This window comes from Bacillus sp. ISO11, assembly GCF_003458115.1.
Lineage (GTDB): Bacteria > Bacillota > Bacilli > Bacillales > Bacillaceae_G > Bacillus_A > Bacillus_A cereus.
Genome location: NZ_QXCO01000019.1, coordinates 1 through 57,671 on the forward strand (window position 1 = coordinate 1; position 57,671 = coordinate 57,671).

Consider the following 57,671-nt stretch of genomic DNA (forward strand, 5'->3'; position numbering starts at 1 on the left):
TATCAAAAGCTAGTTAAAAAGCTAAACCTTGGACAATCCATGTCAAGAAGAGGAAACTGTTGGGATAACGCCCCACAAGAATCATTTTTTGGTCATCTGAAAGATGAAGCTCATATAAAACCTTGCGCGTCCTTAAATGAATTGAAACAAGAGATTAAGAAATATATGACGTATTACAATCATTATAGATATCAATGGAATTTAAAAAAGATGACTCCTGTTGGATACAGAAATCATCTTCTTGATGTTGCCTAACTTTTTTCAAAATGTCCTTTACAAAGCGTACAGATTAAATACTTGTTGGCTTTTTTCTCATTTTGAAATTTATTTCTCAAGTTACATAGCATAAAAAACATGATATGATAAATAATTTGGAAAATGATTGGAATGTGTTGTCATATTTAAGATTATTTTGTAAGATTAAACTTGTTTCTTGTGAACAAATATAGAACTGAATTATTAAAAATAAAAAATGTAAGATTTATATGTTATAATTTTTCCTATGTGTAAATTTTAGAAAGTTGGAGGAACCTATGGAAGAAACAATTAGTCTAAAAGAGTTATTTCATATCTTAAAAAAACGTTTAGCAATGATCCTCGTAATTGCCTTTGGTGCAGCTATTGTAAGTGCTATCATTAGCTTTTTCTTCATGACACCAATCTATCAATCTTCGACGCAAATTCTCGTTAATCAGAAGAAGCAAGAAGGGGCAATGTTCCAAGCCGGTGAAGTTCAAACGAATATTCAATTAACGAATACATATAAGGTTATTATTAAAAGTCCAGTAATCTTAGATCAAGTAAATGAAAAATTAAATTTAAATATGACAGCTCAAGCGCTAACAGGAAAGATTAATGTTGCGAATGAAAAGGATTCACAAGTAATCTCTGTAACAGCTGAGGATAAGGATCCCAAATTAGCTCGTGATATTGCCAATGCAACTGCAGATGTATTTAAAGGTGAAGTTGCAAAAATTATGAATGTTGATAACGTAACGGTATTATCTAAAGCAGAAGTTGCAGAAAATCAATCTCCGATTAAACCACTTCCAATGTTAAATGTGGCAATCGCTTTCGTTGTTGGTTTAATGGCTTCATTTGGTCTTGCATTCTTATTAGAATACTTAGATAACACGGTTAAAAAAGAAGAAGATGTAGAGAACTTACTTGGCTTACCAGTATTAGGAATTGTAGCTCGTATGGATGAAGAAACAATGAACGTGAAATCACACGCTCCATCATCAAGAAAAGTGAGGGGACAAACAATTGGCTCTTAATTTATTTAAAAAGAAAAAGAATCATCGTCAACGTCGTCAATTAATTGCTCATCAACAACCGAAATCACCAATTTCAGAACAATATCGTAATATTCGAACGAATATTGAATTTGCAGCTATTGATACGAATTTACATTCATTAATGGTCACGTCTGCGAATCCAAGTGAAGGGAAAACGACAACGACAGCGAATATGGCAGTTGTGTTTGCTCAGCAAGGAAAAAAAGTATTATTAATTGATGCAGATATGCGTAAACCAGCAATGCATCAAATGTTCCAAGTAGATAACATTTTTGGACTTACGAACGTACTAACAAATAGTGAACGTTTAGAAAAATGTGTACAAACGACATCTGTAGAAAATCTACACTTTTTAGCATGTGGTCCAATCCCACCAAACCCGGCCGAATTATTAGGTTCGAAATCAATGAAAGAACTTCTTGGACAAGCATACAGCATGTACGATCTAGTTATTTTTGATATGCCGCCAATTTTAGCTGTAACAGATGCGCAAATTATGGCAAATGTATGTGATGCTTCTATTCTTGTTGTTCGTAGTGAATCAACAGAAAAAGAAACGGCAGTAAAAGCAAAAGGACTATTGGAGTCTGCAAAAGGTAAATTGTTAGGTGTCGTTCTAAACGACCGTGAACGTGAAGAAGGCTTATATTATTATTACGGTGCAAACTAATTAAAAGAGTGAGATATGGTTGAAACATATCTCCTTTTTTCCCTTGAATATGAGTGATATCTCATATTCAAGGGAAAAAAGATCTTTATAGGAGAGAGGGAGGATGAAACAAATGATAGATTTACATTGTCACATTTTACCTGGTATCGATGACGGTGCACAGACAGTAACAGATAGTTTAGCGATGGCACAACAAGCCGTTTCAGAAGGAATACATACCATTGTTGCAACACCGCACCATCAAAATGGAAAATATGTAAATGAACGTACCTCAATTATTCATCACGTAAAACAACTAAATGATGAACTACAACAACATAATATTCCACTTACTATTTTACCGGGACAAGAGGTCAGATTATATGGGGATTTATTAGAAGACTATGAAGCTGGTAAAATTGTTACTTTAAACGAAACAAATAAATACATATTCATTGAATTTCCATCTAATCACGTACCACGTTATGCCGAACAACTATTATATGAACTACGCGTTAAGGGAATGATTCCAATTATCGTTCATCCGGAACGTAATGCCGAGTTAATCGAGCGGCCAGATAAGTTATATAACCTTGTAAATAAAGGGGCATTAACGCAAGTAACGGCAGGTAGTTTACTTGGGAAGTTTGGCAAAAAAATTAAAAAATTCTCACTACAGCTTGTGGAACATAATTTAACACACATGGTCGCTTCAGATGCACATAACACAACTTCAAGAGGATTTCATTTAGCGGAAAGCTATGAATTAATTGAGAAAGAATTTGGAACGAGTGTTATGAGTGATTTGAAAGAAAATCCTTACTTATTAATTAGCGGGAAGGCAATTTACAAAGAAGATCCAGAACAAATTCGCCGTAAAAAATTGTTCGGTATTTTTTAAATAAAAATTGGTGATGTCTCCTAACCGTTATCAACGGGGGCACTCGGTCGTGCTGTGGGTAGAAATTTTTATTTCGAACCTACCTTAGACGCTTGTCGTCGGGAGTATGACGTGAGGATGGGTTAGATGCCCATAATTTATTTGTAATAGAAACTCTACCTATGGAGTTATAAACTTGACTCTATAGGTAGGGTTTTTGTTATTGATACATATAGATATAATAATTTAATTTTGGGGGTACTAGATTTGAAAAAAGTAAGGAAAGCAATTATTCCAGCAGCTGGTCTGGGAACAAGATTTTTACCAGCAACGAAAGCGATGCCGAAAGAAATGTTACCTATCGTTGATAAACCAACAATTCAATACATAGTAGAAGAAGCGATAGAATCAGGAATTGAAGATATTATTATTGTTACTGGAAAAGGAAAACGCGCCATTGAAGATCATTTTGATCATTCCTTTGAATTAGAGCAAAGCTTACTAGAAAAAGGGAAGCATGAGATGCTAGAAAAAGTACAAGCTTCTTCTAAAATTAATATTCATTACATAAGACAAAAAGAACCAAAAGGGCTAGGACACGCAGTGTGGTGTGCGCGTAAGTTTATTGGAAATGAGCCGTTTGCAGTATTACTTGGTGATGATATTGTTCAAGCAGAAACGCCATGTTTACGTCAATTAATGGATCAATATGAAGGTACACAGTCGTCAGTTATTGGTGTACAAACAGTACCAGAAAATGAAACGCATCGTTACGGTATTATCGATCCGCTTGAACAGAATGATCGCCGTTATCAAGTGCGTCAATTTGTGGAAAAACCAGCTCAAGGAACGGCACCATCAAATTTAGCAATTATGGGACGTTACGTATTAACACCAGAAATCTTTATGTTCCTTGAAAATCAACAAACAGGTGCTGGCGGGGAAATTCAATTGACAGACGCAATTCAACGATTAAATGAAGTTCAACGTGTATTTGCTTATGATTTTGAAGGTACGCGTTACGATGTTGGGGAAAAGTTTGGATTTATTAAGACGACGATTGAGATGGCGCTACAAAATGAAGAATTAAATGTAGAGTTAATGAGGTATATGAAGGAACTTGTAAAAAAGGAAGAGGTACATTCATAGGAGAATGTCCTTTTTTATTATTAATAAGATAAGAATTATATAAAGAAGGGAATAGGTATATTGAGTTATCGAAGACGGCTCTCATTATTGATTTTATTAGATTCATTTATCGTATTAACTGCCGTATATTTAAGTTATTGGTTTATACATCCCAATGTATTAAACAAAATTCCTATGACAGTAATTATTAGTTCTATTACATTATTGTGTAGTCATCATGTTTTTGCAGCTATTTACAAGTTGTACAACAAGGCATGGGAATATGCAAGTATTGGAGAATTAAAACAAATATTTAAAGCAATTACGTTATCAATTTTAGTAACGGCAATTGTTCAACAAATTATTAATCACGATATTTATGTTCGAATTTTAGCAATCGCATGGATGTTGCATTTATTATTAATTGGTGGTTCTCGCTTCGTATGGCGCATGTTCCGTGATACGTATATTACTAAAGCTACTGATAAAAAACGAACATTAATTATTGGTGCTGGTTCAGCAGGAACAATGGTAGTACGTCAATTGCAACATAATAAAGAAGCAGATTTATATCCAATTGCATTTGTTGATGATGATAAAAATAAGCAAAAATTAGAAATTTATAATGTGCCAGTTGTTGGTACGACAAATCATATTCAAGAAATTGTAGAAGATAATGATATAGAACATATTATTATCGCCATCCCTTCATTAAATAGAGGTCAAATAAACGAGATTTTTGAGAAGTGTAGAAAAACGAAGGCGAAAACACAAATTGTACCGATGCTTGAAGATCTTTTAGATGGAAAACTCTCTGTTAATGAATTCCGTGATGTACAAGTGGAAGATTTATTAGGTAGAGAACCAATAAAGCTAGATGATGCAGGAATTGGAGAGAAGATTACAGGTAAAACGATTTTAGTAACAGGTGCTGGTGGATCAATTGGATCAGAAATTTGTCGTCAAGTGATGAAATACAAACCAGCTAAAATTGTCCTTTTAGGGCATGGTGAAAACAGCATTTATAATATTGAAATGGAAATGAGAGTTACCTATAAAGATACAGTTGAAATTACAACAGAAATTGCTGATATTCAAGATCGTCATAAAATCTTTGAAATAATGAAAAAGCATCAACCGTATATTGTATACCATGCGGCTGCACATAAGCATGTTCCTTTAATGGAGCGTAATCCAGAAGAAGCTGTGAAAAATAACATTTTTGGTACGAAAAATGTAGCTGAAGCGGCAGATACGTTTAAAGTGAATACGTTTGTAATGGTTTCTACAGATAAAGCTGTAAATCCAACAAATGTAATGGGAGCTACAAAACGATTTGCAGAAATGATTGTGCAGCATATGGCATCGGTTAGTACTGGTACACGTTTTGTTGCGGTTAGATTTGGTAATGTTCTTGGAAGTAGGGGAAGTGTAATTCCTCTATTTAAGAAACAAATTCAAAAGGGTGGACCTGTAACAGTTACTCACCCTGATATGATTCGTTACTTTATGACAATACCAGAAGCTTCAAGATTAGTTATTCAGGCAGGCACACTGGCTAGGGGGGGAGAATTGTTCGTGCTAGATATGGGGGCCCCAGTAAAGATTGTAGATTTAGCTAAAAATTTAATTACTCTTTCAGGTTTTTCTATTGAAGAAATTGGAATTGAATTTACTGGATTAAGACCAGGTGAAAAAATGTATGAAGAGTTATTAAATGAAGGTGAAATTCATCCCGAACAAATTTTCCCTAAAATTCATATAGGAAAAGCTGTTTTAATTGATCAAGGGATTTTAAGGCAGTTTATGAATGACTTTGAAGGAATTAGTAAAGAAGAAATAAGAGAACGACTATTAGATATTGCAAATAATAAAGTAAATATTAAAAATTAATTCAAGGGAAGGAAGTTTTAAAAATGGGAGACAGAATATTTCTTTCATCGCCACATATGAGTGACGAAGGTTATGAAATGCATTATGTGAAGGAAGCTTTCGATACAAATTGGATTGCGCCACTTGGGGAAAATGTAAATGGATTTGAAAGAGAATTAGCTATGAAAGTAGGATCTAATGCAGCGGCAGCACTATCTTCTGGAACAGCTGCAATTCATATGGCATTAAAAGCAGCTGGAGTAGGAGAAGGTGATGTTGTTTTTTGCCAAACACTTACATTCTCAGCTACAGCAAATCCAATCATTTATCAAAATGCTACTCCTGTTTTCATAGATAGTGATTATGAAACTTGGAATATGTGTCCTAAAGCATTGGAAGAGGCTTTTAAAAAGTATACCAATGTAAAGGCGGTTATCGTGGTTCACCTTTATGGGCTGTCTGCGGATATGGATAAGATTGTTGAACTTTGTAAAAAATACGATGTTACTTTAATTGAAGATGCTGCGGAATCTTTGGGAACTTATTATAAAGGTAAACATACGGGTAGTTTTGGAGATTATGGTATTTTTTCTTTTAATGGTAATAAAATTATTACTACTTCTGGTGGCGGTATGCTTGTTTCTAATGATGAGGAAAGAGTTTCAAAGGTGAGATTTTGGGCTACTCAAAGTAGAGACCAAGCAAGACACTATCAGCATAGTGAATTAGGTTTTAACTATCGCATGAGTAATGTAGTTGCGGGAATTGGTAGAGGGCAACTTAAAGTATTAGATCAAAGGGTTCAAAAGAAAAGATACATATTTGATTTTTATAAGAGAGAATTAGGAAATCTTGAAGGAATTGAATTTATGCCTAGTAATAAGTGGAATGAACCAAACTATTGGCTAAGTTCTATGACACTAAACGGTAAGATCCGTCCAATAGATGTGATGGAAGCCCTTGAAAAAGAAAATATTGAATCTAGACCAGTTTGGAAGCCAATGCATATGCAGCCGTTCTTTGAGAAATATGATTTTATTGGTACAGATGTATCAGAAAAACTTTTTGAGAATGGTATATGTTTACCAAGCGATACGAAGATGACAGAAGCAGATCTAGAAAAAGTTGTGAAAATTATTAAAGGGTTGTGGATAGCATAATGAGGAGTTCTAAAGTTGGCATCTATGGTAGGTTTATAAAAAGGCCGATGGATTTTATACTGTCTTTAATTGCTATTATAATGCTTAGTCCAGTATTCCTTATAGTGGCTTTTCTTGTAAAAACAAGATTGGGTAGTCCGGTATTATTTAAACAAGAGAGACCAGGATTAAATGGAACTATTTTTAAAATGTATAAATTTAGAACAATGACAGATGAAAAAAATGAAAATGGTGAGTTACTACCTGATAGCGTAAGGCTTACTAAGTTCGGGAATTTTTTACGTTCAACATCACTTGATGAGTTACCAGGTTTATTTAATATCCTTAAAGGTGATATGTCAATTATAGGACCAAGGCCCTTATTAGTTCAGTACTTACCACTATATAATGAACATCAAAAGCGTCGCCATGAAGTTAGGCCTGGTTTGTCAGGGTTAGCACAAGTTAATGGCCGCAATGCTATTAGTTGGGAAGAGAAATTTAATTATGATATTGAGTATGTGGACAATATGAATTTTATTATGGACTGGAAAATTATTCTCTTAACTATTAAGAAGGTCTTCATTAGAGAAGGGATTAATTCTCAAACGGCAGCTACTATGGAGCCATTTAAAGGGGATAGTAAAGGAAGCGTAGAGTTATGAACACAAAACTTCTTATAATAGGTGCTGGTGGTCATGGAAAGGTTATAGCTGACATTGCATTAAGGATGAAAAAATGGGAATATATAGCTTTTCTTGATAATAGTGAGAATGTAAAAATTTCAATGGGGATAGAAATAATTGATAAATCCACAAGTGTTTCGAAATACATAGAGGATTATGACATCTTTGTTGGCATTGGGAATAATGTTGTACGCAAAAAGGTCCAGGAAGAACTTGAGGATTTAGGAGCAATTATACCAGTCTTAATTCATCCAAGTGCAATTATTGGAGAACAAGTTTATTTAGGAGCAGGAACTGTAGTTATGGCAGGTGCTGTTATTAACTGTTGTACCAAAATTGGAAAAGGATGCATTATTAATACTGCTTCTACAATAGATCATGACAATAAAATTGATGACTATGTTCATATATCACCAGGTGCGCATTTAGCTGGTACGGTAAGGGTTGGATCGGGTACGTGGTTAGGTATTGGGAGTGTAGTAATCAATAACATTAATATTACTAATGATTGTAAAATAGGTGCGGGAGCTGTAGTAATTAGAGATATAGCCGAAGTGGGAACGTATGTAGGGGTTCCCGCAAAAAGGATGGACGAATAGAACAATTAAGGGAGAAGGTAAATGGAGCTGTTATACAAATATCTATTTTATATAAGTGGATTTATTATAGTTTGGGCGATGGTTGGTTATCCTATATCATTAAAATTAATTGGAAGGTTATATAAGAATCGAAATCTGGAAAAGAATTACTCTCATGAGCCGACAGTAACTGTTATGGTAGTTGCTCATAATGAGGAAAAAGTAATTTTAGATAAACTTAATAATATTTTAGAGTTAGACTATCCTAAAGATAAAATCGAATTCTTAATAGCTTCTGATAATAGTACAGACAAAACTAATGAAATTGTTAGGGAGTTTATTAAAGAAAATCGAGATAGAAAAATAAGAATTTATGAAGTGAAAGCTCGAAAAGGGAAAACAAATGCACAAAACGAAGCACAAAAAAATGTGAAAACAGAGTATTTAGTTATGACCGATGCAAACTCTATGATGGATAAAAAAGCTGTTAAAGAACTTATGGCAGCATTTACGTCAGAAGAAATTGCATATGTTTCGGGAAGATTAATGATTGTTAATCAAGGGTCTAGTGATGTAAGTAATGCTGAAGCGAGTTATTGGGATAGCGACATGGTAATGCGTGAAATTGAAGGACGAATGCAAACTATAACAGCTGGTAATGGGGCTTTATATGCATGTAGAACTAAGGATTATTATGACTTTAATCCAATACAATGTCACGATAGTGCAATGCCACCATTGTATGCACTTCAAGGGAAAAGGGCGATTGCGAATCATGATGCGATTGCTTGTGAAAAAGCTGGTGAGGTTATTGAAGATGAATTTGGTCGCAAAGTAAGAATGAACCGAATTATTTTGAAACATATTTTACCAGATGTAAGGATACTGAATATATTTAAGTATAAATGGTTCTCTTATTTTTATTTTGGACATAGAACATGCAGGTATTTACTATGGATTGCACATCTTATAGTACTAATATCCAATGCATTATTGGTAACAGAATCTTGGTTTTATTTAATTACATTTATTGGACAAATGCTATTTTATTTCATGGCGCTAATAAAAGTAATAACTAAGACGAACAATAAGTATGTAACATTAACTTATTATTATTGTGTAACGATAATTGCACAATGGTTCGGTGTCTATAATATATTAACTGGAAAAGCAAAACCGTTTTGGGAAAAAGCTGAGAGTACAAGATAGATAAAGTTTTCAATTGTAGGATATATGTTATTGGAATAAAGTGAGTATTTTATTTATCTAGTTTAGGGTGTGAAAATATGTGTGTTCAGGTATTAGTTTCTACAATGAATAGATCAAATCCTGTTGATTTGTTTGAGAAGATGAATATATCATCGGATGCAGTAATAGTAAATCAGTGTGGGTATGAAAAACAAGAAGCTTTATGTGTACAAAGTCATAAATTAACTTATGTGTGCAGTGAGGATGTAGGATTAAGTAAAAGTCGCAATAAGGCAATATCTAATTCGCAGGATGAAGGTATTGTTTTATTAGCGGATGATGATCTAATATATGTTGATAATTATAGTGAATTAATCCAGAAGACATTCGATGAAAATCCAGATTATGATATTATTAGATTCCAGGTGGAAGGAATTAACAAATCATTCAAAACATATGAAAATCAAAGTAAAAGATTAGGATATCTTAGTTCCTTAAAAACTTCTTCTGTCGAAATTGCATTTAGAATCGAAAAAATTAAAAAAGCAAACATTCAATTTAATGAGCAATTTGGAGCGGGTTCCATTTATAGGATGGGAGAAGAAAATATATTTTTATATGAATGTTTAAAAAAGGGATTGAAAATTAAATATGAACCAATTAAGATTGCCGATTTATATATTGGTGAATCTTCTTGGTTTACAGGATTTAACAAAAAATATTTTTATGACCGGGGCGCAATTTTTAGTGCCTTATCAAACAGATGGGCGACCGTACTTATCTTACAATTTGCATTCAGACATTATAAAAAATATAAATCCAAGATGACCCTACTACAAGCGATTAAAGAAATGTTAAACGGTCATAAAGGGTATAAAAGAAGTTTGGGAGAGAGATGAGTTGAGATTATTATTCGTAGGAGATCTTATTGGTAATACAGGACCGGCAAATGTTAATAAAGCATTAAGAGAGCATTTACCTGAGAATACAATTTTTTTACAGGAGCAATCAAAAATTAAAAGGGTAGTGAATCTTTTTTTTAAAACTAGAAAAGTGGATGCAGTTCTATTTTCGGGTATGTCAAAAATAAACATTATAGGATTTAGAATTGCAAAACTGTTTGGGGTTAAATCGGCCTATTTAATGCATGGATGTCGTGATATTGAAGGGAAAATAAATGATGAGTATAATCAAAGAGGAGTCGATATTGAAAATAAGGTATTAGAAATGGCCCCAAAAATAATTTGTGTTTCTAAATATTTTATGCATTGGATGGAGAACAATTATCCTCAACACAAAAACAAGTTAAATTATGTGAATAACGGCATTGACTGGGATACGATTTTTATTAGTAAAGAAAAATTTGTAGAAAGGGAAGCGAATACTTTACTAGCAGTCGGCGGGGGGATGCCAAGAAAAAAAATTAAATCAGTTTGTAAAGCTATTGAGTTACTTAATCAACAAGAAAAAAAATCGATTAATCTTATTGTTATAGGTAATGAAGGAAAGGATCTCGAAGAGATCCTTTCCTTCCCTTTTGTTAAATATTTTTCTAAAGTACCACATAGTGAAATGCCTTTATATTATCAAAGGGCAAAATTATTTGTGCAGAATAGTAGTTTCGAGACCTTTGGATTAGCTCCTATAGAGGCGCTTGTTAATGGATGTGATTTGCTATTATCTAAAGAAACGGGGGCCAAATCAATAATCCCAACGTTAGAGTCTAATGATATTATATATGATAACCAGGATGTTAATGAAATTGCGAGTAAAATTAAAAGGTTATTGATAGATACTAATAATCAACGATTGGTGAATGGTATAGATAAAGAAGAGACATCTGTAAAGTTTGCAGCTAATCGAATGATGGAGATACTAAAAAGTTAGAATAGCTATAGATTTTGGATCCAGAGAGAAACGATAAACAAAATTGGACAAGTGATAGTGAAAAAATATTAGATTTAGAGCCTTAAACAAAAGGTCGCTTATATATTAGAGCCTAAGTTTGTAGAGGGTTCTTAAAGCAATATTTAACGAGTTATTAGTAAGGTATTTTAATCCTAATAACTAGATTAGAAGGAATGGGATCATAAATGAATTATTTGAAACAATTTATAAGGACATCCGGGATATTTTTTATAGGAAATACATTGACCAAGTTAATTGGTCTTTTCTTATTGCCACTATATACTTTAAAAATTAATCCTGAAGATTTTGGATATTATGATCTGACTATTTCTTTGATTAATTTAATAATTCCGATTGTATTTTTCCAAGTTTGGGATAGTATCTTTCGCTTTACTTTTGACTATGAAAAAACAAGAGATAAGTATGCAGTAATTTCAAACGGTATTGCAATTCAATGTTTTGGATTAGTTGTGTATACCGTATTGTTCTTTGTTGTAGTTAATTCAATTAACTATGATATCAGCTATAAATATTTAATTTTTTCTCAAGGGATGCTATATGCTTTTCAATATTACTATAGTTTTGTGGCTAGAAGTTTTTCAAAAAATACCTTATTAGTGGCAACAGGTTTAATAAATAGTATTGTTAGTATCATGGGTAATATAATTTTAATAGTATTATATGATATGGGAATTGAAGCCTTATATATATCCTATATAGTTGGTACATTGCTACAAATTATCGTATTGGAAAAAAAGGTAAAATTAGCGAGGTATTTCAAAATAAGTACAATTTCTTTTTCTTTAATGAAAAAGCTTATTCTTTTTTCATTGCCACTTTGTTTAGCAACTGTATCATATTGGCTTTTAAGTGGGCTGATTAGACTTGTAATTAGTAATAAGTTGGGGATGTATGAAAATGGGTTATATGGGATTACTAACCGTTTATCTAGTGTAATAGTATTAATAGTTAATTCTTTTCAGTTAGCGTGGTATGAAATGTCATATTCAATGGGGAAAGAAAAAGATAAAAAGGGATATTATAAAAATAGCTTAAATTACATATTAAAAGTTATTTTGTATATAGGATCAATTTCATTAATTATTATTAAGATTATATTCCCATACATGGTTGCGGAACAGTATTATGAGGCACTAATAATTATTCCTATCACGTTTATAGGAGTCTTAATTAATTCATATGCAAGTTTTGCAAGTACTTTATTTTTAGCAGAGAAGGATTCAAGTAAATTATTAATGCCTACTGTAATTAGTGCAGTTATTAATATTGTTGGATTAGGTCTATTAACTGATACATTTGGTTTAATAGGAGCGACACTTTCTCTTTCAATAGCCTTTTTGGTTAATAGTTTAATAATAACAACGAAATTAAAAAAACAATATGATATTAGCTTAGAAGTGCCTACTTTACTAGGGGGACTAGCATCTTTAATTGTATCAACCCTTGTATTTTATTATTTCGAGGGAATATATTTAATTATTTTCCTGTTACTTTTGGCTGTGGTTGTAATTTATATTTTTAATGATATTTTAATGATTCTATTTAAGCTACTAAAATCAACTAAATCATAATTTGAAGTAATAAATCGTGAAAAAAAGTTAATTATTTATTGTACAGTAATTTGGTTCGTGAAAATTAGGGTTAGAGAGGAAAGAAAATGAAATATACTATTTTTACTCCAACTTATAATAGGGAAAAAGATTTAGAGATATTATATAACTCTTTAAAAGCTCAAACGTTACAAAATTTTGAATGGTTGATTATCGATGATGGATCAACAGATCAAACAGAGCGAATAGTTGATAGTTTTAAGAAAGAAAATGTTTTTCCTATTAGGTATATCCGCCAAAATAATGGAGGAAAGCATCGTGCTTTTAATAGGGCAATTGAAGAATCTAAAGGGGAATTTCTTGTTTGTGTAGATTCAGACGATTACCTGAAAGAATATGCACTAGAAAAGATAGAGGAATTATCTCATTTAAGTGATAAAGTAATGGCGTTATGTTTTCTATGTGTGGATGAAAAGGGAAAAGTTATAGGAACACCTTTCCCAAAAAATAATTCTATATTTAATTTAATTGACTTAACCTATAAGTATAAGGTAAGAGGGGATAAACTCTGGATATTTAGAAGTAGCATATTAAAAAAATATAAATTTCCTGAATATGAGGGGGAAAAGTTTGTTACAGAGGGAGTTCTCCTATTTAAAATGGCGCTTAATTACGATATTTTAGTGTCAAATGAGTCATTACAAGTCCATGAATATAAACATGGTGGATTAACTTCCATTGGTAATAATAGTTTATTTAAAAAAAGCCCTAAGGGGGCTAAAGCATATTATAAAATGTTATTGCAAGTAGCTCCGAATTATAAATATAAATTGTTTTATTTTTATAATTATACATTATATAGTTTTTGTAGGAGAAAAAAATGATAAAACAGATTAAGGTTTTAATGAGATTTATATTTCTGAATTATAAACATAGGTCAGCAATTATTAAATCGTTTCAAGTAGATAGTAAGCTTAAAATATCTAAGGGAGCTAGAATCAATAAAGGTGTAATAATTGGAGAAAATGTTTCTATAGATGAGTACTCCTATATAAACGATAACTCTATAGTATTCAATTCAAATATCGGAAAGTTTTGTTCTATTAGTTATAATTGTATGATAGGGTTGCCTAATCATCCAATTAGACATATAAGCACCTCGCCATTTCTTTATTCAGATAATAATGTTTTAAGTATTTCTAGAAGTTTTGAGGAATTAAATAACCAAACACTGATTGGTAATGATGTTTGGATTGGGGCGCAAGCAATTATAATGAGGGGGGTGTCTATAGGGAATGGCGCGATTATAGGAGCTGGGGCAGTTGTAACTAAAGATATTCCTCCATATGCTATTGCCGTAGGAAACCCTGCTAAAGTTATTAAGTATCGATTTGAAAAAAAACAAATAGAATTTCTAGAGAATTTTAGATATTGGGATAAATATAATGTTCCAAATGAGCAACTCGCACATTTAGTACTAAGTGAAGAAAAATGGATAGAGAATATTAATAGGTAAGGATGTGTCTTGAATAAATGAAAATCACAATAGCAGGAACAGGCTATGTAGGCTTATCTAATGCAATCTTACTAGCTCAACATAATGAAGTAATAGCTCTAGATATTCTTCAAGAAAAAGTGGATATGATTAATAATAGAAAATCTCCTATTATAGATAATGAAATTGAAGAGTTTCTAGCAACAAGAGAACTTAATTTAATAGCTACTACTGATAATTATAAGGCATTTAAGGATGCAGAGTATGTTATTATTGCAACACCAACGAATTATGACCCAGATAAAAATTATTTTAATACAAGAACTGTGGAAGCAGTAATTGCTAATGTTTTGTCTATTAACCCAGAAGCGATAATGGTAATAAAATCAACAGTACCAGTAGGCTATGTGGAGAAAATAAAAGAGAAGTTTGAAACAAATAATATTATTTTTTCACCAGAGTTTTTAAGAGAAGGTAAAGCTTTATACGATAACCTACATCCGTCACGGATAATTGTAGGGGAAAAAACTGATAGAGCAAAAGTATTTGCTGAACTATTAGTTCAAGGTGCGCTTAAAAAAGATATTTCAGTGCTATTTACAAATTCGACGGAAGCTGAAGCAATTAAATTATTTGCTAATACATATTTAGCTATGAGGGTTGCCTTTTTTAATGAATTGGATTCGTATGCGGAAGTAAGAGGACTAAATACAAAACAAATTATTGATGGTATAGGGCTTGATCCAAGAATTGGTGATAACTATAATAATCCATCCTTTGGTTACGGTGGCTACTGTTTGCCTAAAGATACGAAACAACTCTTAGCCAATTATGCAGACGTCCCTAATAATATAATGACAGCAATTGTTGATGCAAACAGAACAAGAAAAGACCATATCGCAGAAATGATTATAAAGAGAAATCCTAAAGTTGTAGGTATTTATAGATTAACTATGAAAATGGATTCAGATAATTTTAGGCAATCAGCTATTCAGGGAATTATGAAACGAATTAAAGCAAAAGGAATTGAAGTTGTTGTATATGAACCAGCTCTTCGTGAAGAGACATTTTATAATTCTCAGGTGATTAATGACTTTGAAGAATTTAAGAAGGTAAGTAATATAATTGTGGCTAATAGATTAACTGATGATTTACGTGAAGTAGAGGGAAAAGTCTATACTAGGGATTTATTTAGTAGAGACTAAAAGTTGTGGTATATTATTGTTATTATTTTGTAAGTTTAAAAGAAAAAGGACACATGGTTAGTATTACTGAAGAATTTTTCAACACAAATCAACTTATAGTATGAAATTTTTTGGTGGATTTTCCGATAAAGAAAAAGTGGAATTTGAGAGTCAATTAAAAATCAACTTCAGTAATGGATTGACGGTGGAGGATTATGTATGAATATCTCAAATAGATGGGTTGCTATTTTTTTGATTTTACCCCATCTGAATATTTATTATTTTAATTTAGAACATATTAATATTTTTGTTTTTCTGTGGAAAGTAGTAATGGTATTAGTGGCCTTTTGTTTGGTATTTAAGCGCATAACTATTTTGAATTTGCTAATAGTGTTTTATATGATGTTGATTCTATTTTCTGCGGTTATTAATGAAAACTTAACTAATGGGATTGCATTTACCATAGTGATTTTTATATCTTTTTGTATTTACATTTCTCATGCTTTGAAAGAACCTAAAGAATTTTTTAGAGGAATGTACTACTTATTTTCAGTTATTGTTATTTTTAATTTCCTGACAATGTTGACTAATGGAATTACCATTGATGATAATGGATTCCCAGTGTATTTGCTCGGAGGAAAAAATGCAATTACTATGACGGTATTACCGGCAATACCGATAATATTTATTTACTCTTATATTATGTATAAAAAACTGAAAATATTCCCTCTTATCGTGATTTTAATAAGCATTACATCTATCTATTTGTCAGCAAGCGGGACAGGAATCGTCGTGGCGATATTAGCAGCTTTATTCCTAATAGTTCACAAAAGGTACTCTCCATCTTTAAAGGCGTATCTCTTTATTTATTTTATACTCTTCTTTACCATAATAGTTTTTAGATTGCAAGAACTATTATTTGGAGATTTTATTATAAATGTTTTGCATAAAGACTTAACATTTACTGGAAGAACGTATGTGTGGGACCTAATATTAAATATCATTGGCGATTCCTATCTTATAGGTTTTGGAAGAGGGAATAATATTATCAATCAGCATTTTATTAATTTATATGAGGCACATAATGGATTACTTGAAATTCTTATGTATTCTGGGATTCTTGGTATTTTCTTTTTTGTGATAATCTTGATATTAGTCGCTAAAAAATTAGGTGGTTTTAAAAATCATGTTATTTCTAAATTTTTATCCTTTTCGATTTTTGTATATATGATAGTAGGATTAACAGAAAGTGTATTTTATAAAAATGGATTTTGGATGTTAATAGTTATTTCATATGGAATCAATAATATTATAAAGTGCATTGAAACTGAAGATAACCAATTAAATAATGAGTAATGATCGATTCAAATACATATTCGTTATTTAGTGAAAGTCCTTTTATGGGGAAGATCAAAGGTGAAGTTGAGATAGTAATTTTTTTAATAGGTAAATTTAAAGATTTTTATTAATGTATGGCGTTACTTTTGTATAGAGTAAAAGAATATAAGGGAATACATTTGTATTAGATGTTAGGTATAGAATAAATCGTATCAATGTCTTGCATAATATAATCGAATTTCTATTCTTTGATGAGCATATAAGGTGGATCTAAGGAAGAAGGTAAAATAATGAAAAAGAAAATCCTAGTTTGGATATTAGGAATTATAGGAGTACTAATTATAGGTGGAGGGGTTTACGCTTATAATATATATTCTTCTGTTTCAAAAACATTAGATGAAGTTCATAAACCATTAAAGCGTGATGAAGGTAATAAACAAGAAGAAAAAATCAGTAAATCAGCACCAGTTTCAATCCTATTATTAGGGGCGGATGAACGTGGTGAAGACAAAGGACGTTCAGATTCTTTAATGGTCATCACATTAAACCCTAAAAATAATTCAATGAAAACAGTAAGTATCCCTCGTGATACATATACAGAAATCGTTGGAAAAGGGAAAAGTGATAAAATTAATCATGCTTATGCATTTGGTGGCGTAGACATGTCTGTAGCGACAGTGGAAAAATTCTTGAACATTCCTATTAACTATTATATTGAAGTGAACATGGAAGGGTTTAAAGATATTGTAGATGCAGTTGGTGGTGTAGATGTAAATAATGATTTAGAATTTACACAAGATAAGCACCATTTCGCCAAGGGAAATATACACTTAACAGGTGATGAAGCTTTAGCATTCACACGTATGCGTAAAGCAGACCCACGAGGTGACTTCGGTCGTCAAATGCGTCAACGTCAAGTGATGCAGGCTGTTATTAAGAAAGGTGCAAGCTTCTCTTCTTTATCGAGCTATGGTGATGTATTAACAGCAATCCAAAAGAACGTGAAGACAAACTTAACGCAAGATCAAATGTTTGATATGCAAAAGAATTATAAAGATTGTCTGCAGAATAGTGAAGATATCCAAATCCCAGGTGACGGCCACATAGCGGCTGATGGTATTTGGTACTACTATGTTCCAGATGCTGCAAAACAAGATTTAACGAATAAATTAAGAGCGCATCTTGAAGTGACTAAGTAGTATGTAATAACCCAACTCCTTTGGAAGGAGTTGGGTTTATTTTTGCGTGGATTTATATTAGTATTATATATTGTGAGATTAATAGATGAGGTGAATCGATGAATAAGAAAGCAGTACTTGTCCTTGTTGTTTTTGTATTGTTTGTTGCTTCGATTGTGAGCGGTAAATTGTACTGGAATAAGAAAGTTGCAAATGCAACGGGACAAACGAGTGAAGTAACGAAAACAAAAGCTGAAGTGAAAGATAGCGGAGCAAAGAAAGAAGAGAAAAAAGAAGAGAAAAAAGAAGAGAAAAAACAAGATGCGAAGTCATCTTTTAATGAGGCATACGCGAAGAATTTGCCAGATGCAGTGAAAGAGAAGTTAAAGAAAGCTGCTGAGGATAAAAAGGCAGTAAACCTTATTATTGTTGGTGATGAAGCTTCTTCATCTGAAAAAGGTGCTTGGGCAGCTAAGTTAACGTCTAATTTAGAAACTGCTTACGGTAAAGGTTTATGGAATGTGACTGTAAAGGAATATAAGGGTGAAAGCACAGAAGAGTTAATTGCGAATAAGCGTGATAAAGAGATTGCGAAAGAGAATCCAGATGTGATTTTATTTGAGCCGCCATTTATTACTGATAACGGTAAAACTGGTAATGGGAACTCTGTTACGAGTACACAGAAGTTCGTTCAAGCACTTTCTACTAGTGCAAAGGGCGCTACGATTATGATTCAACCATCAAATCCAGTGTATGGTGCGAAAAATTATCCGAAAGCGATTGAAGCATTAAAACAATTTGCGACGCAAAATAATTATACATATATTGATCATTGGGGAGCATGGCCGGATGCATCGACAAAGGCTATCCTACCATACTTAAAAGAAGAGTTTGGTTTCCCAACTGCTAAAGGTCATGAAGTTTGGGCACAATATGTAACGGATTATTTTGTAGCTAAATAATAAAAGGGGAGAGGGTATCGTCGACAAAATATGTTCGACAATACCCTCTCTTTTTTTATAGGATTTTTGCTATACTAAACTGTACTATAATACATGATGGAAGGAGGAGAATAATGAAAATACTTGTGGTTGATGATGAATCGAGTATTCGTAATTTGATTCGGATGCAGTTGGAGATGGAAGGTTATGAAGTATTGGCAGCGGCTGATGGGAGAGAAGCTTTAGAGAGATGGAATGAAGGGCCGGATGTATTGATTTTGGATGTTATGCTTCCGGATACGGATGGGTATGAGTTGCTTCGTTTGTTCCGTGAGAGGGATAGGGATATTCCCGTGCTTATGTTAACGGCAAAGAGTCAGATGAATGATAAGTTGCTTGGCTTGCAGCTTGGTGCTGATGATTATGTGACGAAGCCGTTTAATTATGCGGAGCTTATTCTTCGGGTTAAGAATATGGCGCGGCGTGTAAAGAAGACGGAGGCGGCTATAAGTCATGAAGTAATTGAGGCTGGAGAGATAGTGATTTGTCCTAAGGAAAGAAAGGTACATGTGAGTGGACAAGAGATTCAGTTAACGTACCGAGAGTTTAATTTATGTCAGTTATTTGTTTCAAATCCGCAGCGTGTGTTTATGAGGGATGAGTTACTTGAGAAAGTATGGGGATTTGAGTATATCGGAAATACGAGAGCAGTTGATATTATGGTGCAGAGACTTCGCAAGAAGCTTGGGACGAGCGGAGAATATATTAAGACAATTTATGGCGTTGGCTATAAACTGGATTGTTAAGTGGTGAGGGTATGTCTTTAAAGCGAAATATGGTGTTCGGAATAGTTGGGCTGTTAATTCCGATTTTTGTTCTTTTATATGCAGTTGTTTATATTACGTTAGAAAAGAATATGTATCATAACGCAGCAGATTCTTTAGAAAAGTTAAGTGTAGAAGCACAAATTTATACGATGAATTATTTAGAGAAGGAAGCAGAAGTGGATACGCTTGGTCCGAATTCACTTTTAATTGCGTCATATTTAGCGAAGCGTATGGATGTCCGTGTGCAGATGATTGGGAAGAATGGCGATGTTGTTGCAGATACACAAAAAGGAGCATTGCTTCACCGTAACATCGACATTGAGAGTTCTTTGAAGGGGAAGAAGTCTTACGTTTTTGAGGAGGCGGATCCAGCTCCTATTCTTTTGTTTTCAAGCCCGGTTTATTATGGAAACGATGTCATTGGAAGTATTCGTTTTATAAATGAGTTAACGGGTGAGAAGGAAGTTTTAACAAATGTGAGCTGGGCGTTCTTAATGACATCTCTTTGTTTAGTAGCTACCGGTATTTTCTTTGCGATTCGTTTGGCGAAGTCTCTTCATAAACCGATTGATCAGTTGAGACAAATGGCACAGAGGCTCGCGAATGGTGATTATAAGAGTAAGATTGAGTTAAATGAGTACGTAGAAATCGCTCAGCTTTCAGCATCTTTTAACGCGATGGCCGATGGAATTGAACTGCATATTAAGCAATTGCAGGAGGAGAAGGAGAAGCAGAAAGATTTCTTAGACCGCATTACGCATGAGCTAAAAACACCGCTAACGGCAATTATCGGTTATGTTGATTTAATTCCGAAGTTACAATCGAAAGAAGATGTACAAGAAAGTCTTCGTTATGTGGCTGTGGAAAGTGAGCGTTTATTATCACTTGTAGAGGAACTGTTTAAGTCCTCGAAATATGGGACGAGTACGTTTGAAGTGTCTCCTACAGTTGTGAATATAAAGGAATTGGCAGAAGAAGCAGTTTCAATTGTGAAACCTCGCCTAAATCAATTTGAAATTGAAGTGATAAATGAGTTAACGGATGTACATGTTGTTGCGGATTTTGATAAGACGAAGCAAATTTGCTTAAATGTGCTTGATAATGCAATTAAGTATAGTGATGCTTCGCACATTCGTATGAATGTAATTGTAAATGAGCATGAGGCGAAGGTTTTTGTTCATGATGATGGGATCGGTATAGATGAAGTGGTGCTTGCAGAGTGGAATGAGTCTCCGAAAGGAAAGGCACTTCCTTCTAGTTATGGGAATGGTTATGGTTTGTATATTTGTCAGGAAATTATGAATAAGCAGGGCGGAAGCATGCGGATTGAGAGTAGTGAAGAAGTAGGTACTACAATATTCATTACATTTTTGCTTCCGAGAAGGATGGAAGACATAAAAAACTTGAAAGCGGTTAAATGATACATTTATGAAACAATTATGCGGTATTTTCGAAACAACGTTTTTTTATCTTGGAGGTAGGCAGAAATGAAAAGGCTATCATTTCAAATTCTTATGTTTGTCATTTGTATGATTGTTTCTCTTGTTTTGTTTTATGTTATGGAGAAGCAAATCTATAATCGAATCAACATTGTAAATGATAAACAAGCCGTTTTACAAAGGGTGAATGAATCTCTTCCAATTGAAGTGAAAGTAAGACATGAAAAGTGGGGAGAAATTGTTGTAACGGATGAAGTTCGTTTGCATACGATTGTTTCATTCTTTGACCGAATTCGAATAGAGCCTGAGGGCGTTAAGAGCCAAGAACAAGTATTTACTGGAGAAGTAACGTACTTGAATGGACATAAGCGTACTTTTGCAGTAGGTGACTTGTTCCAGTATGGGGAAAATGTATACGGAAAGAATGGCATGGATCCGATGATTTCAGCACTTCAAACGTATTTATTAAGCCTGTATTACACGCCAGAGCGTATTAGTGATTTCTTTGCTTCAGCAAAGGATGTCGTAGTACGTCAAGGTGATGTGGTACGTACTATCAATCTTACGCACATACTTGATTCTATTCGATACGCAAAGCAAATTACAGATTACGGAGAAATTCAGAAGTTATTACAATCGCAGAATGAACCGATTGCTTATATTACAGCTTATAAAACAGGTAAGCGTGTAAAGAATGATCGTGAAGATATTCTTACGATTTCTGTGTATCCATCGTACTTTGTTGTGCAATATCTCGGTGATAATAACGGGAATGTCATGTATATGAAAGGCTCTCTAGCAGAGTTATTCGTAAGATAGCCTTTTTCTTCTTTTTGCTAGTAATTGGAGGAGCGATGTCTAGTTGCTCTCGAGATACAACCTCTATTAAATATAGTAAAAATGGTCTCCCTATTTTGGATGATCGTCATATTGTTGCGTATGTAGCGGCTCGTGAGGAAGTTGGTGAAGCGTTACTTTCATCATTTTGTAAACCGCGCGGATGTACGTATGAATTTATTCGTCTTTCAACAGAAGAACTTCTTCGTAGAGTGGAAGAAGAAGTTCTTCTGTTGAAAGACGAAGGCGGATATTATTATTGGCGGTACAGTAGATGCGCATCAAATGATGAAGCAAAAAAATCTTTCTATTCCTGTGATAAGCCAACATGCAAATCGTATTTCAAAAACTGTTAAAGATAAAGATGGTTATTGGTACGGTTATGAAGTGGAGAAGCTGGCAATTGCGATTAATAAAGAGCGGTGGAACGAGGAAATAGCGCCGCTTGGTCTCTCGTATCCGTTAAGATGGAAAGATTTATTGAATCCAGTATATAAGGGAAAGATTGTCATGCCCGATCCAAATGTTTCAGGTACAGCATATACGTTTTTTCAATCACTTATTGATACGTTAGGTGAAGAGGAAGCGAAGGAATATGTGAAGAATCTGGCAGAACAAGTTGGAGAAGTAACAGTGAATGGTTACATCCCAGCAGAACTTGTTGCGAGTGGTGAATATATGATAGGCATCAACTTTATGGGAGATCAGAGAATGCTTCAAAAACAAGGCTTTCCGATTTTAAGTAACGAACCTGAGCAAACAGGGTTATCTGTTAATGCGATTTCGAAACTAAAACGTGCACCGAGTAGTATTATTGCGGATTTATTTATTGATTATTGTTTATCAGAAGAAGCGGGTCACATTTTAGAAAAAGTGTCGTTTGGCGTACCAACGATGTTTGCGAAGAATGAGAAAGAAATAGAAGGACAGCCGGTTAGAAAGACGAATCAAAATATATCAAATAGCGGAATAATCGAGATATGGAATAGACAGCGTCTCTCTCTGAAGTGAGAAAAGGAGACGAAAATATATGTTTAAATGGCTCAAGCCAGCACCTGCAATTGAAAGATTGCCAGGGGATATGATCGACCGTGTATATCGATTACTACGTATTCGTGTGTTAATCGGGATTTCAGTTGGATATGCTGCTTATTATTTAGTTCGTAGTAACTTTACGTTATCAAGTACGTATTTAGTACAAGAATATGGTTTTAGTACAGCTGAAATTGGTCTACTAGGCTCAGTAATGGCAATTGTTTATGGATTTAGTAAGTTCTTTATGGGTAATTTATCAGATAAAGCTTTCGCCCAGCACTTTATCGCAGTCGGTTTATTCTTATCAGGGCTTGTAAATATTTGTTTCGGTTTTGCATCATCATTTGGGATGATTGTTACATTACTTGTTGTTAACGGTATTGTACAAGGTATGGGAGCACCACCTTGTAGTATCGTTATGACGAAATGGTTCTCGAAGAAAGAACGTGGTACGAAAACAGGTCTTTGGAATATTTCACATAACGTTGGTGGAATGCTTGTGCCACCACTTGTCGGAATTGGTGTAGGTATTTTCGGTGAAAATCATTGGCAAGGCGGCGTGTTTATTTTACCTGCGATTATCGCAATGGTAATTGCAGTACTTGTTTGGATCAATGCGAAGGATACACCAGAATCTGAAGGCCTTCCTCCAATTGATGAGTATCGTAATGACTATGAAAATCTTGAAAAAGCAGATAATGCTAACAAGATGTCACCAAAAGAAATTTTAATGAAGTATGTAGTGAAAAATAAATTTATATGGTTCTTATGTATTGCGAATGCTTTTGTTTATTTAATTCGTTTCGGTGTTATTAACTGGGTTCCACTTTATTTAACGACAGTTAAAGGATTTTCAAAAGCAGAAGCGCATGCGGCATATGCAATCTTTGAAGGTATGGCAATTCCAAGTTCATTAATCGTTGGCTTTTTAAGTGATAAATTATTTAAACGAAAACGTATGCCATTATGTATTATTAGTATGGTTGGAGTTGTTATTGGTACGTTTATATATTGGCAAGCAACTAGCGTACTTGTTGTAAGTATTGCAGTTTCTATTATCGGTTGTTTAATTTATGTACCACAGTTCTTAATCGGTTTAAGTGCGATGGAATTAGTACCGAAAAGTAGGTACGACAGTTGGTATGTGTGGTCTATTCGGTTATGTAGGCGGAAGTCTTGTAGCTAACGCAGCAATTGGTGTTATTGTTGATAGTTCTGGCTGGGATGGTTGTTTCATCTTACTATTAACAGGAGCGGTTTTATCAACAATCTTCTTATTTATTGTTCAACGTAGACATGAGAGAAAAGATCCTAAAGTAGCGTAATATTTTGTTTGAAAAGCTATCCAATTATTATTTTGGATGGCTTTTTCTATATAATATAATCTTTCCTTAAATCTATCTTAAAAGATATAATGTCATATTTCTAATCATTGGAATTTTTGTTACAATATAAATGGATGTGTAAAACTTTGTAAAAAATAATGTAATAATATGTAAACTATTTTCAGAAAGTTTTATACAATTTTTATATTAAACTATTAAGTTATAAAAGGGAGCGAGAATATGTTACCAAATACGGTTCGTACTCCAAACAAGAAGAAGAAATGGATTATTATTGGGGTTATTGCACTAATTGTTATTGTAGCGGCAATTAATATTTTTGTTATGCAAGGTAAGAAGAAGGGGGCATCAACAAATGCTGATGCTGTAAGTTTTGAGAAAGTAACAGAACGTAAGCTGAATAATACGAAGTTAATTTCTGGTCAGGTGAAGCCTGGTAATATTGAAAGCTTCTATGCAGATCCGGCCAAAGGGAAAGTGAAAGATATTGAGGTAAAAGAAGGGCAAGAGGTAGAAAAAGGTACGAAGTTATTCTCTTATGACAATGAAGAGATTAACCTTCAAATGAAGCAAGCTGAGCTTGATCAGAAGATGGCGGATATGCGTTATGATCAAGGGAAAAAGAAGATTGATTCATTGAAGAAAGAAATTAAGAAGGCGAAAGATAGCGGAGCTGGGAAAGAAGTAACAGATCCAATGGACGAGCAAGTAAACGAGTTAGAGATAGGACAAAAAACAATTGACCTTGAGAAAGAAAAAGGAAAGTTGCAGAAAGAAGAGTTAAGTAAGAAGCAGAAAGAACTTACGATTTATAGTAATTTCGCTGGTGTTGTTCAAAGGTTAGATAAAGATGCGGCACAAAGCTCATCTCAAGCGTTAGGTGGTCAAGGAAAAGCGTTTTTACAAGTAGCTTCTAAAGACCCATTCCAAGTTCAAGGTACGTTAACTGAGCTTCAAAAGTCACAAATCCAAAAAGATCAAACATTCACTGTAACGGCAAAAGCAAATAATAAGAAGAAGTGGACAGGTAAGATTACAGAGGTAAGTGAGTTCCCAACGAGCGCAGAGATGGCGCAAGCTGGCGGCATGGGTGAAGCAACTCAAAATATGTCTCAATATACATATAAAGCAAGTCTTGATAGCCAAGATGGTTTATCTCCAGGTTACCACGTTTCTCTGCAAGTAAACTTAGAGAATAAGAAGATGCTTGCTGTCCCAAGTAAGAGCATTGTAGAAAAAGGCGATGATGCATTTGTTTATGTTGAGGATAAAGGGAAGCTTCGTAAACAAAATGTGAAAAAAGGTTCTACTGATGGGGACTGGACAGAGGTTGTAGAAGGCGTAACAGTGGGGCAAAAGGTGGTTAAAAATCCTTCCGACGATGTGTATGACGGAATGGAAGTGAAAGAGAAATGATTACGTTAAATCATATTGCTAAAACGTATTATCAAGGAAAATTGGCGGTGCCGATTTTGCATGGTATTAGTTTAACGATTCAGAGTGGTGAGTTCGTTTCGATTATGGGACCGTCTGGTTCTGGTAAGTCGACTCTTATGAATATTATTGGTTGCTTAGATCGTCCAACAGAAGGTGAATATATGCTGAATGACGTGAATATCTTAACAGCAGACGAGTCAAAGCTTGCTTTAATTCGTAATGAATATATTGGCTTTGTATTTCAGCATTTTAATTTACTACCTCGTCTTTCCGCAGTGGAAAATGTTGAGCTTCCGCTCGTATATGGTGGCGTGAAGAAAGCGGAGCGTCGCAAGCGTGCTTTGGAGGCGTTAGGTAAAGTTGGATTGGCAGATCGCGTGCATCATTTACCAAATGAGTTATCAGGTGGACAGAAGCAGCGTGTAGCGATTGCAAGAGCGATTGCGAATAACCCAACGTTCATTATGGCCGATGAACCGACTGGTGCACTTGATACGAAGTCTGGTGAGCAAGTTATGAATATTTTCACGAAGCTTAATGCAGAAGGTACGACGATTGTTATGGTTACGCATGAAGAGGAAGTAGCAGCGTATTCTTCCCGCCGCATTGTACTGCGAGACGGGAAAGTTACAGAAGATAGAAGGTGTGCGGTATGAGTTTACTAGATAGTATAAAAATTGCCCTGTCTTCTATTTTAGCTCATAAACTGCGTTCTGCTCTTACGATGCTCGGTATTATTATCGGGGTAGGTTCGATTATTACTGTCGTTGCAATTGGGCAAGGCGGGGAAGCAATGCTGAAGTCGAAAATCGCTGGTTCTGGTAATAATCTTATGCCAATTCAATTTAAACCGGATATTAATGATGAGTTCAGTATGGGGGGGCATCAAGTACCGAAATTAACAGAAGAAGATATTATGGAAGTAAAGCAAGTTAAAGATGTTTCTCATGTTATTACGACGAATAATACGATGGAAACAATGGATATTAATGATAAAAAATCAATGATTAATGTTATTGGACTTGATAGTGAATATTTTGAAGTAAATAAAGTGAAAGTGGTTAAAGGTCGTTCATTAAATGAATCTGATATTTCACAAGGAAATAACGTTGTTATGATTAGTACGAAATCAGAAGAGACGTTATTTAAAGATGAAAATCCAGTAGGGAAAATTATTGAAATGAAAGGACAACCGATGCAAATTATTGGTGTCTATAAATCAGATAATGAATTTATGGGGTTCGAGGCTGAGGAAATGTTAATTCCTCTTACTTTATGGCCTGTTTTATACGGAACGGATGAAATTCAAAGTATCGCCATTCAATCTAAAAACGTAGATAATTTAGAAACGGCAGGGAAAAAAGCTGTTGATGTATTAAATAGTCGTAAACCAAGCGATATTCCAGGTAAATATGAATTGGTGAATTTAAAAGAATTCCAAGAAGGTGTTTCTAAAGTTACTAACATTATGACGATGATCATTGGTGGTATCGCGGGTATTTCATTAGTCGTTGGTGGTATTGGTGTTATGAATATTATGCTTGTATCTGTAACGGAGCGTACACGAGAAATTGGGATACGTAAAGCACTTGGAGCAACACGTAGTAAAATTTTATTACAGTTTTTAATTGAAGCTGTTATGTTAACACTTCTAGGTGGTTTAATCGGAATTGGTCTTGGGTATGGCGGAGCATATATCGTTTCTACATTCGCAAAATGGCCGCCACTCGTTTCATGGGAAGTTGTCGTTGGAGGCGTACTGTTCTCGATGACACTCGGTATTATTTTTGGATTAATTCCAGCAAATAAAGCTGCGAAATTAGATCCAATTGAAGCATTGCGTTATGAGTAATTAATAGTGTAGTAGAACTACACATTACCGTTCTAGTGGGCGGTTCGTAGCCTCTATATGAGGAAGTGAACCGCCCGTTAGAACGGGTTATATAAATAGAAGGAGGCGTTATAATGGAAGCAAATATTAATACGCAAGATGTAGGTGCGAAGAAGCCATCATTATTAGGAATGATTACTTCTCCAGGTGAGCAGTTTGAGAGAATGAAGACGAAAAGTCCGGTTTGGGGGACATTTGTCTTATTTGTTATATTAGGAACGATTATAGCAACAGCAGTGTCTTACTTAACATTAATTAGTACTCCAGAATTGGCAAAAGAATTAAATGGTGAAGCAGGGGCAATGGTAAAAGGATTTACCCTTGGTGGAGGCGCGCTTGTTGGTCTATTAGGAACACCTATAGGTCTCTTTATTGCGGCAGGTTTTTATAAAATTATTATGATGTTTATGAGCAATGATACACCATACATGAAAATATTATCGATTTACTTATATGCTAATCTTGTTTATTATATCGGCGGATTGTTAAATGCAGGATTAGGCTTTATTTTTGATGGAAATGGCACTGATGTTTATACAAGTTTAGCTCCTTTATTTGAACAAGGGACAGTAGCACATGGAATTGCCTCTTCAATTGAAATTTTTAATATTTGGAGCCTTATTCTAACAGGACTAGGCTTACACATTGTAGCTGGTTTAAGTAAGAAACAAGCTACGATTTTAATTGTAATCTTCTTTATCCTAACAATTGCATTCGGCGTTGTAAGAGGTTTAGTAAGCGGCTTTGGTGCATAACATATTATTTTAAAAAGGTGACTCTTTAAAGGAGTCACCTTTTTTATTTTTACCCCTATTTCAAATACCACCAACAAAATTTCAAATACTAGCTGGTGTAATTTCAAATTCCGTCGGTAGTATTTGAAATTACTCACGGTGAAATCTTTTCTTTATTTTTATATTGTGAAGGTACCGCGGAATACTAGAAAGGTATACCTTTTAGAAACGGGTACTGTGTGAAGCCAGCGACTTTTAAAGAAGCAGTTGTTTTGTACGAAGGGATGATTGTAAATCAGATAAAGAAATTAGGTATTCGTAAAGATTATGAAGAGTATTATTAATGTGGTTTAATCGGTCTTTGGCATGCGTATGAAAGATTTGATGAAAAGAAGGGATGTTTCCCTGCATATGCAGTTGTAACGGTGCGAGGTTATATATTAGAGAGATTGAAGAAAGAGTTCGCAGTGCAGGAGAGATGTGTATGTGTAGGAGAGTATGAGGATATCTTTCATTTTGAGGATGTTGAAATAAGAGTGAAGGATTTTATGAGTGTGTTAGATAAGAAGGAGAAGTATATTATTTTTGAACGTTTTTTTGTAGGGAAGACGATGGGAGAAATCGCTTTAGAGACGGAAATGACATATTATCAAGTAAGATGGATGTATCGGCAAGCACTCGAGAAAATGCGAGATAGTGTAAAAGGATAAAAATAGAAAATAGAATGGAAGGTAAGGAAATACTACCTTCCATTCTATTTGTTATTAAGGTGATGAATCTTGCATGTTCATTTGGGATAATACATATCCAGCTTTCCATAATTGCTGGCTTAACTTATGGGAACTAATTTGTATCGTTACGGTAGCTCCGTTTGAAAAATGAATTTTAGCTCGTTTAGCTTTTTTGAAAAACTCTATTGTATGAACATGTTTGAAGAAAAGCCAAATACAATTTGGAGAAGCAGGAGATTCTGTTGAGAAAGCACAAATATATTCTCTATGATTGATCGGAATTGGAACGTTTTGTTTAAATTTAAATTTTGTTTTTACAGCATTACGTCTCCCTTGATAAGTAGAATGAATATTTGTTAGACAAGATTTCTGTATAAGTTGGAGAGCAGTTTGACAGGAGTAAAGATGGTTTCCGCTACTGTCGATAATTTTTGTGCGGTAATAAGGGTGTTTACATGGTTCAAGCATCATTGTAGAACTAGAAATAAAAATGTTGTTTTCATTATCCATAATTCTATATCCCCCCTTATAATTTTCATTCCGAATATAATTATATATAAATTAAGTAAATTTACTGTTAATATTCTATTTCATATTGTAAATTTTGGCTATTCGTTTACAATCAATAGGTGATAGTCTTTCTAATTTGCATCGCTTGTACATATATATGAAAATAGAAAAGAGTAGGCGGTGATATAGTATGAAGAAAAAGTATATTATTATGGCTTTAGTTGTCGTTCTCCTAGTATATTTAGCAAACAGTAATCCGAGTAAGGGAGAATATACAGAATGGGCAGCGAAGCAGTTTATGAAGCGTAATGATGTGAGTAAGAAGCTAGATGAAGTTCAAAAAGAGAATGAAGAGGGTCTCCTTGGCGACTTGGCATCGGCCGGTAAAAAGTTAGCCAAAAAGTATGTTGAGCCACAAGTTGGGTTATTAATTGATCATTATACGAAGCGAAATGATTATATATTCTTCTCAACATATACGACTGAGTTTGATATAGGTGAAGAACATTATAAGTACGTATGCGTCGGTTTTTCAAAGATTTTTATCCCGATTGAAATGCCGAAGAAAAAAGACGAATCTGCAAAATGATGCAGATTCGTCTTTTTCATTTTATAGAGTAATTGGAACTTCAGATACATTTTTTTCTACAAGGCGAGCTCCCTTTTTTCTTGTATTTTCATCAATGGATGAAAATACAGATGAGGCAAGGATTGTATCCATTACTTGATTTACGACTTGTGCATCGATTGGTGTGATGGGCGTATCGATAGAAAAAACGACTGTTTTTCCATCTTCTTTCGCGAAAATCAACTCTAGTACTTGCATGTGTTATTCCCTCCTTTGTATTTATCCCGCTATTTACGGGATTTGGGTCTGCCGGTTAAATTGTGGGCTAATAATCAGCGGGGATGAATAAAATCCCCACTGATCCGAGTTTTACTTTATAGTTTAGAAAGATCTGATGTGCCTACAAGTTGTACAGCGTGAAGTGGTGATGCTTGTAAGGAAGCTAGAGCATGAGCTACATTGTGTACTTGATCTAAGCTCGCATTTGTTTTAACACGTTTAAATTGTTTGCTCTTGAAAACTGTTTTGCCGTTCTTATCTAATCCGTTGTTTAAGACAAGACGTAAAGTTAAATCCATTACGATTGTTTCAATTGCCATGTGTATCACCTCCTTTCACTTTATAAATAGGATGCAAATGTCATGTTTTGGCGTGAAATTTTTTCTTTTTTTTGGTACCCTTAAAAGATTAAGAGAGGAGAATTCTGGATAATGAATCGTAAATGGTTATTTTGGATTCCTGTATTACTATGGATGGGGCTGATTTTCTATTCTTCGGCACAACCATATAAAAAGCAGGATATGCGTTCAGATATTGAACAATATGTAAATGTTGAATTTGTGAAAGAGCATTTTTCATGGGTATCTATCGATTATGGTGGAGGAACCCCTGTTAGTATTGCGAATAAAGGTGTAGGCGGATTTATTGAGTTTTTCCTTCGTAAAGGTGCTCATTTTATGGTGTTCTTTATGCTAGGTTCATTGATTTATTACGCTTTTCATCGATCAGGTTATTCGAGGAAAAGATGTTTTATATATGCCCTTCTTTTCGTTGCGGGTTATGCAACATTTGATGAAATTCACCAATGGTATACGGGAGACCGTACACCAATGTGGCAAGATTCATTGCTTGATACGTGCGGCGGGTTAACGGGGATTATAATAAGTAATTGGTTTTGGAATAGAAAAAAGCGCTAATCTCATTTCGAGATTAGCGCTTTTTTTGCGGGTAGTAAAACTCTACGTGATTGGCCTAATTAAAGTTTCACTTTATCCCGCATTAACGGGCAGTAAGATCCCCACCTCAAAATTCAGTGAAAGTAAAAAAGTTAGGTGGGGGGGGGGGCTGCCTGTAAAAGCCAGATTGGTGAGGGCTGATAATCAGTTGGAGATGAACAAAACCCCCACTGATTCAAGTTTCACTTTATACACCGAGTAATTCTTTTAGTTCGTCTGTTGATAGTTCAGTCATCCAACTATCGCTTGTGATGACTGCATTGTTTAGAGATTGTTTTCTTTCTAGCATTTCATCAATTTTTTCTTCTAATGTTCCTGTTGTAATGAGTTTGTGAACATGAACAAATCGTTTTTGACCAATGCGATATGCGCGGTCTGTTGCTTGATTTTCCACAGCTGGATTCCACCAACGATCGTAGTGAATGACATGGTTGGCAGCAGTTAAGTTTAATCCTGTTCCGCCAGCTTTTAAGGATAAGATGAAAATGTCATACGTTCCGTTTTGGAACTCCTCAATCATCTTGTCGCGATCTTTTTTCGGTACACTACCGTTTAAGAAGAGGACACGCTGGCCGAATTTTTCTTCTAGCACACGTTTTAGCATGTTCCCCATGCCGATATATTGAGTGAAGATGAGGCAACTTTCATTTTGATCTTTTATATTTTCTATGAGCTCCATCAACGTTTTTGTTTTCATAGAGCGTTCAACGACATTTTGTGGCTCTTCTTCTTTTAAATAAAGAGCTGGATGATTACAAATTTGTTTTAGCTTGTTCAGCATAAGTAATATAAAGCCGCGTCTTTCAATTCCACTTAATCCTTCGACATTTTGCAGTGTATCTTGAACAAGTTGTTCATATAAGGAAGCTTGTTCACCAGTAAGAGGACAGTAAGCTTTTTGTTCTTGTTTATCTGGTAAATTTAATGCGACTGTTTGATCTTTCTTCGTTCGGCGCAGTAAAAATGGTGAGATAAACCGTTGAACTTGCTGGATTTTTCCTTCATCACGATCCTTTTCAATTGGTGTGACGAAGCGGCGTTGGAATTGCCCTAAGCTTCCGAGATATCCATGATTAATAAAGTCGAAAATGGACCAAAGTTCAGCGAGGCGATTTTCCATCGGCGTACCAGTTAAAGCGATTTTGTGATTTGCTTGCAAGTTTCGTACTGCTTTCGACTGTTTCGTATGTGGGTTCTTAATATTTTGTGCTTCATCCAAAATAACAGCATCCCAGCATAATGAAGTTAGTTCTTCCTCATCGAGTTGAGCCAATGCATAAGATGTTAATACAACATCTGCCGATTGAAGGAAATCTTCAAAAGAATTGCCCTTATCTCTATTACTTCCATAATGTAATTGAACACGTAAATTCGGTGCGAAACGCTCAAATTCTTTTTGCCAATTTCCAAGAACAGATGTCGGCGCTACGATTAATGCAGGGCCTGTTTTGAGATTGTTTTCTTTTATATATAGTAAGTAAGAGATTGTTTGAATACTTTTCCCGAGTCCCATATCGTCAGCTAGCAATGCTCCAAATCCAAGCTTTCGTAAATATAATAACCATTCAATGCCGTGTTGTTGATACGGACGAAGTGTTGCGTTTAGTGAAATAGGGACATCTACTTTTGGAATATCTCCAATATGAAGCAGCTTTTGGAATAGTTCCTCATAATATCCATCTAGTTCGATTTCAATATCAGTAAACGGACTATCATCTTCTACAATTTCTGTTTCAGCCGTATTTGATAAATGTTGCTGCAGGACATCTTTCATCTCTAGTCCGTATTTATCGGCACGGTTCATGAGTTTCCTTACTTCTTCGATAAAGGCTGGATCTAGTCGCATCCATTGACCATTTATATTAAATAGACGTTTATTTTGTTCAACGAGTTCAAAAAATTCGCTTTCTGATAAATCAATGCCGTTCGTCGAAATGCGCCAATCAAAATTAACGAGCGTATTCATACCGAAGAACGATTGTGTTTGTGCTGTATTTTGCTTCAGCTGGACACGTAATTTCGGTTTTGTTGCTTTTAAATTTTGCCACCATGATGGTAGTAAAATTGTAATGCCGGCTGCAAGTAATTCATTGCTTGCTTCTGTTAAGAAGTTCCAAGCTTCTGTTTCAAAGAGCTCATTTCGGAACGTATCTCCTTCTTTTAACCACGGTATGAGTTTACTAAAACCTTCTTGTGTTTCTGTAATCCGTTCTTCGTAATCGTGCCATCTTTTCGGTAAGGAATCGATGTTTTCATATACATATATGCGATGCGCCCCGCGCTTTGGTGTCACAATTGTTTCAAGCTTCCACATTTCAAATTCTTCTTGTGGTTCTTGTAGTCTTAGTCCGATTGTAAACGGAAGATCATCTTCAATATAACCAATTTTCCGAAGCCAATCTTCTTCATGTAGTGCTGTTTCCAGTTGTCTTTTCGTAAAGTCATAATGTTCATATAGTCTTTTAGCATCTTCCCAGCCGTCATTTGAGCGGTTGTCTTGTAATATGCTTTCATTTACTGCTGCTGAGAAAAGCGATGCTAATGTGTCATCTTCAATTGGTGTATTTTGAACTTTCCAAGATGGTTGTTTAGGCCAATGATTCATATCTGGTACGAAACTACCACTCGTAAAGGCATCCCATAGTTCATTTGCATCTTTCGTAAGTGCTGTAATCGTGCCGTTTATTTGAATATGTGCAAAGGAATTCATCGGTTTGTTTGCAATGTATTCAAAGGCTTGTGCATTTGTTAGCAGCACACCTTGTTTTCCTTCGAAGGTTGCTTCTTTTAGAAACGTACCGTAGAAAGAAGTGGAGTGCCATGTGAATGCATTTCGTTTCCAACTTGTTACGGATAATGGAGTACCGCTGTCATCTTCTCCCCAAAGGAACCAACCTTGACTAACATGCTGGAGCCTAATTGTTACTTCAGTTTGATTGATCATCGATTAATTTTCCTTTCCGTAATTCCTCTTGTAGTGCACGCAGACGTGAATGGAGATTGGCGATGTGAATAATGAAAGCATCCCATTCATCGGTGCGTTTTAATCGTTTATATAATGTGCGTAATTTCTTTAAGTAACGAACTGCACGTTTATATGATTTACGATTTCGTTCTTCAATCGCCTCTACAGCAGCAAGATGGTAAAGAGGAAGTACCACTTCTGGCGCTTCTTTTTCAATATCTTTCAGTGGCTCTTTCAACAGTTCAATTGCCTCAAATCCATATAAGAGATGAAGCTCTGCCCATGTGCGATACTGTTTTTTCGCGAGTACGTACTGTTCGTAGTTTGTGAAACTATACGGTAATAGTTCTTGTAAAATCATTTCAAAACCAGCTTGTTCATTTGTATGTGTTGTGTATGTTTCATACATGATTACAAATAGCCGAACGATATCTTTTATGAAAATCGTATTTTCGTGATCTTGGATCGTTTTCTTTACTTGTTTATACGTAAAGGAAAGCCAGTTTTTTGCGCGATCCCATTGCATGGCACTTAATAGTTCTTCTAACCAATAGAAGTATAGACTCACAACAGAAGCAGGTTGTTTCTTTAGTAAGTCCATCGCTAGTAAATCTTCATCATTTAAAAAGAGAAGATGAGAAAACGCTAATGCTTTGGATAGTGGATTGATTTTCGTATCGATTCTTTTTTCTTCCTCTTGTATGTTCGCTTTATTGTTTAAAAGTTCACTCCATATGTGACGATAAATGAAAAATCGCTCTTGCGTATAAGCGTCGGTAGAGAAGAATACTTCATGAACGAGACGAGCTGTTTCTTGCAAAATTATTTCAGACTCTGAAGGAATCGCTTCTGATTGTAAGTCCCGAACGATGGATTCCACTTTATCGACAAATAGGCGAATGACATTAACAGGTTGGTGATAAGAATACGTTTTGTTTGCTTCGAATGCCTGAATTTCTTCTAATAATTTTTGAAAGCAGTAAATTGCTGCATGTAACCTGAATAATTCATGTATGACGATGACGCGCGGAGCTTTCCGCTCAAGCTTCGTATAGAAATCTGTAAAGATACTCATAAGAAAATACATTTGTTTATAAGTAAGGCGAGCTTGTTCTTTTTTAAATGAATCATATTCTTTTTCAAAATATGATTCCCAACTTTTATAATCCGTTTCTTCAAAAGCTGATGATTGCAATACTTGTCTTGCAGTTCTAATAGGAGGAAGGGAAGGTTTCGTATTATTTTTAAATAAAGTTAATACATCTCCTACTTGCCCGAAACTAGACGCTGCAGATAGTAATACAGCGAGCATATGCTCACATTGTGTTGGTGCGAAGCAATCACAATAACTTTCAGCGACATTACGAATCGGAATATGAACGCTATATACGTTGCCTTCCGCATCTACAGTTCCTGACAGTGTATAACCATCAAAGTCAACGTTGTAGACAACACCACTACGATATAGGTGCCGAGCTGTAGCGACATGTTCCTGATCAGCTGTTTGCTGTGGATCTAGTCCTTGAACGAACTCATTCGCAATCATCATAATTTCATCTTTCGTAATTGAGTGTTGCAGCATAATATTCCTCCGTACACATATTTCTTTCCTTTACCATTATAAACAAAAAATGCTCAAAACAGAAAAAATGAAATTTGGATTACATAACTTGAAAATCATGGTAATATATAAAATGTTAATTTCGTATATGAATATATACGTATAGGAGGAGAAAAAATTTGTCAGATTTACAGACGAAGTTAGGTAGTGGAATGAATAAGTTACAAGAAGGAATAGAACAAGGGAAAATGAAGTTGCAAGTTGCACAAGAAATTGCTCAATTGAAAAAGGGAATGCAAGTGCAAATGCAGAAAAAAGCAGAGGTTCTATTAGAGGTTGGGCAGCAAGTGTATGTTCAATTAAGAGGAAGTGGAGTAAATGAAGCGAGCTTAAAAGAAATGATTGCTCCAGTTCAAGAATTTGATGTAGCTATTTATCAAGCAAGAAAGCGCATTGTTGAATTGCAAAAACAACAAGGTGAAAAAGCTACATGTGAATGTGGTGGACCTTTATCAATAAATGATAAGTTTTGTGGTTCGTGTGGAAAACCTAACCCGATGTTAGCAGTAGAAAATGAAGGTGAAACGGTAAATTGTATTTCATGTAATGAGCATATCGATAAAAACTCTACTTACTGTCCAGTTTGTGGAATTAAGCAAAGTGGGGAGTGAATTAAATGTATTGTCGCACATGTGGAAAACAACATGGTGAAGAAGTAAATTATTGCCCAAATGAAGGTAGTATGGAGATTGCAGGAGCTATAGATGCAGTAACATTAGAAAAAGATACTGCAAAATACTGCAAAGGTTGTGGCAGTGAAAATGCTCAAAAAAATTTATATTGTCAAAAGTGCGGGTATTCTTTATCTGTTGTGAAGAAAAAAGAACAATCTGTAAAATTGCCTACAATGGATGGTGCTCCTAAAGTTGAATTTAAAGCAGATAAAGCCGTTTTACAAAAAGGTTTTATTGGTGGGGCTGTTGCAAGTATTCTCATGTTAATTGCTGGTTGGATTGGTAGTTTATTATTTGCTTCTATGCTAAGTGAGATGTTTAGCAAATTTGCGAAAGAATTAGAAATGTTGCCAAGTTTTTATTCGAGTGCAACTTCTACGATGTTAAGTTACCATTTACTTGGTTTTACAGCTAACGATGATAGTGGGTTGATATTTTCTTTATCTTGGCATACTCCATTTACATTATTATTAATCATTCCATTTATTATTTTCGCTGGTACAGGAATTTGGTTAGGGAAACAGCATGTTGCGAAAACGATTAAAGATCAAATCTTTATGGCAGCAACAGTTGGTATTATTTATGGCGTCTTTTTATTCATTATAAGTTTTATAGCATCACAATCTTTTGCAATTCCATTCTCAGAAGCAGGTAAGATTAAGCTTGGCTATTCAGCGATTAAGAGTTTATTGAGTGGTTTTGTATGTGGGACATTATTTACATTATTAGGATTTATTGCTCATACAAGCAAAAACAATATGGCAGTAGCATTTCAAGAGTTAATGCCATATGGAGCGTCTGTTTATTACGGTGTTTCAGCTATGATAAAAGGACTATTAGTAACAGCGGTAGCGGTTTGTATTATGGCGTTAGTAAGTAAGGAAGATGGTATTGAACCATTAAAAGAAATAACAACTTTAAAATCTGAAAGTACATTATTAGCATTAGAGTTAACACCTCAATTATGGAGTATGGCTCATTTTGCGCCGTTAGAAGTATCAAGTCCAGCACTTAGTAAAGAATTTACTAGAATTGGTAAGAAATCAAATACATATGAGAGCACACTATCGTTTTCATTTATATCAGGCGTCTCTGTAAATGGCGTAGAGCTTAGAGAGATATTGATTTCAAAAGGAGCAAATGAGGAAAGCCTTGCAGAATTTGATAAAGTGAATAACATATTCCATTATGGTTTATTACTGCTTATTATTCCATTGTTCTTTATGTTTAGAGCGGGAAGAAAGTTAGCTAAATTACCGACTGCCAATATATATATTACATTAGCGGTATGTAGTGGTTCTTACACAATTATGATGATTGTAATGAATATGATTTCTAAGTTCCAAATTAATGTTTCAGGAACGGTAACAGGTTTATTTGGAACAAGTGGAACGGTATTATCTATGCAAAATTCATTTATATATTTAACTTTGTTTAGTTTGATTGTGACATATGTAGCGGCATTTGCTGGAATGAAATTAGCTAAAAAATAGGAGGAGAGCACGTTGAAGTTTTGTGGAACATGTAAAAAGAACGTTGCAGACCATTTGAACTTTTGTCTGGAGTGTGGGAGTAAAGTAGAAGTAATCGTTGATAACACTGCTGCTTCATATACAGAATTACAAAGCGAGACAAAATCAGTGAAAAGTAAGAAAAAATTATTTTTGATCATTGGTTTTGCTGTTATTGCTGCATTATTATTTGGGGCATATAAATTTGGAGCATATAAGTTTTCAAAAGAAAAGCAAGTAAATGTAATGATTGAAGCATTCCAAAAGAAAGATATTAATGCAATCGATGAGTTTGTAAAAGCGAATGATTCAAGCTTAAAGATTAAGACAGAGGATATTAAAGCGTACATGCGTTATTTAAAAGAGAATCCTTCTTACAACAAACAATTACTGTCTTATTTACAGAAAGAGACAGTAGATCAAAAGTTAACTAAAGATAAATCTTCATTTAAGGACGGGGAAATAGTAGAAGAGGGAAAAGAGTGGTTCTTATATCCAAAGTATAAGTTTAGCATGAAATCTTATTATATGAGCATTAGTACAACTGCAAAAAATGCAGAGATATATGTGAATGACAAAAAAGAAACAGAGCTTTCTAGTGATAAAACTTCGAAAGAGTTGGGGCCATACTTCCCAGGTACATATGTTGTAAAGGCAACGGCGAAGACAGAACTGACTGAATTAGAAACAGAGAAAGAAGTAGATCTAGCGGATGAACAGAGCGAGAAGGTGAAAGTGGATTTATCACTTGAAGGCAAGTATGTAAGCATTTCTTCTGATGAAAGTGATGCAACTGTATTTGTGAACGGGAAAAAACGTGGAAAATTAAATTATGGAAGTTATAAGCTTGGTCCTGTATCCACAGATGAAACAGTAGAAGTACATTTAGAGAAAACTACTGATTTTGGTGTGATGAAATCTGAAAGTGTTAAAATTGGAGACCAAAGCACGTATTACTTAAAATTCCCGAAAGAAACATCAAGTTCAGCGGTGGGCGAATTTGTAAGAAATCATATTTATGATAACGTACGTGCAATTTCATTAAATGATTTTAGTTTAATTGAAAAGAATTATGATAAGAGCGGGAAATCGTATAAGGAAGACCGTGATTATATACAGTATTTACACAAAAAAGGAATTACAGAAGACTTATTAGCGATGGAAGTTCGTAATGTAGAGCGTCAAAGTGATACGAAATATAAAGTAACGACATATGAAGAGTATCATATTCGTTACGGTGATGGATCTGTGAAGTTCAAAAGTTTTAATAACGAACATATTGTAACCGTGAATGGAAATGGAAAGATGTTGTATCATTCTCTTGGTGCAAATAATACTTTGAAATCAGAAGATGTATCTGGTCCAACTCGTTAATATGAGAGAAGCTGTTCAATATTTGAACAGCTTCTTTTTTGTAGCTAAATCGATATTTCGTGTCGAACCGTTGATATATCGTAAGTTATGATAGATATAATTGAAAAATCGTTGATATATTTTTTTACAATTATGAGTGCGTTTCCTTTAGTATCGCTTGTACATATGGATCATGTAATATTTGCTCTATAATTGGTAACATGTTTTGTTCAAATGGAATGTTGATAGGAAATGGCTTTTGAGAGCCTGGTTTTATTCCATATTGCACAATTTTGTAATGTGTATTGTTTTCAGACTTGAGCATAATTAACTTATAGCGGTTATCATCGCTAGCGAGTGAAAAATCAATAGAAGTAGCGTTATATGTCACTTCATCTTTATATATGTACGGTTTTGGCGTACCAATCCAGTCTACTTTTGCTTGTACATTCATGGGCATAGCCTCCTTATATGTATTATAAATAAAAGCCAGCTCTCAATAAAGAGAACCGGCTTGTAATTTAGCAGTCATTGGTTATTTTAAAATTTTCACTTTAACAGTTTTACGTCCCCATTTTTGAGCAGCGCTATCTGATCCAAGTAAGATATCGATACGGTTACCTTTAATTGCACCACCAGTATCTCCAGCGATAGCTTCTCCGTAACCTTCTACCCATACTTTAGATCCTAATGGGATTACTTTCGGGTCAACAGCGATCATTTTCATGTTTGGATTCGCAGTTAAATCATGACCCATTGCAGTTAATACACGGCCGCCATATGTGCCACCGTTTTCGCTCGGGTGAGCTGTATATGCTGTAGCTACAACTGTTAACTCACGACCACCAGATGGTTCGCTAGTTTCAGCAGCTTTCACAGCAGGCTTAGCAGCTGGTTTTGCTTGTGCTACAGGTGTTTGAGCCTTAGCTGGTGCTTCAGCTTTAGCAGGAGCCGTTGTTTCTTGTTTCTCAATTACAGGTGCTGTACCTGTTAAGAAAGGAACATGAACATAAGCTGTTTTCCCGTTATATTCAAATTGTAACCACTCATTTTGTACTTGGTTCGTTGTTTCGATTACATCGTCTTTCTTCAACTTTCCAAGAACCTCTGAGTTTGTGTTCGCTTCAGCACGTACGTTTAATACGTTAGCTGTTACGTAGTAGATGCTTTTTGTGAACTCTGCACTTACGAATGCGTCTTTACCGTCTAAAGTAACTTTTGACCATCCGTTCTCTGTATTTTGTACATCTATTTTATTACCGTTTAGTAATTTACCGACAACTTTTGATTCCGTAGTAGGGTTTTCGCGTACGTTTAGTACATCTGTTGTTACAACAGTTTCTGCATTAGCAGATGATGTGAAAATCCCAAGACCAAAAACTGCTGCTGTTGCTATACCAATTAATTTTTTCATGATAGCCTCCATTGCGTTTGTTTTCGTGTCCTCATTATAGCAACAGATTTTTTCGGATTTGGGGAAAACACACAATTACAAACCATTCGTAATAAGTCGTTAATATCCTGTAATATAACAAAAAATATAGGAAAGCGTTTTTCATTCTATATGACTCATAGGTTTCTAGTTATATTCAAAATATTTAATACAACATGTTTTTTTCGACGTAAATAAAAATATTACAGGAATGTTACATGATGTTTACTAAACGATTACATTCCTTGAGTATTTTACCGTTTTATGGGTAATATAGTTATATAAACATAAACATTTTGTTTGTGAAGCTATAAACACGTGCTATATACTAGCAAAAAAACCGCATAATTGTTACAAAACGAAAGGGTTGCAAGGAAGAAATTTGCCCTTTTTTACATATGTAACACATCCTTTTTTAGGAAAATACATTCCTATCCGCGTTTTTCTCACACAATTTGACAGCAGTATTTCTAACTTGTAGCTCTTGCAGAGTGAAAAGGTTATACGAAAGGTAAGGCTGTCCATAAGAATTCGAATTGGTGAAGGTGAAAATAAGAAAATCACTGCAAAATTATAGTTTTCTATCCGATTTTACATATCGGAATTTATGTTATTTACAAAAGCGAAACCTACGAAGGGGGATTTGATGAGGAAACTGACAAAAACATTCATCGTTTCATTAACATTATGTATTGCATTTACAATTTGGGGGATTATTCCCGAATCTATTATTGGAAAAGGTAGCTTAGGAAATGTAACAACCGCAATTCAAACTGCATTAGTTAGTAAGTTCGGCTGGTTTTATATTATTTCCGTTTCTATTATTTTAGGTGTGTCTATCTTTTTAATTGTTTCGAAATACGGTTCTATTCGTCTAGGTAAAGATGATGACGAACCTGATTATAGTTATATGACATGGTTTGCTATGCTATTTAGTGCTGGTATGGGTATCGGCTTAGTTTTTTGGGGCGTTGCTGAACCATTAAACCATTTATACGCACCTCCGTTTGGAGAAGGTGCAACTGAGGAAAGTGCGCGTCTTGCACTGCGTTTTTCATTTTTCCATTGGGGATTACATCCTTGGGGACTATATGCGTTTGTAGCGTTATGTATTGCTTACTTTACCTTTAGAAAAGGAAAAGCAAGTACGATTAGTGCGACAGTAGGTCCGTTATTTAAGGGCGGGGAACACGGGCGTATTGCTCATTCATTTGATGTGTTAGCTGTTTTTGCAACTGTGTTTGGTGTTGCAACGTCATTAGGTCTCGGTGCAAAACAAATTGCGGGTGGTGTTAGTTATTTAACATCTATCCCAAACTCATTAACGACACAGTTAGTTATTATTGCAATCGTAACAGTATTATTTATGTTATCTGCACAAACAGGTCTTGATAAGGGAATTAAATATTTAAGTAATACGAATATTATTTTTGCGTTTGCACTTATGATCATTGTATTATTTGCGGGTCCAACAAACTTTATTATGAATTACTTCACTTCAACAATCGGTTCTTATATTCAGGAATTACCAAGCATGAGCTTCCGTTTAAGTCCATTAGACGAAGGTGGAAACCAATGGATTCAATCGTGGACAATTTTCTATTGGGCATGGTGGATTGCGTGGTCACCATTCGTAGGTACGTTTATTGCTCGTGTTTCACGAGGCCGTACAATTCGTGAGTTTGTTATCGGTGTGTTACTCGTACCGACCGTAATTGGTGCACTGTGGTTCTCCGTTTTCGGCGGAACAGGTATTCATATGGAGCTGTTTGGTGATGCACATATCTTCGAAAAAGTGAAAGAGATGGGAACAGAAGTAGGATTATTCGCTATGTTCGATCAGATGGGCAGCTTTGGATCAGCTTTATCAGTTTTAGGTATTTTACTTATTGCAACATTCTTTATTACATCTGCAGACTCTGCAACATTTGTTTTAGGAATGTTAACGACACATGGTAGTTTAAACCCACCAAATCGTATTAAAATGATTTGGGGTATCGTTCTAGCCGCGATAGCTTCTACGCTATTATATATTGGCGGATTAGAAGCATTACAAACGGCAGCTATTATTGCAGCATTCCCGTTCGTCTTTGTTATTTTCTTTATGATGGCAGCATTATTTAAAGAGTTACAAAAAGAAGGACGTATGAAGCGTCATTAATAATAGAAGGAAAAGAGCTGATTTCATATCAGCTCTTTTTTTATCCCTCTATTTGCTGAGCAGTAAGAACCCCACCTCAAAATTCAGCAAAAGCAAATAAATCGAGCTGCTTGTAAAAGCCCTATTGGTGATGGCTAATGAAAGTTTCACTTTATATAGAAGGAATTTGAAATGCGGGTAGGGGAAATAAAATACTTTACCATATAAGTAGTATGCCTTTTATACGAAGAAAAAACGATAGGTTTCGACAATATTCGATCCCTTACGAATTCTATTCATATTTTTGACAAAAAATTGTCGGAAATGTGTTGTCACGTTTATATATATGTGCTATATTATTTCCTGTAAGCGATTTCAAATAGTTTTAAAGCGCATTCAAGGGGGACATCTAGAATAATGAAACGTTACGAAAGAAAGTGGAAGCATATTTGTTTGAAACGTGTGGCACATCGTAGTGTCCAAGAAAGCACGGAACCTAAGACTGAAACGCGCAAAGAACAGCAAGAGAAGCAATTGGTTCTACAAAAATAGCAATCACTTTTTCGTATATAAATGAAGGTCGATCGTTCGTTGGGGGATGGACGTGAAATTACTTTCAGCTAAGGGGTATTGTCTGATATATAATTTATACGGCAATAAATAAGCACAGAGCATACGGCGCTCTGTGCTTATTTTTATTATTTATCTTTTTTAAATCGAACTGTTTTATCCCAGCCAATGACTTGTTTCTTGCTCTTTGCACGTAAGTATAAGATTAAGCTACGAATAAATAAGTACGTAAAGAGCTGTGCGTACGTAAAGTACATAATAACGCTAATAAAAATATTAGTCGGTGTAAAGGTTCGTTCGACACTCTGGGCACTAAATAATTGAGAAACATATGTAATATATGCAACATACCACATAAATAGTAGCGGAATGCTATATTGAATTTGGAATATCCCGAGCAGCCCAATTACAAACCAAACGTTCGAAATGATTAGGAATAGCCAAAATACAACATACACCAGAACTTGTTGTAAGGAATGAATAAGCAGCTTTCCTTTAAAGAAACTTAATGATGAGAACATTTTTTCTAAAATATATAAATTTCCTTGGAGCCAACGTGTACGTTGTTTAATAAGAATTTTTAAATGTTCTGGTTCTTGTTCCCAAGTAACTGATTCTGGGACGATTGGTAAGAGATAACCTTTTTGTGTAATTCGTAATGTTAATTCAGCATCTTCTGCAATTGCGTAAGGGTCATAGCCACCAAGCTCTTCTAGTGCGGAGCGACGAAGAAGCATGTTTGTTCCTGTCAGCGAGCCTGTTTGGAATAGTAACCAGCGTCCAGATTGCATAAGGAGCTGGAAGATTTGGAATTCTAGCGAAATCATTCGCGTCAACCAGTTTCTTTTTTCGTTTACTGTACGAACGTGTCCAACAGCTCCAACAGCATCTTCAGTTGTTTCAGCGTGCTCTACAAGCATTCGCAGTGCGTGTGGTTCAGGTTGGTTATCTGCATCGTAAACACAGAAGTACTCACCATCTGAAATACTAAGCCCATAGTTTAGTACACGTGATTTACCCTTCGGTTCACCGGGAGGAACACGAATATGGCGAATATGAGCATAAGCTTTGTCGAAATCATCTCCGATTTCAGGTGTTTCATCTTGAGAGTTATCATTTAATAAATAAATAGTTAGCTTTCCTGGATATTCAATCTTTGCCATCGCCTCTAAAGTATCTTTAATAACGACGCCTTCATTATGGGCAGGTATGAAAATATCGACGCTCGGATAATGTTCTAGCGTACGATCTTTTCGTTTACTATTTCGGTGAATTAAGCCCGCGATTGTTAAGAAAGAGTAGTAAACGAGTAAGCCAGAGAATAGAAAGGCCGTAAAAATAAGTACATATTTAATTGAAAATGTGATACTAATCCAAAAAACGAGTACGCAAAACAGAAGGAATAAAAGAAGTATAACGAGAGTCATCATAACAGTGTCTGTCCTTTGTTTCCAATTTGCTCGCTTGAAATTTTTATATCTTTGATTGCTTCAGCAGCAAGCCATTGCTCCATTTTTGGTTTTAGGCGGTTCATTACAATGTCAGCACCAGCTTCATTTGTGTTTTGTAATAAAATAACTAGCGTATTATTATCATATTCAGCAGCAAGGTCAAAATCATTCCTTACCGTTTCAACTAATAAAGAAGCTACACGGTCCATAACACTTTCCTTTGTATATTTACTAAAGGAAGTGAAATCAAAGTAAACAATAATGCCTGTTTCATTACGACGATTCATTGCAGTCGTTAATAACGCTTGGCGTCTCTCGAATTCTTGTCTTGTTAGTAATTTGGATTCTCCAATATATTGTTCCAATGTTCTCACACGCTCAGTTAAAGCTTTATTTTCATGAATCACTTTTTTCAATAGGTGAGTTGTTATATATACAATGAAGAAGTTAGCTGCCATCAGGAAGTGGGTAATCATATATTGCCATTGATCTGATGTACTCCATAAGTGAAGCCATGCTTGATAGAACAAATAAAATACGGAAATAATGGTTCCTAGTATGAAGAAAACAAATGCTATTTTGTCAGCTAAAAATAAGAATAGTACATTTACGATTACGTATATTATTGTAAAAATGAGAGCATGCTCATATTTCGTCACATGTACAGTAGTAAAATAAAATACAATTTGTAAAATCCACATAGAGAGGATTTTATAGAACTTATCTTTCACAAAACTTTCCTCCTTAAAGCTATTTCATCAATAGATACTTGTAGTATGCGCAATTATTAAGAAATTGACCATGTCGTTAAACTCTTTTGAAGGGTAACAACAAGTAGTATCTCTATTTTCATAAGAAAAATAAAAAGACTTAAACATTATTGTATCATAATGTGCCTATATTAAGGATAAATTGATTAATAGATACATAAAAGACGTTTGGATTGTATGAAAAAAGTCTCCTCTTGTAGAAAGAGAAGACTCTATATAAGTTTATAGGAACATCATACCTGCAACTGCTGCGTTTAAGAAGTTCGCTAATGTACCAGCGATAACTGCTTTAATCCCTAATTGTGCAATTTGTTTACGGCGAGTAGGAGCTAACGTTCCTGTTACACCTAATTGAATTGCGATAGAAGAGAAGTTTGCAAATCCACAGATTGCAAATGTTAAAATTAGATTTGTTTTGTCAGAGAACTCTGCCATGTGTGGTCCTAAGTTTGCGTATGCAACGAATTCGTTGATTGCAAGTTTTTGACCGATAAAGCTTGCTGCTTGTATCGCTTCACCAGGAGAAACCCCGATTAAGATTGCGAATGGTGATAATAAGTAACCAAAGATTAAATCAAGGCTAAGTTTAATATCGAACAGAGAACCAACCCATCCTAATAATCCATTTAATAAAGCGATTAATGCGATGAAAGCCATTAACATTGCTGCTACGTTAATAACAAGTTGCATACCTTCAGATGCGCCGCGTGCAGCTGCATCAATAACATTTGCGTCTTCACGTTCTGTAGAAAGTTCAACGTTATTATCTACTTTTTCTGTCTCTGGCATGATTAGTTTCGCAATTAATAAGCTCGATGGAGCCGCCATAATTGCAGCTGCTAATAAGTGCTCTAACGGAATACCCATTGCTGCATAACCGACAAGAACGGATCCAGCAACAGCTGTCATACCGCTTACCATAATAGTGAAGAATTCACTATTTGTTAAGCGTGCTAAGTAAGGTTTAATTAAAATTGGAGCTTCAGTTTGTCCTAAAAATACAGTCGTTACTGAGTTTAGGCTTTCTGCTTTAGAAGTTCCAAGAAGTTTACTTAATGCACCACCAACGATGCTAACAAATTTCTGCATAATACCGAAATAATATAAGATTGCTACTAATGAACTAATAAATACGATTGGAAGTAGTGCTTGAATAAAGAATACAAATCCCCAAGGTCCCTTTGCGTTGACTAAATCCCCAGTAACGAACTTAATTCCCTCGTAAGAAAAATTAATTAATCCTTGAACACCGTCAGCAGCGTGTTTTAAACCTGCTTTACCAGCATCCCATCGTAATACGATAAATGAAAATGACATTTGTAATGCTAGCGCGATTAAAATTGTGCGCCAATTAATAGCTTTGCGGTTGGAAGATAGTAGAAAAGCAATTGCTAATACTCCAATCACGCCGCCAATTCCCCATAAAAGATTCATGCAGTGTATGCTCCTTCCTCATAGTAAAAACAGTGTATAAACCAGTTGTCTATACGTTTACGAATATAACATCTTAAGTAACTTATCATAATGGACATCGGAGGTCAAACGTCTAATGAAAAGTTTAAATAAAAAGAAAATTCTTCAAAAAAACACATATAAAATATATAGACATGAAATAGGTTATGTTTTTTATGGAAATATATACATTATGATAACGTTATGCATTGTTTTTGCAGAATAAAGTGTATGAAATGGAAGAATGGATACATTATTTTTATAGAGGGAAGCTAGGGGAAAGGGAGTAATGTGTTGAAATCGTACAAAAAAGCCTTCTAGTAAACTAGAAGGCTTTGAAACTATTAATTAAGGTGCTTTCGTGTATCCTAAGAAGTGGCTCTTCCAATAAGAGTTACTTAATGAAGCGATTGCGACACCTTTATCTCCAGCTTGGATAAATGATCCGCCCCCAAGGTAAATACCCATGTGAGAAGGACCAGATTTATAAGTGTTTTGGAAATAAATTAAGTCACCAGGTTGTGGACTTGAAGTTTGTGGTAGGCTACTCCAATATCCTGCAACACTTTGGCGGCTAATGTTATGACCAAATTTCTTAAATACGTGGTAGATGTAGCCACTGCAGTCAACACCGTTAGCAGAAGTTCCGCCCCAAACGTACGGTACACCTTGCATTGATTTTGCGTATGCAAGTACGGAAGAACTGTCGCCGCTATTGTTGCTTGTATTATTATTGTTGCTATTGTTTTGATTGTTATTTTGGTTATTGTTAGGCTTATTATCTACTGCGCCTCCAACTGGTGTTTTAGATAGGTAACGTGTTCCGATATAACCAGTTTGACCGTTGTAGTTAATTTTGCTCCATCCAGAGTTTTCAGAGATTACTTGAACCTTCTGTCCTTGTGGAAGTGCGCCTATGATTCTATAATTTGTACCTTCGCCGCTACGTACATTTAGTGCAGAAGCATTAATGTAGTAGTCGCCAATTGCACCTTGGTTAGGTTTTTCAGGTTGTTTTGGTTGCTCAGGAGTAGTAGTGCCACCTTTAACGAATTTTACAAATTCGCTACTAACAAAGCCTGTTTTTCCTTGGTAATTTACTTTAAACCAACCGTTTTCAGATCCAACTACGTTTAATGTTGTACCATTTAAAACGCCACCAATTACACTATGGTAAGCGGCAGGGCCTGTACGAACACGTAAAGATGTAGCGTTAACTACGTAAGAACCGCCAGTTTGAATAGTTCCATTATTATTGTTTTGCTCTTGTTTGTTGCCTTCTGTAACGTTTTCGTTAGAACCGCCTTTTGTTACATAGTCTTTGCTTACATAAGCAGTTTGTCCTGCGTAATTGATTTTGAACCAATCTTGAACTTCGCCAACAACTTGTACTACTTGTCCTTTTGTCACAGAACCTACAGTTGTGTGAGAAGTGCTAGGACCTGTACGAACGCGAAGGGAAGATACATTTACTGTATAGTTTCCGCTTGCTGGTTTTACTTCTTGGTTGTTATTATTCGTATTGTTGTTTGAAGAACCTGCATTAGAAGAAACGCCAGATACGAATTCGCCACTTACATAACCTACTTGTCCATTATGGTTAATTTTCACCCAACCATTTTCTTGTCCAATTACGTTTAATGTTTGTCCTTCATATACACGCCCAGAAACAGAACTAGATGTGTTAGGAGCTGTACGTACACGTAATACATCAGCGGTAACTTTATTGTTTCCACCTGTACTTACATTGTTGTTTGCTGCGCCACTTTTTGATACAAATTCACCACTAACAAAGCCTGTTTGTCCATTAATGTTAATTTTGAACCAACCGTTTTCTTCGCCAATCACGTTTAGTGATTGACCGTTATAAACGCGTGAGATGATGTCGTGAGAAGTGCTTGATCCCGCACGAACATGTAATACGCTCGCGTTTACCTTATAAGATGAGCTGTTTGATGCAGAAGCTTGGACAGTTGTAGCAGCTTTTTGTGTATTTTGTTCAGGTGCAGCTTGAACACTATCAAGTGTAGGTGCTGCTCCTCCTGCTACAGACACTGCCGCAAGACCGGCAAGATACTTTTTCATAATTTGTCGATTCCTTTCTGTCTGTAATGTAGTGAAGAAATATTTACCAACTGTTAAAAATTCTAAAGAGCATGTCGATTACTGTCAAGACTTATATAGGAATCTGAATATGACAAAAAGATTACAAGAAAAAAATCAAGGCATAAAATTACACCTTGATTTCCATTTAAATGCATATATTGAATATGAAAGGACAGAAATTATTCGTGTTTAAGAAGATGCCATATTGGATTGTAATAAGATTTGATTAAAAGATTTTTGCAGTTTTTTGGTGATAGGCCCAACTTGCCCATCTTGAATCGCGGTCCCATCAAGGTGGGTCATTGGTAAAATTTCAATCGTTGTGCCTGTAAAAAAGCATTCATCTGCTTGATAAACGTCACGAACGCTGAAAAGTTCTTCCTGCACAGGAATGTGAAGAGTATTCGCTAAAGAAAGGACATATTGACGAATAATGCCATTTAAAATAAGGTGATTGGCTGGATGTGTGTAAAGCGTTCCGTTTTTAATTAAAAAGAAGTTGGAATGGCTTCCTTCCGTTACAATACCGTTCCTTACGAGAAGTGCCTCTTTACAGCCTTTCCGTTCAGCTTTCGTAGCAGCTAGTACGTTTGGTAATAAATTTAATGATTTAATGTCACAGCGTAGCCATCGAGTATCGGGTTCTGATATAGCGCGTATACCATATTCAATCCATAAAGCTGGTCGTTCTTTTTTTGTAATATAGGCATAAATTGTCGGAGGGTTGTCATATGAAAATACATGTGTGCGAGCTTGTACACCACGAGATACTTGCAAATAAATGGTGCCATCTTCGTGGAAATGGTTTCGTTCAATTAATTTGTAAAGTAAAGTGATGAGCTCAGCTTTTGAGAAAGGGAGCGATAATTCTACTTCTTCCATGGATCGATATAATCTCGTTATGTGCGGATCTAATAAATGAAAGTTCCCTTTATATAGGCGAATAACCTCATAGACACCATCTCCGAACTGCGAACCTCTCTCTTCAAGTTCTATGTACGTTTGTTGTTTTGTTGTATCAATAACTTCATCATTCCAAAGTACAAATTTTTCGTATGCCAATTTCCGTCCCATCCTTTCGTAAGTACGTAAGTAACGTGAAACTTTCATTCATGCGAGATAAAAATCACTATAGTAATTTTTATGTGAGCAATTCTCTACATATGACCATATATGTATTTGTAAATCATAGAGAAATAAGGATGATCTACCCCGCATTAACGGCAGTAAAGCCCCTACTTACAAATTCGGGTAGAGCAAAGAAGTGAAGTGGGCGAATCACTGCCCGTAAATGCCCGATTGATGAGGGCTGATTAAAGTTTCACTTTACAGCATTTTGTATATACAAATTCGAAAATAAGAAATGAGAATCCTGCTTTTAAATAAAAAAAAGCAACATTCTTATGGAATGCTGCACAAGGAGGGTAGCTATCTTTCATAGGGACATTGTCTCGTTGAATGCTTTGTGTATGGAAACAAAACATGTTGAAAGACAATTATAAGAAAGTAGAAACAAAAGATTTACACACTTCTTTAAGGGATCTTACGAAAGATGAGAGATAAGAAATATGTAGAACCTCGTTTACATATTTTATTATAGAGATTCTTCATTAACACTATGTGAATATTTGGTAAAGGTTATGTAATTTTAAAGTTAATGAATATAAGTAGTTGTATGGAAGAAAATAAAAAAGAGGCTGAGATTACTCAGCGCTCTTCTTTTCTTCTTTAATAACTGTTTTTACTTCACCAGTTTTGATCTTATTACTTTCAGAGAAGCGAAGTAAGTCACCTTCAATGATTTTATCAGACATGTTCAATTCATTTTGGGCACGATCAATTAGTGGTTGAGATTCTTCTTTCGGTAATTGTACAACTTCGCCAGTAGCACGGTCATAGAATGTACTGTTTGTGTACATGTATTTATCTGTAACGAAGCTACCGTCACGAAGAACAACGAATCCTTTATTATCAGGTGAGAATACATCATGACCGAATCGAACGTCATTTGTAGAATCTACACCAAGTAAGTTTAGAATAGTTGGTTTAATGTCAATTTCACCAGTTGGTTTTGAAATTGTTTTACCTTCTTTTTGACCTGGAACATGAATAAACATCGGTGTTTTTTGTAAGTTCATATGGTCAAATGCAGTGATTTCTTCTTTTCCTAAGAACTGTGCCATTGCACGGTTATGGTTTTCAGAAATACCGTAGTGGTCACCGTAGAATACGATTACTGAGTTGTCGTAAATACCTTCTGCTTTTAGACGCTCAATAAAGTGTTTCATTGCTTCGTCTAAGTAACGAGCAGTTACCATGTAACGGTCAAATACTCCATCACCAGAATTATATTCGTCGATTAATTTTGTACTGTCATCGTAAGTGAATGGGTAATGATTCGTTAAAGTAAGGAAGCGAGTATAGAATGGTTGCTTCACTTGTTTTAACATATCAATAGATTGATCGAAGTATTCGATATCTTTTAATCCCCAATTTAATTTTGTTTCTGGCGTAATCTTGTAATCAAGCTCGTTGTAGTAACGATCATAACCAAGTGCTGGATACATAATGTTACGGTTCCAGAATGTTGCGTTGTTTGCGTGGAATACCGACGTGTGATACCCTTGCTGACGTAAAATTTCTGGAGTTGCTGTATATTCATTGTTGCCGTGTGTGAAGAATACAGCACCGCGGTCTAGTGGATATAACGAAGTATCTACTAGGAATTCAGCATCAGATGTTTTACCTTGACCAGTTTGATGGAAGAAGTTATCAAAGTAATAACTTTCTTTCGTAAATTGGTTTAAGAATGGTGTAACTTCTTGTCCGTTAACTGTTGCACCAATTAAGAATGTTTGTAATGACTCAAGAGAGACAACAATTACGTTTTTCCCTTTTGCAGTACCGAACATATTTGGATCTGGTTTACTTTGTGTTGTTTTTACGTAGTTTTCTGTTTCTTGTAATTTACTACCGTCAGCGAACGCTTTTTGTGAACTTGATTTTGCTTGTAAGCCAAGATCGTATACTTGATGTACATATAATCCTAAGTTTTTAACAAGCATAACGCGGTCGAATGAACGTGTTAATAGTTCTGGGCGTTCAGCTTCTGCAAGTCCTAAGTTTGCGAAGAAAATAGCAACTGTTGATACGAAGTATAGAGAACGCATCGGGCGTGCTACACGCTCTGTAGGTGCAAAGTTCTTCATTTTCTTTAATAGAACGAAGAAAACGATAATGTCTGCAAATGCAAGAATAATTTTGTAGTTAAATAATTCTTTCACACTAGAACCTAAACTTCCGAAGTTAGATGTTTGTCCTAGCACCGGTAATGTAACGAAGTCATTGTAGAATCCGTAGAACATTACGTTACCAACAAGAACGATTGTTAAGACAAAATTAATTCCAAGTGCTATATAGTTACGTTTTTTCCCTTTTGCAAATAATGCAAGACCAACAAGCAGTAATGATGCTGCTAATGGGCTAAGGAATAAAATGAATTCTTGCATGAAAGATTCAAGTTTTAAGTCAAAGCTTGTGCGTGTAATAAGGTAAGTTTTCAGCCATAAGGCTAAAGCTACGAATACAGTGAAACGCACATTTTGAAATTGTGATTTCAAGGTTTCTTTCATTCATTTCCACCCTTTCTCTATCAGGCTTGGTCGATTTTGGAGCGAAAAATGCTAAAATAAAAAATACATAGTTTTCTTGGCCATAATTAAAGGTTCTATATTCACCCATATACGACTATAACTATGCATACCCTTTTGGTTTCTTTTGTTACTCATAAGCATAACGTCATTTCTGTATTATACAACAAAATTCATTTCTGAGAAACACTATAACATTTTACATTTTTTGTATAAGATTTGTCACTACCAAAGAAAACTTTAACATTCGTTTATATGTCCGTCAACTAGAAAATATAACAAAGGTAGAGCAGAATGTTAAGTGGAAGTGCAAATTTTCTTTGTTGAGAAATAAGAAATGAAGATGGGTAAGGGTTATCTAGAAATCTATTATATGAAGGAAATAGTGTGAAAATTAACGAACACTTGTTCTTTTTTGGTTTGTTTGTTACAATAAAAGTTCATTGATAGGTTTTGTGTAATTTCCATGAACTTTTACTGATAACATATTGTAGCTTATTTCTTTTTAAAAATAGGGAGGCTTTTTACATGAAACAAAAATTTTCAGTTGAAGCGTTTTGGAAGAAAGTAAAACATGTTGCAAAGCAAGCAGGGCAATCGGTCATTTATGCAAGTTTATTACTGTTTTACGTTTTGCAAAGACCCGATGTTCCAAAACGAGTGAAAATTATTGTAATTGGAGCACTTGCTTATTTTATTGCACCGATTGATGCGATTCCAGATTTCATTGCTGGAATTGGCTATACGGATGATTTGGGGGCGTTAACGGCCGCACTAATACAGGTGTCGTTATACGTCAATGAAGATGTGAAAGATAAGGCACGAGTGAAGTTGGCAGAATGGTTTGGTTCGGATATAGACACAACATTTATCGATCAGAAATTAGGTCAATAGGTGAAACCTGTCATAAGGTGACAGGACGAACGTAAGCGAGGAAGTGCATTATGCCATCAGGAAGAACGCATACGAAAATAAACTTAATATCCCTTCCGGTTGTTTTGTTTTTGCTCTTTTCGTATGGATTAACAAATTTTGATTTTTTATTAACTTTTGCGATTGGTTTTTTAGTAGGTACTTCATTTTTAACACCAGATTTAGATACGTACAGTAATGCTTATAACAAATGGGGTTTCTTACGTATATTTTGGTATCCTTATAAGAAAGTAATGCCGCATCGATCTTTCTTTACACATACGATTATACTTGGTGATGTAATTCGTATTGCGTACATGTTAATCGTCTTTTCTCCATTTTTATTACTATTAAATGTAATCGCACTGGATGGTAATTTAATAGAAATTGCGAAGAAGCATGAGGTTGAAATTGTAACGTTCTTAATGGGAATTGTTGTGGCAAGTACGCTCCACATTATAGCGGATAAAGTGAATACGCGCCGAAAGAAAATGATGAGAAAAAAGAAGAAACGCAGAAGATAAAGTGAACGAATTAGGAAAAAGGGCCCCTTGCAAATTGCAAGGGGCCCTTTTTAAACAAACATTTGTTTAAAATTAAGCTTTCAGCACTTTAATTCCTTTTACAATGTTCCAGATGAAGTAGTATAAGCTGATGATTCCGCAAATAGCTAAGACAATCATTGATCCAATTCCAAGTGTTACATCTGGTTGATCAGATCCAAGGCCCATAATTCCTAGAATAGTTACGCCAATGAATGTAGCGATACTTGGAATGATGTGTGTCCATAGAGCACGTTTTGCATGTGGTTTTGTTTCAGCGTCTCCCACAATCCAAACGATAATAGGGAATAAGATAGGGGCAAATAGTACACTAAAGTATGATAACGCAGCTAATATTTTATTTCCGTTCATATATATCACCTCATGAATAATTTCTGTTGTTATACTATTATTATGCAATAATTTTGGCAAACTTCCTATCGATGAACATTACAAGAACGTGACGATTTTGTAAGATTTTCTGTTAAATAATAAAATTTTCAAAAAAATCTTTTTTAATAGAAATTGTTATGGTACAGTATAAATGAAAGTTGTTGAAAACGTTTTCTTAAACGTTTTTTTATTTTAGGCTTAAAGGTATGATGACCTGATAGTCTATTGATGAGGTTATTCTATTTAAAAGGGGATTCTTTAGGGGGAGAGAACAATGAACACATGGACACAAGTTTATGATCCATTCGGAAACATTTGGATTTCGGCAGCGGTCGCACTTATTCCGATTATCTTTTTTTTCTTAGCTTTAGCAGTTTTCCGCATGAAGGGGTATGTGGCAGGATTTATTACAGTTGTACTTACAGTTTTAGTAGCGTTATTCGCTTATAAAATGCCGTTCACGATGGCAATGGCAGCAACCGGGTACGGTTTTTTGTACGGGTTATGGCCAATTGCTTGGATTATCATTATGTCCGTATTTTTATATAAAATTTCTGTGAAAACAGGTCAATTTGATGTGATTCGCGCATCGGTATTATCGATTACGAACGATCATCGTCTACTCGTTATTTTAATTGGATTTTCATTTGGAGCATTTTTAGAAGGAGCGGCAGGATTTGGGGCACCAGTAGCGATTACAGCAGCGCTTCTTGCGGGTCTTGGGTTAAATCCTTTATACGCAGCAGGTCTTTGTTTGATTGCAAATACTGCACCAGTGGCGTTCGGAGCGATGGGAATTCCGATTACAGTTGCTGGACAAGTAACAGGTATTGATCCACATAAAATTGGACAAATGGCTGGGCATCAATTACCGTTCCTATCATTATTTGTTCCATTCTTTATCGTATTTTTAATGGATGGATTTAAAGGTATAAGACAAACGTGGCCTGCGTTACTTGTAGCCGGTAGTTCATTTGCGATTACGCAGTTCATTACAGCGACATTTTTAGGACCGGAACTTCCGGATATTACATCGGCACTTGTAAGTTTAATTAGTTTAGCGCTGTTCTTAAAAGTTTGGCAGCCGAAAGAAATTTATCAATCCGGGCAAGCAAATAGTGAAGTAGCAGTAACAACGACAGCGGCATCGATGCCGAAATTAACGTTTGGAAAAGTAGTGAAAGCATGGTCTCCATTTATCGTATTAACGGTTATGGTAGTCATTTGGAGCCAAAGTTTCTTTAAGGCATTATTCGCTCCAGGAGGGGCTTTAGAAAGTCTTGTATTTAAGTTTGAAATTCCAGGTCTGCATAATTTAGTAATGAAAGCAGAGCCAATTGTAAATAAACCAACGCCTTACGAGGCAATTTTGAAGTTTGATGTATTATCGGCAACTGGAACAGCGATTTTAATTGCTTGTATCATTTCCATGTTTATTTTGAAAATGAATGTAAAAGATGCAGTAGTGACATTTAAAGAAACGTTAAGCGAATTAAAAATGCCAATTCTATCTATCGGATTCGTACTAGGGTTTGCATTTATCGCAAACTATTCTGGTCTATCTTCTACGTTAGCGTTAGCATTAGCCGGAACTGGCGGACTATTCCCGTTCTTCTCACCATTCTTAGGCTGGATTGGCGTATTCCTAACAGGGTCTGATACGTCTGCGAATGCACTGTTCTCAAATTTACAAGCCATTACAGCGCAGCAAGTCGGCGTATCTGAAGTGCTTCTTGTTGCAGCAAATACAACAGGCGGTGTAACAGGGAAAATGATTTCCCCGCAGTCGATTGCGATCGCTTGTGCGGCGGTTGGTCTTGCTGGAAAAGAATCGGATTTGTTCCGTTTTACAGTGAAGCATAGCTTATTCTTCGTAATTATTGTTGGTATTATGACGTATGTGCAAGCGTATTATTTAACGTGGATGATTCCGTAAAGAGCAAAAGAAATAAACTTTTCATTTTTCAGATTATCGTGTATGATGGGAAAGTATTGAAAATTAAATCAGTGATAAACTAGGGGTGCCTAACGTATGCGTAGGCTGAGAGAGAAGCGCGTGAACTTCTTAACCCTTTGGACCTGATCTGGCTCGTACCAGCGTAGGGAAGTTAACGGCTTTACATAATGATGTCTTTATGAGCCAGGTCCTTATTTTTTTATGGACCTGGCTCTTTTTATTTTGGCATGCGCTGGCCATATCTTGTCCTTGTCACGAACAGGGGGGCAACAAAATTTATGAAACAATCTGTTTCAGCTGAGCAAATTGAATTGAAGTCGAGTTTACCAGGGAGTAAGAAAGTATATGTGGATGGACCACGAGAAGGTATGAAAGTGCCGATGCGTGAGATTGAACAAAGCGAAACGAATGGCGTTCCAAATCCACCAATCCGTGTGTATGATACGAGCGGTCCTTATACAGATCCTGCGTATAAGGTCGAGTTGGAAAAAGGAATTCCAACGCCGCGCCACTCTTGGATTATGGGGCGTGGTGATGTAGAAGCATACGAAG

At 35.1% G+C, this 57,671-nt stretch carries 50 protein-coding genes, 3 pseudogenes and 1 riboswitch (1 of these 54 running past the window's edge); of the genes and pseudogenes, 39 read left to right on the forward strand and 14 right to left on the reverse strand.

What is annotated here, in order from left to right; all coding sequences use genetic code 11:
- The 29 genes and pseudogenes from D1166_RS19230 to D1166_RS19370 all read left to right on the forward strand — a co-directional run.
- Positions 1-255, forward strand: a 255-nt coding sequence (locus D1166_RS19230) for an IS3 family transposase (protein ID WP_165851667.1), incomplete at its 5' end; no start/stop codon positions are given.
- A 278-nt stretch (positions 256-533) separates the two neighbouring features.
- Entirely contained in the window at positions 534-1,277 is a 744-nt protein-coding gene (locus D1166_RS19235; protein ID WP_098431878.1) for a YveK family protein, read from the forward strand.
- The gene (locus D1166_RS19240) at positions 1,267-1,968 is read left to right on the forward strand and encodes a CpsD/CapB family tyrosine-protein kinase (protein WP_086398019.1); all 702 of its coding nucleotides are present in this window, start codon (positions 1,267-1,269) and stop codon (positions 1,966-1,968) included. Before D1166_RS19235 ends, D1166_RS19240 begins: the two co-directional genes overlap by 11 nt.
- A 112-nt stretch (positions 1,969-2,080) precedes the next feature.
- Positions 2,081-2,848, forward strand: coding sequence for a tyrosine-protein phosphatase (locus D1166_RS19245; protein WP_098436606.1), 768 nt, complete (start codon positions 2,081-2,083; stop codon positions 2,846-2,848).
- Between the two features lie 246 nt (positions 2,849-3,094).
- Positions 3,095-3,976, forward strand: a complete 882-nt coding sequence (gene bpsC / locus D1166_RS19250; protein ID WP_098431879.1) for a UTP--glucose-1-phosphate uridylyltransferase BpsC — start codon at positions 3,095-3,097, stop codon at positions 3,974-3,976.
- A 60-nt stretch (positions 3,977-4,036) separates the two neighbouring features.
- Positions 4,037-5,848, forward strand: coding sequence for a polysaccharide biosynthesis protein (locus D1166_RS19255; RefSeq protein WP_118043385.1), 1,812 nt, complete (start codon positions 4,037-4,039; stop codon positions 5,846-5,848).
- A gap of 23 nt (positions 5,849-5,871) precedes the next feature.
- Positions 5,872-6,987: a DegT/DnrJ/EryC1/StrS family aminotransferase gene (locus D1166_RS19260; RefSeq protein ID WP_118043386.1), complete on the forward strand. Its 1,116-nt coding sequence runs from the start codon at positions 5,872-5,874 to the stop codon at positions 6,985-6,987.
- Positions 6,987-7,631 (forward strand): sugar transferase, encoded by a 645-nt coding sequence (locus tag D1166_RS19265; RefSeq protein WP_098431881.1) that lies wholly within the window; start codon positions 6,987-6,989, stop codon positions 7,629-7,631. The genes D1166_RS19260 and D1166_RS19265 overlap by 1 nt, the downstream gene beginning before the upstream one ends.
- The gene (locus D1166_RS19270; RefSeq protein ID WP_098431882.1) at positions 7,628-8,251 is read left to right on the forward strand and encodes an acetyltransferase; all 624 of its coding nucleotides are present in this window, start codon (positions 7,628-7,630) and stop codon (positions 8,249-8,251) included. The genes D1166_RS19265 and D1166_RS19270 overlap by 4 nt, the downstream gene beginning before the upstream one ends.
- A 21-nt stretch (positions 8,252-8,272) precedes the next feature.
- Positions 8,273-9,439 carry a glycosyltransferase family 2 protein gene (locus D1166_RS19275; RefSeq protein WP_098431883.1) on the forward strand — a complete coding sequence of 389 codons (1,167 nt, stop codon included), beginning with the start codon at positions 8,273-8,275 and terminating at the stop codon, positions 9,437-9,439.
- Between the two features lie 104 nt (positions 9,440-9,543).
- Positions 9,544-10,317, forward strand: coding sequence for a glycosyltransferase family A protein (locus tag D1166_RS19280; protein WP_229145219.1), 774 nt, complete (start codon positions 9,544-9,546; stop codon positions 10,315-10,317).
- A 1-nt stretch (position 10,318) separates the two neighbouring features.
- Entirely contained in the window at positions 10,319-11,305 is a 987-nt protein-coding gene (locus D1166_RS19285) for a glycosyltransferase family 4 protein (protein WP_098431884.1), read from the forward strand.
- 206 nt (positions 11,306-11,511) lie between these two features.
- Positions 11,512-12,918, forward strand: a complete 1,407-nt coding sequence (locus tag D1166_RS19290; RefSeq protein WP_098431885.1) for a lipopolysaccharide biosynthesis protein — start codon at positions 11,512-11,514, stop codon at positions 12,916-12,918.
- Positions 12,919-13,004: 86 nt separating this feature from the next.
- Entirely contained in the window at positions 13,005-13,781 is a 777-nt protein-coding gene (locus D1166_RS19295) for a glycosyltransferase family 2 protein (protein ID WP_098431886.1), read from the forward strand.
- Positions 13,778-14,413, forward strand: coding sequence for a CatB-related O-acetyltransferase (locus tag D1166_RS19300; RefSeq protein WP_086398028.1), 636 nt, complete (start codon positions 13,778-13,780; stop codon positions 14,411-14,413). The genes D1166_RS19295 and D1166_RS19300 overlap by 4 nt, the downstream gene beginning before the upstream one ends.
- Before the next feature lie 17 nt (positions 14,414-14,430).
- Positions 14,431-15,597 (forward strand): nucleotide sugar dehydrogenase, encoded by a 1,167-nt coding sequence (locus tag D1166_RS19305; RefSeq protein ID WP_098431887.1) that lies wholly within the window; start codon positions 14,431-14,433, stop codon positions 15,595-15,597.
- 198 nt (positions 15,598-15,795) lie between these two features.
- Complete coding sequence (locus D1166_RS19310) at positions 15,796-16,932, forward strand: O-antigen ligase family protein (RefSeq protein ID WP_098436596.1); 1,137 nt, start codon at positions 15,796-15,798, stop codon at positions 16,930-16,932.
- A 272-nt stretch (positions 16,933-17,204) separates the two neighbouring features.
- Positions 17,205-18,113, forward strand: coding sequence for a polyisoprenyl-teichoic acid--peptidoglycan teichoic acid transferase TagU (gene tagU / locus D1166_RS19315; RefSeq protein ID WP_098431889.1), 909 nt, complete (start codon positions 17,205-17,207; stop codon positions 18,111-18,113).
- 98 nt (positions 18,114-18,211) lie between these two features.
- Positions 18,212-19,054 carry an SGNH/GDSL hydrolase family protein gene (locus D1166_RS19320; RefSeq protein WP_065702806.1) on the forward strand — a complete coding sequence of 281 codons (843 nt, stop codon included), beginning with the start codon at positions 18,212-18,214 and terminating at the stop codon, positions 19,052-19,054.
- A 113-nt stretch (positions 19,055-19,167) separates the two neighbouring features.
- On the forward strand, positions 19,168-19,839 hold the full coding sequence (locus tag D1166_RS19325; RefSeq protein ID WP_061660877.1) for a response regulator transcription factor: 672 nt from the start codon (positions 19,168-19,170) through the stop codon (positions 19,837-19,839).
- An 11-nt stretch (positions 19,840-19,850) separates the two neighbouring features.
- Complete coding sequence (locus tag D1166_RS19330) at positions 19,851-21,281, forward strand: HAMP domain-containing sensor histidine kinase (protein WP_118043387.1); 1,431 nt, start codon at positions 19,851-19,853, stop codon at positions 21,279-21,281.
- A gap of 66 nt (positions 21,282-21,347) precedes the next feature.
- Positions 21,348-22,118, forward strand: coding sequence for a DUF3919 family protein (locus D1166_RS19335; RefSeq protein WP_118043388.1), 771 nt, complete (start codon positions 21,348-21,350; stop codon positions 22,116-22,118).
- Positions 22,106-23,147, forward strand: a pseudogene (locus D1166_RS19340) (ABC transporter substrate-binding protein). Before D1166_RS19335 ends, D1166_RS19340 begins: the two are co-directional and overlap by 13 nt.
- 19 nt (positions 23,148-23,166) lie before the next feature.
- Positions 23,167-24,496 (forward strand): annotated as a pseudogene (pgtP, locus tag D1166_RS19345) (phosphoglycerate transporter protein PgtP).
- 240 nt (positions 24,497-24,736) lie between these two features.
- Positions 24,737-25,930 (forward strand): efflux RND transporter periplasmic adaptor subunit, encoded by a 1,194-nt coding sequence (locus D1166_RS19350; RefSeq protein WP_098595754.1) that lies wholly within the window; start codon positions 24,737-24,739, stop codon positions 25,928-25,930.
- Positions 25,927-26,607: an ABC transporter ATP-binding protein gene (locus tag D1166_RS19355; protein WP_000631604.1), complete on the forward strand. Its 681-nt coding sequence runs from the start codon at positions 25,927-25,929 to the stop codon at positions 26,605-26,607. Before D1166_RS19350 ends, D1166_RS19355 begins: the two co-directional genes overlap by 4 nt.
- Positions 26,604-27,803, forward strand: coding sequence for an ABC transporter permease (locus tag D1166_RS19360; protein ID WP_000054380.1), 1,200 nt, complete (start codon positions 26,604-26,606; stop codon positions 27,801-27,803). The genes D1166_RS19355 and D1166_RS19360 overlap by 4 nt, the downstream gene beginning before the upstream one ends.
- Before the next feature lie 113 nt (positions 27,804-27,916).
- Entirely contained in the window at positions 27,917-28,597 is a 681-nt protein-coding gene (gene yknW / locus D1166_RS19365) for a YknW family membrane protein (RefSeq protein ID WP_070184481.1), read from the forward strand.
- 218 nt (positions 28,598-28,815) lie between these two features.
- Positions 28,816-29,286, forward strand: a pseudogene (locus tag D1166_RS19370) (sigma-70 family RNA polymerase sigma factor).
- Between the two features lie 54 nt (positions 29,287-29,340).
- Here the strand turns inward: D1166_RS19370 and D1166_RS19375 are convergent.
- Positions 29,341-29,817 (reverse strand): competence protein ComK, encoded by a 477-nt coding sequence (locus D1166_RS19375; protein ID WP_098279871.1) that lies wholly within the window; start codon positions 29,815-29,817, stop codon positions 29,341-29,343.
- A gap of 190 nt (positions 29,818-30,007) precedes the next feature.
- Between D1166_RS19375 and D1166_RS19380 the strand changes: the two genes are divergently transcribed.
- The gene (locus D1166_RS19380; protein ID WP_000731405.1) at positions 30,008-30,406 is read left to right on the forward strand and encodes a DUF4359 domain-containing protein; all 399 of its coding nucleotides are present in this window, start codon (positions 30,008-30,010) and stop codon (positions 30,404-30,406) included.
- A 21-nt stretch (positions 30,407-30,427) separates the two neighbouring features.
- On the opposite strand, the gene D1166_RS19385 is transcribed toward D1166_RS19380, so the two are convergent.
- Both D1166_RS19385 and D1166_RS19390 read right to left on the reverse strand, forming a co-directional pair.
- The gene (locus D1166_RS19385) at positions 30,428-30,643 is read right to left on the reverse strand and encodes a DUF2922 domain-containing protein (protein WP_001197593.1); all 216 of its coding nucleotides are present in this window, start codon (positions 30,641-30,643) and stop codon (positions 30,428-30,430) included.
- A 116-nt stretch (positions 30,644-30,759) separates the two neighbouring features.
- Positions 30,760-30,984, reverse strand: coding sequence for a DUF1659 domain-containing protein (locus D1166_RS19390; protein ID WP_097855824.1), 225 nt, complete (start codon positions 30,982-30,984; stop codon positions 30,760-30,762).
- Positions 30,985-31,095: 111 nt separating this feature from the next.
- Here D1166_RS19390 and D1166_RS19395 point away from each other — a divergent pair, with 111 nt between their 5' ends.
- Positions 31,096-31,581 (forward strand): VanZ family protein, encoded by a 486-nt coding sequence (locus D1166_RS19395; RefSeq protein WP_001080709.1) that lies wholly within the window; start codon positions 31,096-31,098, stop codon positions 31,579-31,581.
- A 226-nt stretch (positions 31,582-31,807) separates the two neighbouring features.
- Here the strand turns inward: D1166_RS19395 and D1166_RS19400 are convergent, their stop codons facing one another.
- Both D1166_RS19400 and D1166_RS19405 read right to left on the reverse strand, forming a co-directional pair.
- On the reverse strand, positions 31,808-34,564 hold the full coding sequence (locus D1166_RS19400) for a DEAD/DEAH box helicase (RefSeq protein ID WP_118043389.1): 2,757 nt from the start codon (positions 34,562-34,564) through the stop codon (positions 31,808-31,810).
- Positions 34,548-36,167 (reverse strand): SWIM zinc finger family protein, encoded by a 1,620-nt coding sequence (locus D1166_RS19405; RefSeq protein WP_118043390.1) that lies wholly within the window; start codon positions 36,165-36,167, stop codon positions 34,548-34,550. Before D1166_RS19405 ends, D1166_RS19400 begins: the two co-directional genes overlap by 17 nt.
- Before the next feature lie 158 nt (positions 36,168-36,325).
- Here D1166_RS19405 and D1166_RS19410 point away from each other — a divergent pair, with 158 nt between their 5' ends.
- From D1166_RS19410 to D1166_RS19420, 3 genes are read left to right on the forward strand one after another with little or no spacing between them, the layout of a single operon-like run.
- A complete protein-coding gene (locus tag D1166_RS19410) occupies positions 36,326-36,817 on the forward strand; it encodes a zinc ribbon domain-containing protein (protein ID WP_001281753.1) in 492 nt (163 codons plus the stop codon).
- Between the two features lie 5 nt (positions 36,818-36,822).
- Positions 36,823-38,373 (forward strand): zinc ribbon domain-containing protein, encoded by a 1,551-nt coding sequence (locus D1166_RS19415; protein WP_118043391.1) that lies wholly within the window; start codon positions 36,823-36,825, stop codon positions 38,371-38,373.
- A 12-nt stretch (positions 38,374-38,385) separates the two neighbouring features.
- Positions 38,386-39,765 (forward strand): zinc ribbon domain-containing protein, encoded by a 1,380-nt coding sequence (locus D1166_RS19420; RefSeq protein ID WP_098595752.1) that lies wholly within the window; start codon positions 38,386-38,388, stop codon positions 39,763-39,765.
- Positions 39,766-39,895: 130 nt separating this feature from the next.
- On the opposite strand, the gene D1166_RS19425 is transcribed toward D1166_RS19420, so the two are convergent.
- Together D1166_RS19425 and D1166_RS19430 are read right to left on the reverse strand one after the other, a co-directional pair.
- On the reverse strand, positions 39,896-40,198 hold the full coding sequence (locus tag D1166_RS19425; RefSeq protein WP_098283158.1) for a DUF3910 family protein: 303 nt from the start codon (positions 40,196-40,198) through the stop codon (positions 39,896-39,898).
- 81 nt (positions 40,199-40,279) lie between these two features.
- Complete coding sequence (locus D1166_RS19430; RefSeq protein ID WP_000733346.1) at positions 40,280-41,158, reverse strand: cell wall-binding protein EntA; 879 nt, start codon at positions 41,156-41,158, stop codon at positions 40,280-40,282.
- Between the two features lie 664 nt (positions 41,159-41,822).
- Between D1166_RS19430 and opuD the strand changes: the two genes are divergently transcribed.
- On the forward strand, positions 41,823-43,337 hold the full coding sequence (gene opuD, locus D1166_RS19440; protein WP_001230117.1) for a glycine betaine transporter OpuD: 1,515 nt from the start codon (positions 41,823-41,825) through the stop codon (positions 43,335-43,337).
- Positions 43,338-44,014: 677 nt separating this feature from the next.
- Here opuD and D1166_RS19445 read toward each other — a convergent pair.
- The 6 genes from D1166_RS19445 to D1166_RS19475 form a co-directional block, all read right to left on the reverse strand.
- Entirely contained in the window at positions 44,015-45,316 is a 1,302-nt protein-coding gene (locus D1166_RS19445) for a glycosyltransferase family 2 protein (RefSeq protein ID WP_118043392.1), read from the reverse strand.
- The gene (locus D1166_RS19450; protein WP_098595750.1) at positions 45,313-46,068 is read right to left on the reverse strand and encodes a nucleotidyl cyclase domain-containing protein; all 756 of its coding nucleotides are present in this window, start codon (positions 46,066-46,068) and stop codon (positions 45,313-45,315) included. Before D1166_RS19450 ends, D1166_RS19445 begins: the two co-directional genes overlap by 4 nt.
- 261 nt (positions 46,069-46,329) lie before the next feature.
- Entirely contained in the window at positions 46,330-47,541 is a 1,212-nt protein-coding gene (locus D1166_RS19455; protein WP_001051029.1) for a NupC/NupG family nucleoside CNT transporter, read from the reverse strand.
- Between the two features lie 366 nt (positions 47,542-47,907).
- Positions 47,908-49,644 carry a C40 family peptidase gene (locus D1166_RS19460; RefSeq protein ID WP_098286453.1) on the reverse strand — a complete coding sequence of 579 codons (1,737 nt, stop codon included), beginning with the start codon at positions 49,642-49,644 and terminating at the stop codon, positions 47,908-47,910.
- A gap of 210 nt (positions 49,645-49,854) precedes the next feature.
- Entirely contained in the window at positions 49,855-50,739 is an 885-nt protein-coding gene (locus tag D1166_RS19470; protein WP_074595267.1) for a D-amino-acid transaminase, read from the reverse strand.
- A gap of 629 nt (positions 50,740-51,368) precedes the next feature.
- Positions 51,369-53,297 carry an LTA synthase family protein gene (locus tag D1166_RS19475; protein WP_000665358.1) on the reverse strand — a complete coding sequence of 643 codons (1,929 nt, stop codon included), beginning with the start codon at positions 53,295-53,297 and terminating at the stop codon, positions 51,369-51,371.
- 546 nt (positions 53,298-53,843) lie between these two features.
- Here D1166_RS19475 and D1166_RS19485 point away from each other — a divergent pair.
- Positions 53,844-54,209 carry a YkvA family protein gene (locus tag D1166_RS19485; RefSeq protein WP_000810369.1) on the forward strand — a complete coding sequence of 122 codons (366 nt, stop codon included), beginning with the start codon at positions 53,844-53,846 and terminating at the stop codon, positions 54,207-54,209.
- A gap of 50 nt (positions 54,210-54,259) precedes the next feature.
- Positions 54,260-54,751 (forward strand): metal-binding protein, encoded by a 492-nt coding sequence (locus D1166_RS19490; RefSeq protein ID WP_001139060.1) that lies wholly within the window; start codon positions 54,260-54,262, stop codon positions 54,749-54,751.
- Positions 54,752-54,823: 72 nt separating this feature from the next.
- Here the strand turns inward: D1166_RS19490 and D1166_RS19495 are convergent, their stop codons facing one another.
- Positions 54,824-55,141 (reverse strand): magnetosome magnetite crystal formation protein family, encoded by a 318-nt coding sequence (locus D1166_RS19495; RefSeq protein ID WP_001014099.1) that lies wholly within the window; start codon positions 55,139-55,141, stop codon positions 54,824-54,826.
- Positions 55,142-55,436: 295 nt separating this feature from the next.
- Here D1166_RS19495 and lldP point away from each other — a divergent pair, with 295 nt between their 5' ends.
- A complete protein-coding gene (lldP, locus tag D1166_RS19500; RefSeq protein WP_001099339.1) occupies positions 55,437-57,098 on the forward strand; it encodes an L-lactate permease in 1,662 nt (553 codons plus the stop codon).
- 71 nt (positions 57,099-57,169) lie between these two features.
- Positions 57,170-57,285: riboswitch (TPP riboswitch) on the forward strand.
- Positions 57,286-57,397: 112 nt separating this feature from the next.
- Positions 57,398-57,671: the 5' portion of a phosphomethylpyrimidine synthase ThiC gene (gene thiC, locus D1166_RS19505; RefSeq protein WP_000814479.1), read on the forward strand. Its footprint extends 1,487 nt past the window's final position; 274 of the gene's 1,761 nt are visible here — the first part of the coding sequence; it begins with the start codon at positions 57,398-57,400; its stop codon lies beyond the right edge, outside the window.

Coding starts and splice junctions, on each gene's coding strand:
- D1166_RS19235 (WP_098431878.1), top strand. CDS start 534: ATGGAAGAAACAATTAGTCTAAAAGAGTTATTTCATATCTTAAAAAAA.
- D1166_RS19245 (WP_098436606.1), top strand. CDS start 2,081: ATGATAGATTTACATTGTCACATTTTACCTGGTATCGATGACGGTGCA.
- D1166_RS19260 (WP_118043386.1), top strand. CDS start 5,872: ATGGGAGACAGAATATTTCTTTCATCGCCACATATGAGTGACGAAGGT.
- D1166_RS19265 (WP_098431881.1), top strand. CDS start 6,987: ATGAGGAGTTCTAAAGTTGGCATCTATGGTAGGTTTATAAAAAGGCCG.
- D1166_RS19270 (WP_098431882.1), top strand. CDS start 7,628: ATGAACACAAAACTTCTTATAATAGGTGCTGGTGGTCATGGAAAGGTT.
- D1166_RS19275 (WP_098431883.1), top strand. CDS start 8,273: ATGGAGCTGTTATACAAATATCTATTTTATATAAGTGGATTTATTATA.
- D1166_RS19280 (WP_229145219.1), top strand. CDS start 9,544: ATGAATAGATCAAATCCTGTTGATTTGTTTGAGAAGATGAATATATCA.
- D1166_RS19290 (WP_098431885.1), top strand. CDS start 11,512: ATGAATTATTTGAAACAATTTATAAGGACATCCGGGATATTTTTTATA.
- D1166_RS19295 (WP_098431886.1), top strand. CDS start 13,005: ATGAAATATACTATTTTTACTCCAACTTATAATAGGGAAAAAGATTTA.
- D1166_RS19300 (WP_086398028.1), top strand. CDS start 13,778: ATGATAAAACAGATTAAGGTTTTAATGAGATTTATATTTCTGAATTAT.
- D1166_RS19305 (WP_098431887.1), top strand. CDS start 14,431: ATGAAAATCACAATAGCAGGAACAGGCTATGTAGGCTTATCTAATGCA.
- D1166_RS19310 (WP_098436596.1), top strand. CDS start 15,796: ATGAATATCTCAAATAGATGGGTTGCTATTTTTTTGATTTTACCCCAT.
- tagU (WP_098431889.1), top strand. CDS start 17,205: ATGAAAAAGAAAATCCTAGTTTGGATATTAGGAATTATAGGAGTACTA.
- D1166_RS19320 (WP_065702806.1), top strand. CDS start 18,212: ATGAATAAGAAAGCAGTACTTGTCCTTGTTGTTTTTGTATTGTTTGTT.
- D1166_RS19325 (WP_061660877.1), top strand. CDS start 19,168: ATGAAAATACTTGTGGTTGATGATGAATCGAGTATTCGTAATTTGATT.
- D1166_RS19330 (WP_118043387.1), top strand. CDS start 19,851: ATGTCTTTAAAGCGAAATATGGTGTTCGGAATAGTTGGGCTGTTAATT.
- D1166_RS19335 (WP_118043388.1), top strand. CDS start 21,348: ATGAAAAGGCTATCATTTCAAATTCTTATGTTTGTCATTTGTATGATT.
- D1166_RS19350 (WP_098595754.1), top strand. CDS start 24,737: ATGTTACCAAATACGGTTCGTACTCCAAACAAGAAGAAGAAATGGATT.
- D1166_RS19355 (WP_000631604.1), top strand. CDS start 25,927: ATGATTACGTTAAATCATATTGCTAAAACGTATTATCAAGGAAAATTG.
- D1166_RS19360 (WP_000054380.1), top strand. CDS start 26,604: ATGAGTTTACTAGATAGTATAAAAATTGCCCTGTCTTCTATTTTAGCT.
- yknW (WP_070184481.1), top strand. CDS start 27,917: ATGGAAGCAAATATTAATACGCAAGATGTAGGTGCGAAGAAGCCATCA.
- D1166_RS19375 (WP_098279871.1), bottom strand. CDS start 29,817: ATGGATAATGAAAACAACATTTTTATTTCTAGTTCTACAATGATGCTT.
- D1166_RS19380 (WP_000731405.1), top strand. CDS start 30,008: ATGAAGAAAAAGTATATTATTATGGCTTTAGTTGTCGTTCTCCTAGTA.
- D1166_RS19385 (WP_001197593.1), bottom strand. CDS start 30,643: ATGCAAGTACTAGAGTTGATTTTCGCGAAAGAAGATGGAAAAACAGTC.
- D1166_RS19390 (WP_097855824.1), bottom strand. CDS start 30,984: ATGGCAATTGAAACAATCGTAATGGATTTAACTTTACGTCTTGTCTTA.
- D1166_RS19395 (WP_001080709.1), top strand. CDS start 31,096: ATGAATCGTAAATGGTTATTTTGGATTCCTGTATTACTATGGATGGGG.
- D1166_RS19400 (WP_118043389.1), bottom strand. CDS start 34,564: ATGATCAATCAAACTGAAGTAACAATTAGGCTCCAGCATGTTAGTCAA.
- D1166_RS19405 (WP_118043390.1), bottom strand. CDS start 36,167: ATGCTGCAACACTCAATTACGAAAGATGAAATTATGATGATTGCGAAT.
- D1166_RS19415 (WP_118043391.1), top strand. CDS start 36,823: ATGTATTGTCGCACATGTGGAAAACAACATGGTGAAGAAGTAAATTAT.
- D1166_RS19425 (WP_098283158.1), bottom strand. CDS start 40,198: ATGAATGTACAAGCAAAAGTAGACTGGATTGGTACGCCAAAACCGTAC.
- D1166_RS19430 (WP_000733346.1), bottom strand. CDS start 41,158: ATGAAAAAATTAATTGGTATAGCAACAGCAGCAGTTTTTGGTCTTGGG.
- opuD (WP_001230117.1), top strand. CDS start 41,823: ATGAGGAAACTGACAAAAACATTCATCGTTTCATTAACATTATGTATT.
- D1166_RS19445 (WP_118043392.1), bottom strand. CDS start 45,316: ATGATGACTCTCGTTATACTTCTTTTATTCCTTCTGTTTTGCGTACTC.
- D1166_RS19455 (WP_001051029.1), bottom strand. CDS start 47,541: ATGAATCTTTTATGGGGAATTGGCGGCGTGATTGGAGTATTAGCAATT.
- D1166_RS19460 (WP_098286453.1), bottom strand. CDS start 49,644: ATGAAAAAGTATCTTGCCGGTCTTGCGGCAGTGTCTGTAGCAGGAGGA.
- D1166_RS19470 (WP_074595267.1), bottom strand. CDS start 50,739: ATGGGACGGAAATTGGCATACGAAAAATTTGTACTTTGGAATGATGAA.
- D1166_RS19475 (WP_000665358.1), bottom strand. CDS start 53,297: ATGAAAGAAACCTTGAAATCACAATTTCAAAATGTGCGTTTCACTGTA.
- D1166_RS19485 (WP_000810369.1), top strand. CDS start 53,844: ATGAAACAAAAATTTTCAGTTGAAGCGTTTTGGAAGAAAGTAAAACAT.
- D1166_RS19490 (WP_001139060.1), top strand. CDS start 54,260: ATGCCATCAGGAAGAACGCATACGAAAATAAACTTAATATCCCTTCCG.
- D1166_RS19495 (WP_001014099.1), bottom strand. CDS start 55,141: ATGAACGGAAATAAAATATTAGCTGCGTTATCATACTTTAGTGTACTA.
- lldP (WP_001099339.1), top strand. CDS start 55,437: ATGAACACATGGACACAAGTTTATGATCCATTCGGAAACATTTGGATT.